Genomic DNA, 40820 nt, shown 5'->3' on the forward strand with positions numbered 1-40820 from the left:
CCCGCGCCAGTGCTAGCTTTGCGTACCGTCACTTATTGCACTGAAAACGAGGAGACCCCGACTGGCGCCCGGTGATCGACCAGTGGGGCCTGGTGCTGCTGCTGACGCTCGGGCCGGTGCTGGCGAAGTTCCTGCTCGTGGCGGCGCTGGCGCGTGCCTTCGGCGCCGCGCCGGGCGTGGCGCTGCGCACCGGTCTCTACCTGGCGCAGGCCGGCGAGTTCGGCTTCGTGCTGCTCACGCTGGGTGCGGCCAACGCGCTGATCGACCCGCAATGGCTCAGCCCGGTGCTGGCCAGCATGGTGCTGTCGATGCTGGCCACGCCGCTGCTGATCATGTACAGCAACCGCATCGTGATGCGGCTGTCGGCCAGCGACTGGCTGATGCAGTCGGTGGCGATGACCACCATCGCCAAGCGCTCGATCAACACCGCCGCGCACGTGATCATCTGCGGCTACGGGCGCAGCGGGCAGAACCTGGCACGCATCCTGGAGCTCGAGCGCATTCCCTACATGGCGCTGGACCTGGACCCGGACCGCGTGCGCCAGGCCGCCGCCGCCGGCCAGAGCGTCGTGTTCGGCGATGCGGCGCGCCTGCAGAGCCTGATGGCCGCCGGCCTGGCGCGCGCCAGCGCGGTGGTGGTGAGCTACCACGACATCCCCTCGGCGCTGAAGATCCTGCGCCTGGTGCAGGACCATGCGCCCAAGGTGCCGGTGATCGTGCGCACGCTCGACGACAGCGACATGGAGCGGCTGCGCGCCGCGGGCGCCACCGAAGTGGTGCCCGAGGCCGTGGAGGGCTCGCTGATGCTGGCCAGCCACGCGCTGGCGCTGGTGGGCGTGCCGATGCGGCGCGTGCTGCGCGTGGTGCAGGAACAGCGCGACGCACGCTACAACCTGCTGCGCGGCTACTTCCACGGCGCCGACGACGACACCGTCGACGAGCTGCAGACCGAGCGCCTGCACAGCGTGACGCTGCCGCCGGCCGCCGCCAGCATCGGCCAGACGCTGGCGGCCCAGGCGCTGCACGCGGTGGGCGTGTCGGTGCTGTCGGTGCGGCGCGCCACCGGCGCGGTCGGCCAGCCGGCCGACGACCTGGTGCTCGGCGCCGGCGACACGCTGGTGCTCTCCGGCCTGCCGGAGCCGCTCGCGCTCGCCGAGGCCAAGCTGCTGGGCAGGAGTTGAGAACCATGCACGACGAGCTGGAACGCCCGACCGAGTACATCAAGCGCCACATCCGCACCGTGCCCGACTGGCCGGCGCCGGGCGTGATGTTCCGCGACATCACGCCGCTGCTCGCGAGCCCGCGGGTGTTCCGCGTGCTGATCGATCAGTTCGTGCACCGCTACTTCGACGTGCGGCCGAGCGCGATCGCCGGGCTCGATGCGCGCGGCTTCATCATCGGGTCGGTGCTGGCCTACGAACTGAACGTCGGCTTCGTGCCGATCCGCAAGAAGGGCAAGCTGCCCTTCACGACGGTGGAGGAGACCTACGAACTGGAGTACGGCTCGGCGACGGTGGAGATGCACACCGACGCGGTACAGCCCGGTGACCGGGTCGTGCTGATCGACGACCTGATCGCCACCGGCGGCACCATGATGGCCGGCATGCGCCTGCTCGAGCGGCTCGGCGCCCAGGTGATCGAGGGGGCCGCGATCGTCGACCTGCCGGAGCTGCAGGGTTCGGACAAGCTGCGTGCGGCCGGGCTGAAGCTGTTCACCCTCGTATCGTTCGAGGGCCACTGAGCCTTCAGGTGAAAGGCGTCTGCTTCGAGAGATTGGCGCGCATGCGCACGGCCATCACGTTGCCGGCGGCGCGTAGCAGCTCGAGCGCGAGCGCCGGCGTGCGCTGACACAGCTCCTCGAAACGCGGGCCGCGCAGCGCCCACACCTCGCACACCGTCATGGCCTCGACGTTGGCCATGCGCGGCCCGTCGGTGAACAGGCCCGGCTCGCCCACCACCGAACCAGCGCGCAGGATGGCAATGCGGTTCGCGCCCGGCGCACCACCCGAGACGAACACCTGCAGCGAACCCTGCGCGAGCATGTACATCGTGCGGTCGGCGTCGCCCTGCTTGACCAGCAGGTCGCCGGCGCGGATCTCGTGCCGCGTCAGGTAGGGCGCGATCACACGCCACTGGTCCAGGTTCAGCCGCGGGCGGAAGGCGTCCTCCGCGTTGAGCGTCTGCATGGCCTGAACCAGCCGGGTGATGTCCATCGTGAGTGATCCTTGGTGGCAGTGGACGGGGTCGCAATCGCCCCGCGCCGATTATCGACCCCGCACGTGGGCCTCTCAACCGATCATCGGCGGACGCCGACCGCCGGTCGGTGCAGCGCACGACTTTACTTCCCGATACAGAAGCGGCTGAAGATCTCGCCCAGCAGATCCTCGCTGCTGAACTGGCCGGTGATCTCGCCCAGCGCGTCGTGCGCCAGGCGCAGCTCCTCGGCCAACAGGTCGAGTGCCGCGTCGTGCCGCTCGGCCAGCTCCGCAGCGCGGCCGAGGTGCTCGCGCGTGCGGCGCAGCGCCTGCACATGGCGCGTGCGGGCGATGAACAGGCCCTCGGGCGGCGCATGCCAGCCGGCCAGCTCGAGCAGTCGCTCGCGCAGCGCCTCGAGCCCGACGCCGGTGCGGGCCGACAGGGCGAGGCCCTCTTCGCCCGCCGGCCGGTCCGCCAGGTCGGCCTTGTTGAACACGGTCAGCAGCCGGCCGCGCTCCCTCAGCGTGGCGGGCAGGCGCGCGCGGATCGCGGCGTCGGCGGCCGCGTGGGCCGGGTCGGCGAGACGCGTCAGGTCGCGCAGCAGCAGCACCGCGTCGGCGGCCTCGATCGCCGCCCAGGTGCGTTCGATGCCGAGCCGCTCGACCTCGTCCTGCGCCTCGTCCGGCGCGCGGATGCCGGCCGTGTCGATCACGTGCACCGGCACACCCTGGATCTGGATGGTCTGCTGCACCTTGTCGCGCGTGGTCCCGGGGATCGGCGTGACGATCGCCAGCTCGGCCCCGGCCAGCGCGTTCAGCAGCGAACTCTTGCCGACGTTCGGCTGGCCGGCGATCACCACCGTCATGCCCTCGCGCAGTAGCGCGCCGCTGCGCGCGCGCTCGAGCACGCCGTCCAGCGTCGCAATGGCGCGCGCGAGCCGGCCGGCAGCGTCGGCCCGCTCGAGGAAGTCGATCTCCTCCTCGGGAAAGTCGAGCGTCGCCTCGACCAGCATGCGCAGCTCGACGAGGCGGTCGCGCAGCGCGCCGACCTCGTGCGAGAAGGCACCGGACAAGGATCGACCTGCGGAGCGCGCCGCGGCCTCGGTGCTGGCGTCGATCAGGTCGGCCACGGCCTCGGCCTGCGCCAGGTCGAGCTTGCCGTTGAGGAAGGCGCGCTCGGTGAACTCGCCCGGCCCGGCCAGGCGCAGACCCGGCATCGCCTCCAGGCAACGCGCCACCAGCAGCTGCAGCAGCACCGGCCCGCCATGGGCCTGGAGCTCGAGCACGTCCTCGCCGGTGTAGGAGTGGGGCGCGGGAAAGTGGATCGCGAGTCCCTGGTCGATGGGCTGGCCGGCGGCGTCGCGGAACGGGCCGTAGCTGGCCACGCGCGGTGCCAGCCTACGCCCGCAGAGCGCCTCGATCAGCGCCCCCAGACCGCGCCCGGAGACACGCACGATGCCCACCGCGCCGCGGCCGGGCGCCGTGGCGACGGCGACGATGGGATCGTGGTGGCGCGGCAGCATGGCCGCGGATTGTCGCCGCGGGCGGGGCGCACCCGCCTGGAGTGCGCCCCGCCGGGCTGTTGGCGCGGGGGGAAATGGCGTCCGGCCCGGACGGGCCGGTCCGTTGCATCGCCCGAGCCGGCCGGCGCACGAAGCGGGGGCTATGCCGCCGTGTCGTACCGGGTCATGCCCCGCATGGAACCGTCGCGCCCATCGTCGCGCCGGCTCCGGCACGGCAACAGCCCCCAGGCGGGGGGACCGGCCCCCTACTTGCCGAGCACGCCCAGCTGCTTGTTGATCAGGTACTGCTGCGCGATCGACAGGATGTTGTTCGTCAGCCAGTACAGCACCAGGCCGGCCGGGAAGAAGAAGAACATCACCGAGAACATCAGCGGCATGATCCACATCATCTTGGCCTGCACCGGGTCCGGCGGGGTCGGGTTCAGCCAGGTCTGCAGCAGGCTGGTGCCGGTCATCAGCAGGGGCAGGATGTAGTACGGATCGATCGCCGAGAGGTCGTGGATCCAGCCGATCCACGGCGCGTTGCGCATCTCGACGCTGGACAGCAGCACCCAGTACAGCGCGATGAAGAACGGCATCTGCACGAAGATCGGCAGGCAGCCGCCCAGCGGGTTGACCTTCTCCTCGCGGTAGATGCGCATCATCTCCTGCTGCATCTGCTGCGGCTTGTCCTTCAGCCGCTCGCGCATCTCCATCACCTTCGGGTTGATGGCCTTCATCTTGGCCATCGAGCGGTAGGCGCTGGCATTGAGCCAGTAGAACGCCACCTTCAGCACCACCACCAGGGCGACGATCGCCCAGCCCCAGTTGCCGATCAGCTTGTGCAGCTGGGTCAGCAACCAGAACAGCGGCTTGGCGAGGATGGTGAACCAGCCGTAGTCCTTCACCAGCTCGAGCCCGGGGGCCAGGGCGGCGAGCTTGTTCTCCTCCTGCGGGCCGGCGAACAGTTGCGACTCGAAGGCCTTGCTCGAGCCCGGCGCGACCTCGCCGACGGGCAGGAACATGCCCATCCGGTAGACACGGGCGTTCTGACCGGTCGTCGGGTTGGGCATGTCGAGCTTGCCGGAATAAAACTCGCGCGGCACCTTGGCACCAATACCGCCATCGACCAGCCAGGCCGAGGCAAAGTAGTGCTGCACCATCGCCACCCATCCGTTGTCGGCACTGGTCGCGTGGCCCTGCTTGTCACCTGCCTCGCGCTTCTCGATCGCGCTGAACTCGACCTTCTGGAACTTGGCTTCGTCGGTGTAGACCGCCGGTCCCGTGAACGTGAAGTAGAGCTTCGACTCGCCCGGTGGCGGGTTGCCGTCACGCACCAGCTGCAGGTACAGCTGAGGGTTGATGGCGCTGCCGGAGCGGTTGACCACCTCGTGCCTCACGCCGACCACGTAGTCTCCGCGGCGGAAGGTGTAGGTCTTGACCAGCTGCACGCCGCCGACCTCGGGCGACTCGAACTTCACTTCGAGCGTGTTGCTGCCCTCCTTCAGCGTCGTTTCGCCGGGAAGCAGCGTCATCGGCGTCTGGTGATTCGGCAGGGTGGTCCCGCCGGCGGGCGGGATCAGCCCGGTCTCGGCCACGTACATGCGCTGAGCCGAGCGGTCGAACAAGGTGACGTTCTTCGTCCGGTCGTTCTGGTCGTGGTAGCCGAGCAGCTCCAGGTGCACCAGCGTGCCGCCGGTCGGGTCCAGGGTCGCCTTCACCACGTCGGTGGTCACGGTCACCGGTTGCACGGCAACGGCCGGCGCCGCCGTGCCGGCCGGCACGGCCCCCGGCGCGGTCGCCGCACCGGTGGTGCCGGCGGTCGGCGCGGGCAGGGCGGCGGTGCCGGTGGCGGCAGCCGGCGGCGCGCTGGCGGCAGGACGGGCCGGCGGCGGCCCGAACAGCGAGGGCTGGCCGTTGTGCCGATTCCATGCGTCCCAGATCAGGACGAGCGACATCGAGAACACCACCCACAGCAGGGTGCGGCGCATATCGGTCATGGAGGACTCTGGTCGGAAAGGGAGGCGGGGTCGGCAAAGCGGCGGAACAGCCCGGGCACCCGCGCGGGCACCGGGTCGAGCCCGCCCTCGCACCAGGGATGGCAGCGCAGCACACGTGCGGCGGCCAGGTAGCTTCCCGCTGCCGCGCCGTGCCGTTCCAGCGCGGCCAGCGCATAGGCCGAACAAGTCGGCTCGAAGCGGCAGGCACTGCCCAGCCATGGGCTCAAGAACAACCGGTAGCCGCGAACCAGCAGCATCAGGCAACGACGCGGCAGGTCACGCAGGGCCCGCAGTGCGGCCGGCATCATGGCGTCTCCGATTCAGGGGCCGGCGTGCTCGGCGCCGTCCAGCAGGCGAGCCAGCTCGGCCCCGGCATGCTCGCGCAAGGCCTGCGACGCGGCGCTCGGGAAACGCTCGCGGTCGAACGGGGCGCGCAGCCGGACCACCCACAGGCCACCGGGCAGGCGGGCTTCACGGGCCACCAGGGCCTGGCGGATCTGTCGCTTGAGCAGGCTGCGCGTCACGGCTCGCCGGGCATGCCGCTTGGGCAGCACGATGCCCAGCCAGCGCTGCGCCGAACGGCCTGCGGCGGGCGAGTCATCCACAGTGGCTCCGACAACCGGGACATGCCCTGTTGACAAGTCGTTCGCCACGAGCCTTGGAAGCGCTTTCGATCGCGTGGTGGGCGACCCGGCCAGGTGATGCAGCGCGAAATGCGCGCTGCGGCTGCGCGGCGGGCAACGCAGGACCCGTTCGAAGTCCACGGAGCGCACGATCCGGTCGATCACGCGGAACTCGGTGGCCGGGCGCGGGCCGGGAGCGTCGGGCGTCGGCGCCTCAGACCGACAGGCGCTTGCGGCCCTTGGCTCGGCGGGCGTTGATGACGGCACGGCCGCCACGGGTCTTCATGCGCACGAGGAACCCGTGCGTGCGGGCCCGGCGGACCTTGGAGGCTTGGTAGGTGCGTTTCATGGCTGCTCTTCTGTCGGCTGTTCTGTCGACTGTTCTGTCGGTTGTACGTTCCGGAAGTCGGTCGTCCCGACCCACCGGGAATGCCCCGGCGAACCCGCGATTACAGCAAGGTTTTCGTTCCAGGTCAATGACTTAGCCCGATTCGGCCAGGGTCTTGCCTCCGCTCGGCCGCGGCGCCTTGCTGTGGATAACCGCTTCCGCGCCGGCCCGGCATGGCTACAATCCGCCTGCTCCGAGAAGAACTTTTCCACAGCATGAGCGCCGACCTGTGGCAGCGTGGCTGCGAGCGACTCGCCGCCGAACTGCCCGAGCAACAGTTCAACACCTGGATCCGCCCGCTGCCGCCTGCCGAGGTCACGGAGCAGGGGGAGGCTGGGGCGGTCGTGACCGTGCGGGTCCCCAACCGCTTCAAGCTCGACTGGATCCGCAACCAGTACGCCGGGCGCATCGAATCCGTTCTCTCGGAGCTGGCCGGCAAGCCGGTGCGCCTGGACGTGACGCTGGCCCCACGCGACGGTGCCACCACTGGCCGGCCCGGCCTGGCCGCTCCGGCCGGCCCGCTGACGCCGATCCAGGCGCTCGCCGCGGCCAACGGTGGTGACGGCGCGCCCCGCACGGCGGCCCCGGAACCGGCCCCGCGCAGCAGTGCCGCGCCGTCGCCTGCCTCGATCGCCGCCACGCGCTCGCGCCTGAACCCCTCGCTGACCTTCGACACGCTGGTGCCGGGCCGCGCCAACCAGATGGCCCGCACCGCCGCGCTGCACGTGGCCGGCGCGCCGGGGCAGATGTACAACCCGCTCTTCATCTACGGCGGGGTCGGCCTGGGCAAGACACACCTGATCCACGCCGTCGGCAACGCGCTGCTGGCCGACCGGCCCGATGCCCGCATCCTGTACCTGCACGCCGAGCAGTTCATCACCGACGTCGTGCGCAACTACCAGCGCAAGACCTTCGACGAGCTGAAGGCCAAGTACCACTCGCTCGACCTGCTGCTGATCGACGACGTGCAGTTCTTCGCCGGCAAGGAGCGCACCCAGGAGGAGTTCTTCAACGCCTTCGAGGCGCTGCTGGCCAAGCGGGCGCACATCATCATGACCAGCGACACCTACCCCAAGGGCCTGGTCGACATCGACGAGCGCCTGACCTCGCGCTTCGACGCCGGGCTGACCGTGGCCATCGAGCCGCCCGAGCTCGAGATGCGCGTCGCGATCCTGATGCGCAAGGCCGAGCAGGAGGCCTCGCCGATGCCCGAGGACGTGGCCTTCTTCGTGGCCAAGAACGTGCGCGCCAACGTGCGCGAACTGGAAGGGGCGCTGCGCAAGATCCTGGCCTACTCGCGCTTCAGCCACAAGGACATCAACATCCAGCTCGCCCGCGAGGCGCTGAAGGACCTGCTGTCGATCCAGAACCGGCAGATCGGCGTGGAGAACATCCAGAAGACGGTGGCTGACTTCTACAAGATCAAGGTCGCCGACATGTACTCGAAGAAGCGCCCGGCCAGCATCGCCCGGCCGCGCCAGATCGCGATGTACCTGGCCAAGGAGATGACGCAGAAGAGCCTGCCCGAGATCGGCGAACTGTTCGGCGGGCGCGACCACACGACGGTGCTGCACGCGGTGCGCAAGATCTCGGGCGAGCGGCAGAAGAACGCCGAACTGAACCAGCAGCTGCACGTGCTGGAACAGACCCTCAAGGGCTGAGGCCCGCGCACGCAGCGAATGTCAAGTGACAAGCCTGGGGACAACCATCGAACAAGCCGGCACTCATCCACAGCGGCAGCGCCCGGCGCCGGGTTGTGCGGTTTTCGTCCGCCCCGTGCCAGGTGCCCCGCCCACAGGGTTTGGCGCCGGCAAACCCTTGTCCGGACAAGCGAAAATCCGCCTTTCCACAGGAACGGCCGCCCTCTACTAAAACGACCAGCTTAAGAGGTTCACATGATTGTCTTGAAGGCAACTCAGGAAAAAGTCCTCGGCGCGCTGCAGGCGGTGGCCGGCATCGTGGAACGGCGGCACACCCTGCCCATCCTGGCCAACGTGCTGATCCGCAAGACGGGCGCCCAGGTGGAGCTGACCACCAGCGACCTGGAGATCCAGGTGCGCACCACGGCCGATCTCGACGGCGATGCGGGCAACTTCTCTACCACCGTCGGCGCGCGCAAGCTGATCGACATCCTGCGTTCGATGCCGGCTGACCAGACCGTCACGCTCTCGAGCGCGCAGAACAAGCTGACGTTGCAAGGCGGCAAGAGCCGCTTCACGCTGCAGACGCTGCCGGCCGACGACTTTCCGCTGGTGCAGGAGGCCGCCGACTTCGGTCCGATGTTCAGCGTGCCGCAGAAGACGCTGAAGGGCCTGATCAACCAGGTGCACTTCGCGATGGCGGTGCACGACATCCGCTACTACCTCAACGGCATCCTGTTCGTCGCGGAGGGCAAGAATCTCACCCTGGTGGCCACCGACGGCCACCGCCTCGCGTTGGCGCAGGCCACGCTGGACGTCGAGATTCCCAAGCAGGAGGTCATCCTGCCGCGCAAGACCGTGCTCGAGCTGCAGCGCCTGCTCAAGGACGAGGACACGCCGATCGAGATGCGCTTCGCCGGCAACCAGGCCAAGTTTGTGTTCAGCGGCATGGAGTTCGTCACCAAGCTGGTCGAGGGCAAGTTCCCGGACTACAACCGCGTGATCCCGAAGAACCACAAGAACTCGGTGACACTCGGCCGCGCGCCGCTGCTGGCGAGCCTGCAGCGCGCCGCCATCCTGACCAGCGAGAAGTTCAAGGGCGTGCGTGTCAACATCGAGCCCGGCATCTTGCGCATCGCCTCGAGCAACGCCGAGCAGGAAGAGGCCAAGGAAGAGCTCGAGGTCGACTACGCGGGCGACACCATCGAGATCGGCTTCAACGTGACCTACCTGATCGACGCGCTCACCAACATGAGCCAGGAGATGGTGCGCGTGGACCTGCAGGACACCAACTCGAGCGCGCTGATCACCGTGCCCGAGCAGGCCGGCTTCAAGTACGTGGTGATGCCGATGAGGATCTGAGGCCCGACCTGGCCGACCCTGAGCGAGCGGGCTGCGGCCCGCTTGCGCGTTTCTCCCGACCGGCGACCCCGGTGCGAAAGCTGTGATGAGCGACCTTCCGAACACCCCCGAGAACGCCCCGAAGCCCGTCGACGGCTACGGCGAGAACAGCATCCAGATCCTCGAAGGGCTGGAGGCGGTGCGCAAGCGCCCGGGCATGTACATCGGCGACACCTCCGACGGCACCGGCCTGCACCACCTGGTGTTCGAGGTGGTCGACAACTCGATCGACGAGGCGCTCGCGGGCTACTGCGACGACATCCTCGTGACGATCCACACCGACAACTCGATGTCCATCATCGACAACGGCCGCGGCATCCCGACGGGCGTGAAGATGGACGACAAGCACGAGCCCAAGCGCAGCGCGGCCGAGATCGCGCTGACCGAGCTGCACGCCGGCGGCAAGTTCAACCAGAACAGCTACAAGGTCTCGGGTGGCCTGCACGGCGTGGGCGTGAGCTGCGTGAACGCACTGTCGAAGTGGCTGCGGCTGACGGTGCGCCGCGAGGGCAAGGTGCACTTCATGGAGTTCCGCAAGGGCGTGCCGCAGGAGCGTGTGCTCGAGCAGCGCGAGGGCTTCGAGGTGTCGCCGATGAAGATCATCGGCGAGACGGAGAAGCGCGGCACCGAGGTGCACTTCCTGCCCGATGAGGAGATCTTCAGCAACGTCGACTTCCACTACGACGTGCTGGCCAAGCGCCTGCGCGAGCTGAGCTTCCTGAACAACGGCGTGAAGATCCGCCTGGTCGACGAGCGCAACAACAAGGAAGACAACTTTGCCTTCGCCGGCGGCGTGAAGGGCTTCGTCGAGTTCATCAACACCGGCAAGAAGGTGCTGCACGGCAACGTGTTCCATGCCACCGGCGAGAAGAACAGCGACCAGGGCACCACCATCACCACCGAGGTGGCGATGCAGTGGAACGACGGCTACAGCGAATCGGTGCTGTGCTTCACCAACAACATCCCGCAGCGCGACGGCGGCACCCACCTCACCGGCCTGCGCGCCGCGATGACGCGGGTCATCAACAAGTACATCGAGGACAACGAGCTCGCGAAGAAGGCCAAGGTCGAGATCGCCGGCGACGACATGCGCGAAGGCCTGTGCTGCGTGCTCAGCGTGAAGGTGCCCGAGCCCAAGTTCAGCAGCCAGACCAAGGACAAGCTGGTCTCCAGCGAGGTGCGCGGCCCGGTGGAAGACGTGGTGAGCAAGGCGCTCACCGACTACCTGCTCGAGAACCCGAACGACGCCAAGATCATCTGCGGCAAGATCGTCGAGGCCGCGCGCGCCCGCGAGGCGGCTCGCAAGGCGCGCGAGATGACGCGCCGCAAGGGCGTGCTCGACGGCATGGGCCTGCCCGGCAAGCTGGCCGATTGCCAGGAGAAGGATCCGGCGCTCTCGGAGATCTACATCGTCGAGGGTGATTCCGCCGGCGGCTCGGCCAAGCAGGGCCGCGACCGCAAGTTCCAGGCGATCTTGCCGCTGCGCGGCAAGATCCTGAACGTCGAGAAGGCACGCTACGAGAAGCTGCTGTCCAGCGACGCGATCCTCACGCTCATCACCGCGCTGGGCACCGGCATCGGCAGCGAGGACTTCAACGTCGACAAGCTGCGCTACCACCGCATCATCATCATGACCGACGCGGACGTGGACGGCGCCCACATCCGCACCCTGCTGCTGACCTTCTTCTACCGCCAGATGCCGCAGCTGGTGGAGCGCGGGCATGTCTACATCGCGCAGCCGCCGCTCTACAAGGTCAAGCTCGGCAAGGCCGAGCAGTACCTGAAGGACGACCACGAGCTCGACGCCTACCTGCTGCGCGTGGCCCTGACCGATGCCCGCCTGGAGACCGGCGTGCCCGGCGCGGCCGTGCTGCAGGGCGACGCGCTCGAGACCCTGGCGCGCCAGTACGTGCTGGCCAACCACGTGGTGCAGCGCCTGTCGAACTGGATGGACGTGGAGGCCCTGAGGGCACTCGCCAACGGCCTGGAGCTGAACCTCGACACGCTCGAGGCGGCCGAGGCCTCGGCGCTGGCCATGAAGCAGGCGTTGCACGGCGCCGAGGTGGTGGCCGAGTTCGACACCCGTACCGACAAGCACCACCTGCGCATCAGCCGCATGCACCACGGCAACGCGAAGAGCAGTGTGATCACGGCCGACTTCATTCACGGCGCCGACTACGAGGCCCTGGCCACGGCCGGCAAGACCTTCAAGGGCCTGGTGGCCAGCGAGGCCGTGGTCAAGCGCGGCGAAGGCGAGAAGCTGAAGGAAGCCAAGGTCGGTGATTTTCGCCAGGCCATGGCCTGGTTGATCCAGCAGGCCGAGAACGCGGTGGGCCGCCAGCGCTACAAGGGTCTGGGCGAGATGAACCCCGAGCAGCTCTGGGAGACCACGATGGACCCGGCCGTGCGCCGGCTGCTCAAGGTGCAGATCGACGATGCCATCGAGGCCGACCGGGTGTTCACCATGCTGATGGGCGACGAGGTCGAGCCGCGACGCGACTTCATCGAGTCCAATGCGCTGCGGGCGGCGAACATCGACGTCTGAGGAACTGTGTCTGATCTCGATAGTGGTCCGGGGTGGGCACGATCCACCGGCCATTTCCTGGCATGCGCTTGGGGGTGACCGGCCGGAGTCGAACCGGCACCAGCGGGTTCACGGCCCACGGCTCTGCCATTGAGCTACGGCCACACCCAAGCGCACGCTTGTCTGGTCTCGGTGGCAGGTCTCGAACCTGCGACCACGTGTTCCCGAAACACGCGCGCTGCCAACTGCGCCACACCGAGATGAAGCTGGTACCCGCGACCCCGGCCCTATCAAGACGTTGCTCTGCCATCTGCGGTACCGGGGAAGCGAACTGGTGCCTCGTCGCCGATTCGAACGGCCGACCCGCCGGGTAGAAGCCGGCTGCTCTGGTCCGCTGAGCTGACGAGGCCTGGACTCGACGATCCGATTCGAACGGATGCGGGCTTGCGCCTGCGGCTTTGCAGGCCGCCGCCTTCGACCACTTGGCTACGTCGAGATGTCTGGCACCGGACCACGGAATCGAACCGCGAACCTTCGGCTTTGGAGGCCGCTGCTCTGCCCGTTGAGCTAGCCCGGTAGGGCTGGTGGGTGCGGATGGATTCGAACCACCGTGTCCTCGTGGGAGACTGCTTTACAGGCAGCCGCAATCGGCCACTCTGCCACGCACCCATTGATGGCACCTCGTGCACGACTCGAACGTGCGACCTCCGGCTTCGTAGACCGGCGCTCTTGATCCAGCTGAGCTAACGAGGTTCTGACTGTCTGGCGCCGAAAGAGGGAATCGAACCCCCGACGCGCGCGCCTTCAACGCGCCGCTCTACCTGCTGAGCTACGAGGGCGATGGAGATCCACTTCGGCTGTGCCCAAACGCGAGCATCCCGTCGGATGTGGTGTCTCGCTGCACGTGGCTCAGGCCTTGGGTCGCGCACATCCCGCACCGCCAACACCATGTCGCGCGGCAACGGTGTGAAAGGACACACCCGAAGTGGAGCGGATGACGAGTCTCGAACTCGTGGCCTCGACCATGGCGTGGTCGCGCTCTGCCTGCTGAGCTACATCCGCACAGGTTGCGAGGTCGTCCATCGGCCAGTACCGAGGTCGCCTCGCAGCAAGTTGTCAAAGAGCACCCACCGTCGCCGGTGGTGCGATCCATCGATCGCGGGTCTGCGCCGATGCGCAGGCCGGTTCAAGTCAGAAATGAAGAAGGCCCGGATCCTTTCGGAATCCGGGCCTCTGCGTGCAGAGCTTGGAGGGTGCGCCTCTACGCGCGGCCCTCTCCCGGATGCAGTCGGCCTTCGTTCCGACCAAGCTGCGAGCGGCCAAAGGATGGCTCGAATCGGCAGCCCATCGGACAGGCCTGATGCAAGGCGACGTCGCATGCGCCCAGCGACCCCATCGCGGCGGCGCGCACGAACGCGACCAGACCCTTCATGGGTCGGTTGGTTCTGGTGGCGTGCCTGGGTGTCACGATGAAGCTCCTAGACGGAAGCGGTGCTCGATGAGCGGGGGACGCGGACTGTAAATAGTCTTTACCCCCGCCGTCAACCCCCTGCGACGATGTGGTCTGAGCTCGCTGCATCGCGCACAACAAGTGGCTCGCGCGACCATCGGCCGACGACAGAACGCCCAGGCGCTCGCCCAGACGCATTCGATGCGCTGGCAAGGCTGCGACGTGAGCAAGGCGCGACAGAGGCGCGCGGAATCGGCTTCCGCCCGGCAAGTCACCAGGGCGACCGGTTCGCTGCCTGGACTTCGGCGCAGTCGTTCCCGCGCCCGCGGGTTGATCCCCGAGCGGGACGACGCCTAGCCGCTCTGCACACCAGCGGCCTGGAACGCTCGCACCAATGCCGTCGGCGTCAGCTTGCGCAGTTCGGCGAGAGAGTGCAATTGCTCCTTGCCGCAGCCGGTGCAGTGGTAGACCGCCGCGGTCAGGTCGATCCTGAGGTCCGGTTGATCGGGCAGGGCAGGCTTGATGTCAAAGCTGTGGCGGTGATCCGGCTTGGGTTCGAGCTCGCGACCGCAGTCCCGGCAGAAGAAGTGCTTGAAGACCAGTACGCCCTTCTCCTCGCCAGCCGGCAGCTTCGCTTCGTCCTCTTCAAGCCGGTTCAGCAGCCTCAGCGGAAACTCGGCGTCGAGGAACTGCTTGTGTCCGTTGGAGCAAACCAGCACGTTCAAGCCTTGCACAGTCACGCTCAAGGCCTTCTCGTCGCCGGTGGCCGGTTCGAGCCTCCGCAGCGTTGTCGCCGTGTGGCACGTCCTGCAGGATCGGTAGGTGTCGGGCATCGTGACCTCCGTGTCGCGAGCGTACGAGCGTCACCCGGCGCGGCAACGACGTGTGATCCACGTGACGACACACCGGCGCGCCTGGGGTTTTACGCCTTGAAGGCGGATCCGACCAGCGTTTCGCGTCGTATCCCTGAGGCCTGTCGGGCCGGCGGTCTCCGACCCAGGCCCGCGCATGTAGTTGCTATTGACAACCGGCCGAGACGAGCCTAAGGTGCGCGCATATCGTTGCTATCCACAACCACATGAACACCGCCCTGTCGAAAGCGCAACTGCCCGGCGAATTGCTGCGCGAGGTGGCGCGCCTCTACACGCGCGCGCAGCGCGCCGTGGCCGAGTGCTGCCGCACCAGCACCACGCAGTGCCACCTGCTCGTCGAGCTCGGGCGTTCCGGGCCTCTGCCGCTCAACGAGATCGGCGCGCGCCTGAGCCTGGAGAAGAGCTGGGTGTCGCGGGCCGTCGAGGGGTTGGTCGAACGTGGCTGGGCGACGAAGGAACCGAATCCGCTCGACGCGAGAAGCTGGCTCGTCACGCTCACCGCCGATGGCGAAGAGCGCGTGCGCGAACTCAACGCCACGCTCGACAACCACGCGGCGCGCGTGCTCGAACACCTGAGCGAGCGCGACCGCGCCAGCGTCGAGAAGTCCTTGCTGATCCTGCTGAAGGCCCTGCGCGAGGACATCGACATCGCCTCCTGCTGCCCTGCGCCACAGGCCTCGGCACGTACCAAGGTGGGAAAGTCATGCTGCTGAACAGGAACGTCTCGCTGCGGCAGGCCGGCGCGGCCGATTGGCCCGCCGTCGAGGCGCTGCTGCTGGCGAACAAGCTGCCCACCGAGGGCGCGCGCCAGCACCTGCCCACCTACCTGCTGGCCGTGAGCAACGGCGAGGTCGTCGGTTGCGCCGGCGCCGAGGTCTATGGCGACATCGCACTGCTGCGATCGGTCGCCGTCGCGCCCGGCCTGCAGCGCCGCGGCATCGGCCAGTTGCTGGTCGAGCGCCTGTTGCTCGAAGCCTCGCGCCGGCAGATCCGCCGCCTCTACCTGCTCACCGTCACGGCGCCCGAGTACTTCGCCCGCTACGGCTTCAAGCGCGGGAAGATCGCGGAGGCCCCCGAAGCCCTCAAGGCCTCGGCCGAACTCCAGGGCGCCTGCCCGGCCTGCGCCGTCTTCATGTCGCTGACGCTGGCGGAGACGAAGGCGCCCCGCACCGACCTGCCGGTCGCCGTGATCGGCGCCGGCCCGGTGGGCCTGGCCGCCGTGGCGCGCCTGATCGAACGTGGCATCGAGCCGCTGCTGCTCGAAGCCGGCGACAGCGTCGGCACCAGCCTGCGCGACTACGGCCACGTGCGCCTGTTCTCGCCCTGGCGCTACAACGTCGACCCCGCGATGGCCGCGCAGCTCGACGGCACGGGCTGGACCGCCCCGAACCCCGACGAACTGCCGCTGGCCGGCGAGATCGTCGAGCGCGTGCTGCAGCCCTATGCGGCACTGCCGGCCGTGCATCGAGCGCTGCACCTGAACACGAAGGTCACGGCCATCAGCCGCGAAGGCTTCGACAAGGTCAAGACCACCGGCCGCGAGAGCGCGCCTTTCGTGATCCGCGCCGAACGCAACGGCCAGCCGGTCGAGTTCCGTGCCCGCGCCGTGATCGATGCCAGCGGCACCTGGTCCACGCCCAACCCGCTGGGCGCGAACGGCCTGCCGGCGATCGGCGAGCGCGAGAACGCTTCAGCCATCTTCTATGGCATTCCCGATGTGCTGGGCCGCGACCGCGCGCGTTATGCCGGCCGGCGCACCCTGGTCGTCGGCGCCGGGCACTCGGCGGCGAATGCACTGCTGGCACTGGCCGAACTGGCCGAGGCGGCGCCGGGCACGCGCCTCGCGTGGGCCGTGCGCTCGCCGGTGCTGACCCGTGTCTTCGGAGGCGGCGACGCCGACGCATTGCCCGCACGCGGGCAACTCGGCTCGGCGCTGAAGTCGCTGCGCGACAGCGGCCGCATGGCGTTCGTCAGCGGCCTGCGCATCGCCGAAGTGGCACGCACCGGCGCCACGCTCACCGTGCGGGGCCTCGACACCGAGGGCCAGCCCGTGGTGCTCGAAGGCATCGACCAGATCGTCTGCGCGACCGGCCAGCGCCCCGACCTCGCGATGGTCGGCGAGCTGCGCCTGAAGCTCGATCCGTGGCTCGAGTCCACCGAAGCGCTCGGCCCGCTGATCGATCCCAACCTGCACAGCTGCGGCACGGTGCGCCCGCACGGCCATCACGAGCTGGCGCACCCGGAGCCCGGCTTCTACACGCTGGGCGTCAAGAGCTACGGCCGCGCCCCGACCTTCCTGATGGCCACCGGCTTCGAGCAGGCACGATCGGTCGTTGCCGCCATCGCCGGTGACCTGGCGGCCGCCGAGCGTGTCGAGCTGGAACTGCCGGAGACAGGGGTGTGCGGCCTGGGTGTTGCCGATGCCGGCAAGGGCGGCACGGCCTGCTGCGGGAACGGCGAGCCCGTCCCCGTGGCCGTGCCTGCGCAGAAGGCGCCAGCTGCCGCCCGCTGCTGCGGCTGAGCCGGCGCCATGAACGAGTCCGCCCAGGCCCGCACCGTTGTCCCGCTGGGCCTGGCCCAGACGCTGGCCTGGGCGTCCTCGTACTACCTGCCGGCCATGCTCGCGGCACCGATGGCACGCGACCTCGGCGTCGCCACGCCGACGGTCTTCGCAGCCTTCTCGGCGGCGCTGGTCGTCTCCGCCATCGTCGGCCCGTGGTCGGGCCGCCTGATCGACCACCATGGCGGCCGGCCCGTGCTGATGGGCACGAGTGTGCTGTTCGCCGCCGCGCTCGTCGCGCTCGGCATGGCCGACAGCGCGCCAGCCTTGTTTGCGGCCTGGGCCCTGATGGGCATCGCGATGGGCAGCGGGCTGTACGAGGCGGCCTTCGCGTCCCTCGTGCGCCTGTACGGTCACGACTCGCGCAACGCGATCACCGGCATCACGCTGATGGCAGGCTTCGCGAGCACGGTCGGCTGGCCGCTGACGGCCTGGCTCGAAGCCCGCTTCGGCTGGCGAGAGGCCTGCTTCGCCTGGGCCGGCCTGCATCTGCTGGTGGGGCTGCCGCTCAATGCCTGGCTGCCGAGTGCCCGCGCGATGCCGCACGGCGAGGGCAGCCAACTGCCGATGCCCCCACCCAGCGCCGCTGCGTCGCCGGACGCACCATCGGCCCGGCTGACGAGCATCCTGCTGGCCTTCGTGTTCGCGGCGACCTGGTTCATCAGCACCGCCATGGCCGCGCACCTGCCGCGCCTGATGCAGGCGGCCGGCGCCAGCCTCGCCGTCGCCGTGGCGGTGGGCGCCCTGGTCGGCCCGGCCCAGGTGGCAGGGCGACTGCTCGAGTTCGGCTTGCTGCGCCGCGTGCACCCGCTGCTGTCGGCGCGGCTGGCCGCGCTGGCGCATCCGATCGGGGCCGCGGCCCTGCTGCTCGCGGGACCGGCCGTGGCACCGCTGTTCGCCGTGCTGCACGGCGCGGGCAACGGCATCCTGACGATCGCCAAGGGCACGTTGCCCCTGGTGCTGTTCGGGCCGACGGGCTACGGCGCACGCCAGGGCTGGCTGATGCTGCCGGCGCGCGTGGCGCAGGCCATGGCACCCTTCCTGTTCGGACTGGTGCTCGATCGGCTGCACGCCGGTGCCCTGTGGCTCACTGCGGCGCTGGGCCTGACGGCCCTTGCCGCGCTGCTCTGGCTGCGAAGCCCGGCGGCCGCGACCGCCGGATCGCACGCGATGGCTCCGGAGCGATCCCGACCCTGAGCGGCGCGCAACGGGGGACTTGATCCATCGCAGGGGCGGCGCGGCGTGTGGCGGCATCCTTCGGCGGTGGCTTCGCGTCGACAGACCATCCCGGAGGACATCGCCATCACGCTCTCACTGCTGCAAGACCCACCGCGCTTCCTCTTCTTCACCGGCAAGGGCGGCGTGGGCAAGACCTCGCTGGCCTGCGCCTGTGCGCTGTCGCTCGCCGACGCGGGCCAGCGTGTCCTGCTGGTCAGCACCGACCCGGCCTCCAACCTCGACGAGATGCTCGGTGTCGCCTTGTCGGACCGGCCGCGGGCCATCCCGGGCGCGCCGGGCCTCGATGCGCTGAACATCGATCCCGATGCGGCCGCCGAGGCCTACCGGCTGCGCGTGATCGACCAGATGCCGCCCGGGAGCACGGACGCCGAGCGCGGCACCGTGCGCGAGCAGCTCTCCGGCGCCTGCACCACGGAGATCGCCGCCTTCGACGAATTCATCGGCCTGCTGGCGGGCGACGCCGAGGGCTACGACCATGTCATCTTCGACACCGCACCCACCGGCCACACGCTGCGCCTGCTGAGCCTGCCCAAGGCCTGGACGGGTTTCCTCGAAGACAACGACCGCGGTGCCTCCTGCCTGGGGCCGCACTCGGGGCTGAAGATGCAGGAGCAGCGCTTCCGCGCCGGTCTGGCCGCGCTCGCGGACCCTGCGCACACCGCCATCGTGCTCGTGACACGCGCCGATCGCGCAGCCTTGCACGAGGCCGCGCGCACCCACGCAGAACTGCTGGACCTGGGACTGGGCAATCAGCGCCTGGTGGTGAACGCCGTCTTCCGGGCCACGGCCGCGGGCGACGACGTGGCCGGTGCGCTGCAGGCGCTCGGCGAGGCGGCGCTCGCGGCGATGCCGGCGAGCCTCGCGGGCCTGCCGCAGGACCGCGTGCCCCTGCGCCCCTTCGACATGGTCGGCCTGCCCGCGCTGCGCGCCCTGCTGGAGCCGGATCGTGGGCCGCCGCGGACGAGCGCTGCGGCCATGCCGACGTTGAACGACGTCGCGTCGCTGCAGGCTCTGGCCGACGAACTGGCGCGCAAGGACCGCGGCCTGGTCATGGTGATGGGCAAGGGCGGCGTGGGCAAGACCACCATCGCCGCTGCCCTGGCCGTCGCGCTCGCCGAACGCGGCAGGACGGTGCACCTGTCCACCACCGACCCCGCAGCCCACCTGGCCGCCACGCTCGAGGGCAGCGTGCCGGGCCTGCAGGTCGACCGCATCGATCCGGTCGCGGAGACGCAGCGCTACGTCGACAAGATCGTGGCCAGCCGCGGGCGGGACCTCGACGAGGCCGGGCGCGCACTGCTGCTGGAGGACCTGCGCTCACCGTGCACCGAGGAGGTGGCGGTGTTCCACGCCTTCTCGCGCATCGTCAGCGAGGCACGCAGCGCCTTCGTCGTGCTCGACACCGCACCGACCGGCCACACGCTGCTGCTGATGGATGCCACCGGCGCCTACCACCGCCAGATGACGCGCGAGTTCGAGGCGTCGACCGCGGCGCGTGTGGTCACGCCGCTGATGCGCCTGCAGGACCCGGACTACACGCGCATCGTGCTCGTCACGCTGCCGGAGGTGACGCCGGTGTCGGAAGCTGCCGGGCTGCAGGAAGACCTGCGGCGTGCCCGCATCGAACCCTTTGCCTGGGTCGTGAATCGCAGCCTCGCGGCGTCAGGCACGCGAGACCCGGTGCTGGCGGCACGCCTGTCCGGCGAGGCCGCACAGCTCGCCCGTGTCGCGGACGGACTGGCGAAGCGAACCTACGTCGTGCCCTGGGTTCCCCAGCCTCCCGTGGGCATCGCCGCGCTGCAGCGACTCGTGCGCAGGGAGCCTGCGGCGTCCGCCGCCACCTGATGCGCGAGCCGACGCTCACCCGATCGCCAGGCGCTTCATGCGCTCCCAGAGGCTCTTTCGACTGATGCCCAGTGCATCGGCGGTGACGCCGATCTGGAAGTCGTGACGCTGCAGCGCCTGGCGGATGAACTCGCGTTCCTGCAGGCGCAGGAACTCCTCGAGCCGCGGCATCGGTGACTCGGTCGACGCTCTGTCCGGCGCGGCCGGAGGGGCGTCGTCGCTGCCGGTGTCCTCGCGCAGGAGCGACGTCTCGATGCGGTCGGACTCCGACAGCAGGCAGGCGCGTTCGATCGCATTGCGCAGCTCGCGCACGTTGCCCGGCCAGGCGCGACGCATCAGCGCCTGCTCGGCGTCGGTGCCCAGCGTACGCGGTGCGGCAGGGTGCGCCGCGTTCCAGGCCACGATGAAGCGCTGCGCCAGCCACGGCACGTCCTCGGGCCGCTCGCGCAGCGGCGGCACGCGCAGGTGCACGACGTTGATGCGGTAGTACAGGTCCTCGCGGAAGCGCCCGGCGCGCACCTCTTCGTTGAGCCGCTTGTGCGTCGCGAAGATCAGCCGCACCTGCACCGGCAAGGCCTGCTCGCCACCGAGCCGGGTGACGGCCCGGTCCTGCAGCACACGCAGCAGACGCGCCTGCAGTGCCAGCGGCATGTCGCCGATCTCGTCGAGGAACAGCGTCCCGCCGTGCGCCTGTTCGAACTTGCCGCGGTGCATGCGCGTCGCGCCGGTGAACGCGCCCTTCTCGTAGCCGAACAACTCGGCCTCGATGAGGGACTCCGGCAGGGACGCGGCGTTGACGGCCACGAAGGGCGCGTCGACGCCGGTCGTCTCGCGATGCAGGCAGCGCGCCAGTTCCTCCTTGCCGGCGCCGGACTCTCCGGTCACCAGCACCGAATCCCAGTTCGCGCCGAGGCGCGACACCATCGTGTGCAGGCGCCGGATCTCGCCCGAGACACCGAGCGGGCAGGCCTTGAGCACCGCCGCCGGATCACTGGGCGCGCTCGCTTCGGGCTGCAGCGCGCGCAGCCGGCGGATCAGCCGGTCCATGTCCAGCGGCTTGGTGAAGAAGTCGGCCGCGCCGCGCGCCAGCAAGGCCTCGCGCTGCGCGCTCGTGCCGTAGCCGGTGATGAAGATCCAGGGCCGCGCCTGCCAGGGCTCCGGCAGGCGCGCCAGCAGCTCGGGGCCTTCGACATCGGACAGGCGGATGTCGCTCACCACGGCGTCGGGCAGCGGCTTCCCCTGCCGGACGGCATTCAGCACCTCGGCGCCAGTGCGCCACCAGGTGCAATCGAATCCTTCGAGCTGCAGGCGCTCGGAGAGGGACTCGCCCATCAGCGGGTCGTCCTCGATCAGTGCGATGCGTGTCGTCATGTCGTCGGATGAAGGAACTCGGCCACGAGCACCGTCGTCATCGGTGCCTCGGCCGGGGCCAGCCGCAGCCGGCCGCCGGCGGTGTGCAGGATGCGCGCCGTGATCCACAGACCCAGCCCGAGGCGCCCTTGCGCCGAACGCTCGCTGCCCTGCGTCAGTGCGGCCAGCTTGGCCGCGTCGAGCGCGGCGCCGCTGTTGCCCACCCACACCGCCCAGGCCTCGGCGCTGTCCGCCGTCCAGACCCGCACCTCGCCGTGCGCGCCCGCCGCGGCAATGGCGTTGAGCGTCAGGTTCAGCAGCACCTGACGCACCGGCACGGCCGGAAGGGCGGCCAGCGGCATGGTCGCCTGCCAGTCGAGCCGGCAGCGCACGTGTTCGGCCTCGGGCCGCAACAGCAGCTCCAGGTCGCGCAGGTCCGATGCGGTCAGCGGATGGCGCTCGCTGCGTGCCTCGTTCAGCAGCGCCTGCACCGTCTCGTGCACCTGGCGCAGGCCGCGGTCCAGCAGGGCCAGGGTGCGCGACGTGGGTTCGTCCACGTTGCCGCGCAGGCGCCGGTTCTCGATCGCGGCCAGCATGCCGCCCAGCGGGTTGTTCACCTCGTGCGCGATGCCGGCCGTCAGCTGGCCGATGCTGGCCATGCGCTCGGCTTCCAGCATGTGCCGTTCCAGCTCCTGCTGCGCGGCGATCTGGTCCATCATCGCGGCGAAGCTGCGCCCGAGCTCGCCGACCTCGTCGCGCCGGCCGCACACCTGGTCGAGCTCCTCGCGCGCCGCCTGCGCGTCGGCGGGCGCGCGGCGGGGCATCGCCTGCATCACCTCGCGCAGCCGCGTCAGCGGCGCCGTCATGCGCAGGCCGACCACGCCGCCGGCCAGTGCCACCACCAGCATGGCCACGGCACCGAGGATGACGAGCTGCCTGATCACGGCCACCCGCTGCGCCTCGGTGAGCGCACGCGGATGGCTGGCGAGCACCACGCCGAGCAGGGCGTCCTCGTCGCCGACGATCGGCGTCGCGAGCACCAGCACACCGCTTTGCGCCACCTCGATGCGTGCCGGCGCGGGCGGCGAGCTCTCGAGCACGCGGCGCGCCGCCTGCGCCAGCGGTTCGGGCAAGGTGCTCAGGTGCTGGCCGAGCGGGTGCACACGCGGGCTGGGCGTGGCGAACACCTGGCCGCGCGCATCGAGCGCGACCACCTCGACGGCCTGCGCCGCAGCCGTCGCATCCAGAGGCTGCGTGGCCGCACGCATGGTCTGGAAGGCCTGCCAGACATCGTTGCGCAGCACCGGCTGCACCAGCGCCCGCGCGAGCGTGCCGGCGAGTCGCCGCGTCTCGGCCTCGGCGTTCGTCTCGACGTGGCGATCGACCAGCATGTAGGTCGTCGCCGCCACCAGGATGCCGGACACCAGCGCGACCAGCGTCAGCGCCAGCGGCACCTTGACGCGGTAGCCGAAGCTCGGGGCCACACCGGAGGCGGCGTCGGGCATCGCCGCCTCAGGCAATGGGGCCCTGCTCGCGCGCCATCTCGGCGATGCTGCGAAACAGGGACGGCTCGGCGGCCACGAAGCGGTCGAGCCGCAGGTCGCTCAGCACGGCGCGTCCCGATGGACGCGCCGGCATGTCGAACAGCGCGGCGGTGAAGTCCTTCACCTCCTGGTCGCCGACGCCGGCCGCGGCAACGATGGGCGGAAACCCGAAGTCCGGCGACTTCTGCAGCACGCGTGTCTTGCGGGTCAGTTCGGGATGCAGTTCAGCAAGCGTTTCCCACACGTAGCCGTCCACCGACCCGGCGCCGGCCAGGCCCTCGGCCACCGCGTCGACCACGTGGCGATGCGAGTGCGTGAAGAAGGTGCGGCCGAAGAAGCGGCCGGGGTCTTGGCCCTGGCTGCGCAGCAGGTGCTGCATGTACAGGAAGCCGGAGTTCGACAGCGGGTCCGAGTAGGCGAACGTGGCCCCCTTGAGGTCGCGCAGCGTTGCCGCTGTGCCCCTGGCATCGGCGATCAGGTAGCTCTGGTAGAGCGGTCTCCCGCGCCATTGCGGCACCGCCACCAGCTTCAGCTCGCGCTGGCGCAGCACATAGGGGTAGCCGCAGATCCACGCGAAGTGAACCTGCCCGGAGCGCAGCACGTCCAGCACCTGGGCGTAGGTGCTGCGCTGCACGAACTCGACCGGGTTGCCCAGCGCGGACTCGAGGTACTCGCGCCACTGCTGCAGCAGGCGCAGGCGCTCGTCGAGGAAGACCGGGGTCAGCGCGAAGCGCAGCACCGGCCCGCCCGGCCTGGCCCAGACCGAGGGCGAGCCCAGCACGGCCAACGCAGTGGCCAGGCAGCGACGACGCAGCGCTGATCGGTGGGGCGGGCGGCGACCGTTCATGGTTACCTCAAGGTAACGCATCTCCCCCGAAGAATCCCCTAGGCGTTACCAGTAGGTAACGCGCCCCTTCCCGACCCGACAGCGCAAGTGGTTGATGCAGAAGGATTTTCCGGTCAATCACGGACTGGCACCCCCCTTGCGATGGCAAGGCAGGCCACACCGAGACGCGATGTCGACACGCGTCCCACCATGACGCGCGGAGACAAGCCCCCCCAGCGACTGCGCCTGCGCAGCGACCTCGCCCTCGCCCACGAGGAAGGGGCCTGCCTGCCCCTGCGCAGCACCTACGGCCAGTGCCGTGCTTGCGCGCAGGCGTGCCCGGCCGAGGCGCTCACGGTCTCGGTCGCCAGCGTCGAGTTGTCGGACGCCTGCACGGGCTGCGGGCAGTGCACGGCCGCCTGCCCGACGCAGGCACTGACGCTTCCCGAGCTGGCGACGCTCGACGCGCCGGTGCCACCGGTCACCGAGCCCGTCGAGCTCCGCATCGAGTGCCGCATGGTGCCCGCCCAGGCCCATCGCGGCGAGACCCTGGTGGTGCCGTGCCTGGGCGCGCTGACCCCCGGCCACCTGATGGCACGCGCCGCGGCCGGCATCGACGTCGCGGTGGTCGACCGGGGCTGGTGCGTGGGTTGCGAGTCGAACTGCGCGAACGGCGTGCCCGCGCAACCCGCACGCAAGGCGCTGGATGTGGCCGCACTCTGGCTGGAGGCGGCCGGCAGCACACGTCGCCCGGTCATCGTCGACGCGCCGCTTGCCTTGTCGCTGCGACCCGAGGCCATTCCGCCCGCGCCGGACGAGGCCCCGGCGATCGACCGCCGTCGCTTCTTCCGAGCGGCGATCGAGAAGCCGGCCGGACGCCAGCGCGTCGATGCGACGCCGATGGGCGGCGATGGCCGTGCCGCCCACCCTGCCGACGCACGCCGCGCGTCGCCCGAACGCGAGCGCCAGCGCGACGCGCTGCTGCGCCTGACCGAGGAACTGGGCAGCGAGATGCCGGCCGAGTTCTACCCGCAACTGCACGCCGACCCGCGCTGCTGCGACCGGCGCATGTGCGTGGCCCTGTGCCCGACCGGTGCGTTGAACGCGGCCGACGACGGCGCGGCCTCGCACCTGCAGTGGTCCAGCGACCGCTGCATCGCCTGCGGCACCTGCGTGCGCGCCTGCCCCGAATCGGCCCTCACGCTGGCGCCGCACGGCGGCAGCCCGGGCCTGCACACCCTGGCCTCGCACCTTCGCGCGCGCTGCCCGGACTGCGGCGACACCTTCACGCCGACGGCCGACCAGACGAGCGCGGACGCCCCCGCGATCTGCCCGACCTGCGCCAAGTCGCGCCGCTTCATGGACGACGCGCGCCGCCAGCTGTTCGGCGCGCTGAACTGACCCACCCCGAGGACACCAAGGAGACAGCACCATGGGCCTGATCGAACGCATCTTCAAACCGGCCGTCTCCCGCAGGCGCTTCCTGCAGGCCACGGCGACATCGGGCGCGGCGGCCTCGCTCGTGGGGGGCTACACGCTGCGCGAGACGCAGGCGCAGGCCCCGGCCGCCAGCAAGACCGAGACGAAGATCACCAAGAGCATCTGCCACCAGTGCCCGGCGCGCTGCGGCATCGACGTCTACACCACCGACGGCCGCGTGCACGCGATCTACGGCACCAGCGACCACCCGATCTCCAACGGCAAGCTGTGTCCCAAGGGCCCGCTGGGCACCTACATCCTCTACGACCCGGACCGCTTCAAGGGCCCGATGAAGCGCACCAACCCGAAGAAGGGCCGCGGCGAGGATCCGAAGTTCGTGCCCATCAGCTGGGACGAGGCGCTCAACACCGTGGCTGCGCGCCTGCAGGGCCTGCGCGACAAGGGCGAGAGCCACCGCTTCGCGCTGTGCTTCGGCCGCGGCTGGGGGGCCTCCTGCGCCGGCCTGCTGGGCACCTTCGGCGAGCTGTACGGCTCGCCCAACGTGCCGATCGGCCACTCGTCGATGTGCTCGGACGGCGGCATCCTCGCCAAGCAGTGCACCGACGGCAACGCCTCGTACAACGCCTACGACTACCGCAACGCGAACATGCTGCTGATGTTCGGCTGCGGCTTCCTCGAGGCCTTCCGGCCCTACAACAACAACATGCAGGTGTGGGGCTACATCCGCGGCGAGCGCACGCCCAAGACGCGCGTCACGGCGGTCGACGTGCACATGAACACCACGCTGGCAGCGAGCGACCGCGCGCTGCTGGTCAAGCCCGGCACCGACGGCGCGCTGGCGCTGGCGATCGCGCACCACCTCCTCGTCAACGGCCTGTGGGAGCGCAGCTTCGTCGGCGACTTCAAGGACGGCGTCAACCAGTTCAAGGCCGGCCAGACCGTGGACCCGGCGAGCTTCAGCGAGAAGTGGGTCAAGGGCCTGGTCGAGTGGTGGAACGTCGAGCTGAAGGACCGCACGCCCAAGTGGGCCAGCGAGGTCACCACGATCCTCGAGCGCGACATCGTCGCCACCGCGCAGGAGTTCGGCACCACGCGGCCGGCGATCGCGCTGTTCGAGCGCGGCGTGCACGCACACAGCAACGGCATCTTCAACGGCATGGCCGTGCACTCGCTGAATGCGCTGGTCGGCTCGCTGTTCGCCAAGGGCGGCCTGATGTACCAGATGGGGCCGTCCTACGGCCCGATGCCGGTGGATGCCGGCGCGCACAAGGACGACTACGCGAAGGACGGCCCGTGGAAGAAGCAGCCGCGCATCGACCTCAAGGGCCACGAGGACGGCTACCTGCTGGCCAAGAACATGCTGCAGGAGGTCGGCCCGAATTCGCTCAAGGGCAAGCCCTACAAGCTCGACACGGTGATGTTCTACCTCACCAACCCGGTGTGGACCGCCCCGAACGGGCCCGAGTGGGAGGAAGCGCTCAAGGAGCTGTTCGTCATCGACACCTCGCCCTTCCCGGGCGAGACGGCGATGATGGCCGACATCCTCCTGCCCGATCACACCTACCTGGAGCGGCTGCAGGACGCGCCGACCTATCCCTTCCAGGGCTTCCCGATGGCGCAGCTGCGCGTGCCGGCCATCAAGCCGCTGTACGACACCAAGTACTTCGGCGACACGCTGATCGAGATCGGCAAGCGCATGAAGGGGCCGATGGGGGACTACTACAAGGCGCTGAAGGACAGCGAGAACGTGATCCGCCACCTCGCCAAGGGCTTCGAGAAGGACCCCGGCGACAACGGCGTGAAGGACTTCGAGGGCTGGAAGGAGAAGGGCGTCTGGTACAGGAAGCCCTACCTCTGGCAGCAGCGCAACGGCGAGTTCTTCGAATGGGACGGCAAGGCCTACGCCAGGCCGATGACGCCCGAGGACGTGAAGAAGAAGCTGATGCCCACCGACTCGGGCAGGTTCGAGTTCCGCTCGAGCAAGCTGGAGCATTCGGCCGACTGGATCGCCGCCAAGGCCGGGCGCGACAAGGCCCGGCTGATGTTCCCGATCTGGGAGGAGCCCAAGCACCCGGGCGGCGGCGACTTGTACCTGGTCACGCCGAAGGTGGCGCTGCACGCCGAGGGCCGCGGCGGCAACCTGCCGGTGGCGATCTCGCTGCTGCAGCCGACCATGGGCGGGCGCGACCAGGTCTACATCGAGATCCACCCCGAGACGGCGAAGAAGCGCGGCATCGGCGACGGCGAGCGCGTGCGCATCAAGTCGTCCACCGGGCATGCGATCGAGGGCACCTGCCGCCACTTCGAGGGCGTGCGCCCGGACACGCTGGTCTTCCCGATGGAGCACGGCCACTGGGCGCATGGACGCTGGGCCCAGGCGCGCGCACCGGGGCACTGCGGCGAGGTGACGGTGAACCAGAGCGACCGCGTCACCGGCCAGTGCAACTACTACACCACCAAGGTCACGATCGAGAAGGCCTGAGGGCCATTCCAGACGCACGAGGAGACTGACATGGCGAAATGGGGAATGGTCATCGACCTGGACAAGTGCACCGGCTGCCAGGCCTGCACCACGGCCTGCTCGATGGAGAACAACCGCCTGCCCGGCGAGAACTGGCAGGACGTGCTCTTCTATCACGAGGGCACCTACCCGAACGTGAGCATGCAGTGGTTCCCGCGGCCCTGCATGCACTGCGAGAAACCCTCGTGCGTGGACGTGTGCCCGACACGCGCGACCTACAAGGACCCGGACGGCGGCTACGTGCTGGTCGACTGGAACAAGTGCATCGGCTGCAAGGCCTGCATGGTCGCCTGCCCCTACGGCGTGCGCTTCTACACCGACGACAAGGCGGTGGTGCAACCCGACCTGCGCAGCGTCTTCCCGGGCAAGAACGGCCGGCAGTGGGACCCGCCCTACAAGGGCCCGGAGGACGACCCGACCCACGGCGTCGGCATCCAGCCGCACGGCGTGGTCTCCAAGTGCACCTTCTGCCACCACAAGACCAGCACCGCACCCAAGGGCGTGGCCGACCTGGACGAGGACAACCCGGCGACCAAGGAGCACACGCCGGCCTGCGTGCGGGTCTGCGCACCCAAGGCGCGCTACTTCGGCGACCTCGACAACCCGGCCTCGAAGGTGAACAAGCTGATCGCCGACAAGGCCGGCGTGCGCCTGCTCGACCAGACGGGGAACAAGCCGCAGGTGTACTACCTGTCCGGCGGTGCCGGTGCCGCCGTCCCGAGCAACCGCGCCAACGAGACCCAGGCCTGAGGCCGCAGCGAAGGAGACGTCACGATGAACACAATCGCACAACCGCGCCCGGCGGTCAGCGCGCCGCTGATGGGCCTGGTGCTGATCGCCGCGGCCGTCGGCCTGGTGGTGGCCGGCGGCTACGTCCTCAGCCAGTTGATGACCGTCGGCCACTCGGTCTACAACACCGACAGCCGCGGCATCTTCTGGGGCCTGCCGATCGTCACCTACGACTTCTTCCTGCTGTCGTCGACCGGCCTGACGATGCTCGCCTCGACGTGGACCGTGTTCGGCCTCAAGGACTTCGAGCCGATCGCGCGCCGCGCCCTCTGGCTGGCCGTCGCGGCCCTGGTCGGCGGCGTGGCGGCGCTGTTCATGGAGCTGGGCGCACCGCTGCGCGCGATGCTGCTGATCCCGACCAGCTTCCAGACCGCGGCCCCGCTGTTCTGGAAGGTCTGGGGCGTGCTGTTCTATACCGTGGCCCTGGCGGTGCTGGTGCTGAAGTGGCTGGCCGCCGGTGCCGACGCCCAGCCGCCCCGGGTGCCCGCGGTGGTGGCCTTCGCCGCGGCGGTGTTCATCACCTTCGTCGCCGGCACGGTGTACGGGATGATGGCGATGCGCCCGTTCTGGTTCGGCGGCGAGGTCTCGCTCGGCTTCATCGTCGAGGCGCTGCTCGGCGGCGTGACCTTCATCATCATCTTCACGCACCTGGCCCACGGCATGGACGCGAGCCGCTTCGACGCGCGCACGCGCACGCTGATGACGGGTTCGCTGGCCGGCCTGTTCGGCGTGCTGATGGTGGCGCATGCGTTCTTCGTCGCCTCCCGGCTGGTCGCCGGCCTGTGGAGCAACGCCGACGGCATGCAGGTCTGGCACCACCTGTGGAGCCGGCCCATGTTCCAGGCCGAGTTGTGGATCGGCATCGGCGTGCCGCTGCTGATCACGGTGCTGCCGGGTCTGCGCAAGTCCCTGGGCCTGCAGCTCGTGGCGGCAGTGATCGCCATCGTGGCGCTGTTCGTCGCGCGCTACGACTTCGTGATCGGCGGGCAGATGGTGGCGCTGCTGAAAGGCAGCTGGGCGCACGGACTGCTGCAGTACAGCCCGTCGCTGACCGAGTGGGCCGTGCTGGCCACGGCCGTGTTCCTGGCCAACCTGGTGAACGCCCTGGGCGAGAAGCAGTTCGCGCTCGGCGGCCCTGCGGCATGAACCCCCTCGCTGCCACCGTGGCCGCCGCCCGCCCGACTGCGGAGGGCGGCCACCTGCTGGATCAGGCCGACCTGCTGTACTGCCTGGCCCGTGCCTTCATGCCTCCGCCCGAAGGGTGGTCGGTGTGCGACTGGGCGCAGCCGCTGCAGGCCGACCTCGACGAGATCGGGCCCATGCTCGGCCTGGACGTCTCGGGCGCACAGGCCGCGCTGGAGGCGGAATGCCAGCGCTGGGCCGCAGCGGCGCGCCTCGCCGATGAGTCGGCCGACTCGTGGCTCGTCGAGTACGCGCGCCTGTTCCTGACGCCACCGGTCGTCGTGCCGCTGAACACGGGCCTCTACCTCGAGGGCGCCGTCGGCGGCACCGCCGCACAGATGATGCGCTCGTGCTACGAGACGGCGGGCGTCGCACCGGACGAAGGCTTCCACGACCTGCCCGATCACGTGGCCATCCAGATCGAGTTCCTGGCGCGCCTGATCGAGCGCGGCGCGCGCGGTGACAAGGACGGATCGGCGATGGCCACCGAGTTCGCCGCCGAGTTCGTGCATGCGTGGGCGGGTTCTCTGGAGCAGGCCTGCGCCGCCGCGGTGGGGCGACATCCCGCGGCGGCCGTCTATGCCGCCCTGGCGCGGCTGCTGCGCCGAGCGCTGAACGATCCCTCGCTGCAGCAGCGCTGACATGTCGAACCTGCCTGCGACCGGGAGCATCCCGGGGTGCCGTGCCGAAAGTGCCGATGCCCGCCAGCCGTCCGGTCAGGCGCGCGGGCGCGCCGCGCTGCAAGGACTGCTGACCCGCCACTCGATCGGTCCGCGCTGGATGGTGGGTCCCGGTCCGTCGATGGCGCAGCTGCGCCTGGCCATCGCCGCGGCACTGCGTGCGCCCGACCACGGCAAGCTCGTGCCCTGGCGTGCGGTTGTCGTCGGCGACCACGACCGCGATGCGCTGGGTGAGCTGTTCGCCCGTTTCGCACGCGACGTCGGCAAGACCGACGAGGACGTGGCCATCGAACGCGACCGCGCCCGCAACGGACCGGTGCTCGTCGCCTGGATCGTGCACGTCGACGACACGGTCGACGAAGTGCCGCCTCACGAGCAGTGGATGTGTGCCGGCGGCGCGCTGACCAACTTCCTCAACGCCCTGCACCTGATGGGCTTCGGCGCGAAGACGCTCAGCGGCCGGAAGTGCGCGCACCCGGCGATCCGCGACGCCTTCTGCCGTGACGGGGAGTGGCTGGCCGGCTTCGTCTGCATCGGCACGCCGACGCGTCGACCTTCGCCCCGCGGGGCCGACGATGCCGATGCCGTGCTCACGTGCTGGCGGGGGGCATGACACCGGCTCCGGCGCGACGTGCCGCGTGCTGGGGCAGCATGGCGTCTCACTGGGTCGGCAAGTCTCCCGGGCGGCACTGGCATCCTGTCCGGGACCCCGGACCGAGGAACCTTCTCGCACCATCCGCTTCTGACGCGTTCCCCGGTCCGGAAGGGATACCCATGACAGAAGCGGAAACCCGTGCCATCGTCGCCGTCAGCCTGCTGGCGGCCTTCGCCGACGGCAGCAAGCACGAGCGCGAACGCGCCGAGATCAAGCGCATCGCCGAGGGGCTGTCGCAGGCCGACGGCGTGCACCTGCCCACGCTCTACCAGGACGTGCTGATGCAGCGCGTCACGCTGGCGAACACCGTGCCCGCCCTGGCGAGCGCTGCGGCGCGCCAGCTGGCCTACGAGATGGCGGTGTGCGTCTGCGACGCCGACGGCGCGCAGTCCGACGCCGAGCGCGCCTTCCTCGCCGAACTGGCGCGTGCGCTCGGGCTCGACGCGACCTCAGCCGGCGATTTCGGCCGGCAGGCGGAGGCGATCGCGGCGGCGCCCCTTGCGCCGCCGGCCGTGCCGCCGGCCGCGCCGGCGGTCGACGAGGCGGTGCTGGACAAGGCCATCCTCGACGCCGCCATCGTCAACGGCGCCCTCGAACTGCTGCCCGAGACGCTCTCCACGATGGCGATCATCCCGCTGCAGATGCGCCTGGTCTACCGCGTCGGCCAGGCGTACGGCTACCAGCTCGACAGCGGCCACGTGAAGGACTTCCTCGCCGCCGCCGGTGTCGGCCTGACCTCGCAGTACCTCGAGCAGGCCGGCCGCAAGCTGCTCGGCGGGCTGCTCGGCCGCGCCGGCGGTGGCCTGCTCGGCGGGCTGGGCCGGCAGGCGGTCAGCTCGGGCATGAGCTTCGCGGCCACCTATGCGCTCGGGCATGTCGCCAAGCGCTACTACGCCGGCGGGCGGGTGCTCTCCACCCAGATGCTGAAGGAGGCCTACGCGGGCGTGGCGCGCGAGGCGCAGGGCCTGCACCAGCGCTACCTGCCGCAGATGCGCGAGCAGGCGCGCACGCTCGATGCCGGCCGCGTGATGCAGCTGGTGCGCGGCGGCTGAGCGGCCGCGGCGCCGGCGGACCCGCCGGGGGATGGAATAGCGGCCGGGCCCCGCGCGTAAGCTGCGCGGCGGCGCGCCCGCGCAGCCTGCGATCCACCCCGAAGGAGACCACCATGCCCCGTGTGACCCGCAAGACCCCGTTCGCCGCCGCGGCCGCCGCCGCCATGCTGCTGGCCGCCTGTGCCGGCCTGCCCGGCGGCAGCGGGGGCATGAGCTTCTTCGTCACCAGCAGCGGCGCCGGCAACGGTGCCGACTACGGCGGTCTGGCCGGCGCCGACGCCCATTGCCAGAAGCTCGCCAGCGCCGCCGGCGCCGGCGCCAAGACCTGGCGCGCCTACCTCAGCACCCAGGCCAAGGACGGCCCGGTCAACGCGCGCGACCGCATCGGCAAGGGGCCCTGGCACAACGCCAAGGGCGAGCTGATCGCTCGTGACGTCGACGACCTGCACGGCCCGGGCAACCGGATCGGCAAGCAGACCGCGTTGAACGAGAAGGGCGAACTGGTCAACGGCCGTGGCGACACGCCGAACCGGCACGACATCCTGACCGGTTCGCGGGTCGACGGCACCGCCTTCTCGTACAACGACACCGACATGACCTGCGGCAACTGGACCAGGAGCGGCCCCGAGGGCGTGGCGATGGTCGGCCACCACGACCGCATGGGCCTGACGCCGGACCCCTGGTCGACCTCCTGGAACTCGTCGCACCAGTCACGCGGCGGCTGCAGCCAGCAGGCGCTGCGCGGCACCGGCGGCGACGGGCTGCTGTACTGCTTCGCGGCGAACTGAGTCGCACGGCGCCGCGTCGGCGTTGAGGTCACTCAGGCCGGCGCCGCGCCGCGGGCGAACAATCGGGCCGTTGCCGCGTGACAGGAGCCCCGCGATGAACGCGCCCGACCCGACCTTCCGCCCGCTCGACCCGGGCCGCATCAACCCGATGGACCCGACCGAGATGGCCTGGTGGTGCCGCCAGCTCGGCTGCAGCCTCGACGAACTGAACACCGCCATCGAACGCGCCGGCGAGCATGTCAGCGCGGTGCGTGCCGCACTGCAGCAGGGGCGCGCCGGCGCCTGATCAGCGGCGCCGCCAGGCCTTCTCGATCTCCACCGCCACGAACACCAGCGCCGCTGCGGCGAGGCAGATCGCCAGTTCGGCGGCGCCGAGCGCCTCGGTGCGGAACACCGGCTGCAGCCCCGGCAGGTAGACCACCGCCAGCTGCAGCACGAAGGTGAGCGCCACCGCGCCGGTCAGCGCCAGGTTGCTGCGCAGTCCCTGCGCGAACAGCGACTGCGTCTCGGAGCGGATCGCCAGCACGTGGGCCATCTGCGCCAGCGTCAGCACGGTGAACACCATGGTCTGGCCATGCGCACCGGCCTCGATCGCCCAGGCCTGCACGCCCAGGCACAGCCCGCCGATCAGCAGCCCGACCCACAGCGTGTGCTGCCACAGCCCGCCGGCGAACACGCTCTCGCCGGCCGGCCGCGGCGGGCGCTGCATCACGCCGGGTTCGGCCGGCTCGGCAGCCAGCGCCAGGCCGGGCAGGCCGTCGGTCACCAGGTTGACCCACAGGATGTGGATCGGCAGCAGCGGGATCGGCAGGCCCAGCAGCGGGGCCAGGAACAGCGTCCAGATCTCGCCCGAGTTGCCGGTCATCGCGTAGCGCACGAACTTGCGCACGTTGTCGAAGATGCGCCGGCCCTCGCGCACCGCGGCCACGATGGTGGCGAAATGGTCGTCCAGCAGCACCAGGCCGGCGGCCTCGCGCGCGACGTCGGTGCCGCCCGCGCCCATCGCGATGCCGATGTCGGCGCGCTTGAGCGCCGGCGCGTCGTTGACGCCGTCGCCGGTCATCGCGACGAAGCCGCCGAGCGACTGCAGCGCGGCGACGATGCGGATCTTCTGCGCCGGGTCGACACGAGCGTAGACACGCGTCGTGTGCACCCGCAGCGCGAGCGCATCGTCGTCCAGCGTGGCCAGCTCCGGGCCGGTGAGCACGCCGTCCTCGCCCGGGGCGAGGATGCCGAGCTCGCGGGCGATCGCCCGCGCGGTGGCCGGGTGGTCGCCGGTGATCATCACCACCGCGATGCCGGCGCTGCGGCACTCGGCCACCGCGGCGGCGGCCTCCGGGCGCGGCGGGTCGGCCAGGCCCACCAGGCCGAGCAGCGTGAGCCCGCGTTCGGCCTCGTCGGCCTCGAGGGCCGAGGGGTCGTGGTCGAAGCTGCGCTGCGCCAGCGCCAGCACGCGCAGGCCCTGCGCCGCGAGCGCGGCCGCCGCCTGCAGCGCCTCGGCCGCTTCGAGCGGCTGCTCGCCCGCGGCGCCGGCCACCTGCGTGCAGCGCGGCAGCAGCGTCTCGGGCGCACCCTTGCACAGCAGCGTCCAGGCCTCGCCGTCGCGGTGCAGCGTGCTCATGCGCTTGCGCCCGGCGTCGAACGGCCATTCGTGCAGGCGCGGCACGGCGCGCTTCAACGCGGGTGCGTCCAGGCCGGCGGCAGCGGCCGCCTCGGCCAGCGCGGTCTCGGTCGGGTCGCCGATCCAGGCGCCGGCCGCGCCCGGGCGGGCATCGTTGCAGCGCAGCGCGGCACTCCACAGCGTGGCCGCGGGCAGCGCGTGCCAGCACTGCGCGGCGCGCACCTGCATGCGGTTCTGGGTCAAGGTCCCGGTCTTGTCGGAGCAGATCACGTCGACCGAGCCGAGTGTCTCGACCGTGGGCAGCCGGCGCACCAGCGCGCGGTGCTGCGCCATGCGGCGCGCGCCGAGCGCCAGCAGCACCGTCACCACCGCCGGCAGCGCCTCGGGGATGGCGGCCACCGCGAGGCTGATGCCGGTCAGCGCCATCAGCAGCAGCGGCTCGCCGCGCAGCACGCCGATGGCGAAGATCAGCACGCAGATCGCGATCACCACCAGCGAGAGGCGCCGGCCGAACGCGGCCAGGCGGCGCTGCAGCGGCGTGCTGCGGGTGCCGGTGTCGCGCAGCAGCGTGGCCACCTGGCCGAGCTCGGTATGCACGCCGGTGGCCACCACCAGGCCGGCGGCGCGGCCGTGGGTCACCAGCGTGCCCTTGAAGGCCATGTTGGCGCGGTCGCCCAGCGGGTGCTCGCCGTCCGGCAGTGCCTCGAGGTGGCGCACGTGCTTGTCGGCCGCGACCGATTCGCCGGTCAGCGCCGATTCGTCCACGCGCAGCTGCGCCACCTGGTGCAGGCGCAGGTCGGCCGGCACCAGGTTGCCGGCCTCCAGCAGCACCACGTCGCCCGGCACCAGCTGCTCGCTGTCCACCGATTGCGCCTGGCCGCCGCGCCGCACCGTGGCCTGCGGCGCGGCCAACGCCTGCAGGGCCTGCAGCGCGCGGTCGGCGCGCCACTCCTGCAGCACGCCGATGCCGGCGTTCAGCAGCACGATCACCACGATGGCCAGCGTGTCGGCCAGCTCGCCGATCAGGCCCGACAGCAGCGCCGCGCCGATCAGCACCAGGATCATCACGTCGCGGAACTGGTCGAGCACACGCGCGGCCAGCGTGCGCGGCGCCGGTTCGGGCAGGCGGTTCGCCCCGTGGCGCGCGCGGCGCGCCTCGACCTCGTGCTCGGGCAGCCCCTGCGCCGGGTCGACCGCCAGGTGCCCGGCCACCGTGTCGGCGCTGTGCAGGTGGGCGCGCTCGGCGATGCCGGGGTCGGACAAGCTCAGACCCTTCTCACCTTGACCCGCACGCCGTCGTGGACCGCACTGCCGGGGTAGACGATCACCGTGGCGCCGGCCGCCAGGCCGCTGCGCACCCAGGCCTGGCTGGCGTTGCGCGCGCCGATCTGCACCGGGCGCAGCCGGGCCCGGCCGTCCTCCACCACGAACACGCCCATGCCGCCGGGGACGCCGTCGTCGGCGGCGGGCAGCGGGAACACCGCGCTGACCGGCACCTGCAGCGCCTCGGCCAGCGCCAGGGTCACGACCCGCACGCCGACGCGGTAGCCGTCGCCGAGCGCGCGCCACTGTTCCGGCGGGCTGGTCAGGTCGATCAGCACGCGCACGCGCTGCTCCTCGACGCCGAGCGCCGAGACCTTGGTGAACGCGCCCGGCTCGACCAGCCGCACGCGGCCCTGCAGCGTGCCGTTGCCGCCCCAGCGCTCGATCAGCACCGGGCTGCCGGGGACGGCCTGCAGCGCGTCGGTGGTGAGCAGCTCGGCCACCACCTCCAGCCGGGTGGTGTCGCCCAGCTCGACCAGCGGCGTGCCCAGCGCCACCGCGCCCTCGCTGCCCTGCACCACGCGCAGCACCCGGCCGGCCACCGGGGCGCTGACGACGAAGCCGCGCGCCGCACCCGGCCGGCCCTGCACCGCGGCGAGCGCGGCGCGCGCCTGCTCGATGCCGTGTTCGGCGGCGTGCAGCTCCTCGGTGGCCGCGTCGAGCTCCTTCTGCGCCGCCTGGGCCGCCAGGCGGTCGGTGTCGAGCTTGGTGTCGGCCACGTAACCCTGCCTGGCGAGCTGCTCGCTGCGCTGCACCTCGTTGCGGGCGCGTTGCAGCGCCACCTTCGCACCCTCCAGCCGCGCCACGGCACGCTGCCGCTGCGCCTGGGCGATCTCCACCTGCAGCACCTGCTCGCGCCGCGTGCGTTCGTCCAGCAGCGGCGCGAGCACCGGCGTCAGCGTCGCGATCGGCGCGCCGGCCTCGACCGCGTCGCCCTCGCGCAGCGCGATGCGGCCCACCAGCCCGGCCAGCGGCGCGGAGACCACGTAGCGGTCGCGCAGGCGGGTCTTGCCGTCCTCGTCGACGCTGGTCTGGAACGCGCCGCTGCGCGCCTGCGCCACCTCCACCTCCACCGGCCGCGGCGCGAAGGCCCAGGCCAGCGCGGCGCCGATCAGCAGCAGCGCGGCGCCGCCGCCCAGCCAGGTGCTCGTCTTCATCGAATCACTCCCTCGTCTTCAGGACCGCCACCAGGTCGAGGCGGTCGATGCGCCGGCGCACGATCAGCGCGCTGGCCAGGCCGGCGACGAGCACGACGATCGTCGCCCACGCGTAGGTGCGCGCGCGGATCACCGCCGGAAAGAAGAACTGGTCGGACTGCAGCAGCGTGGTGATCAGGTGCGTCAGCCCCCAGCCCAGCGCCATGCCCAGCGGCAGCGCCAGCGCGATCACCAGCGCCAGCTCGCCCAGCAGCAGCGCCGAGACCTCCGCGCGCGTGAAGCCGAGCACGCGCAGCGAGGCCAGCTCCCAGCCGCGCTCGGCCAGTGCGATGCGCGCGTTGTTGTAGACCACGCCGACCGCAATCACCGTCGCGAAGGCGGTCAGGATGGTGCTCATGATGCGCACGTTGCGCGCGCTGATCTCCTCCATGTTGCGCAGCATGGTCGCCTTGCTGAAGGCGCCGGCGATGCGCGGCTGCTGCTGGCTGGCGGCCAGGAAACGATCCTCGCTGCCGGGCTCGAGGCCGAGCACGTAGCCGCTCGAGAGATCGCCGTCGCCGAGCAGGCGGTTCAGCGTCTCGCGGTCCATGTAGGCGTTCAGCCCCATCATCTCGCGCACCGTCGCGCCGACCGGCAGCGCGAGCGTGCGCGCACGGCCCTCGAGCACCTCGACCAGCACCGTCTCGCCCACCTGCACGCCGAGCTTGGCAGCGAGCCGGTCGGTCAGCACCAGGCCGCGGCCCTCGAGCAGGGTCTCGCGGTTGTCGGCGTCGATCACGCGGTACAGCTCGGCGCGGCCGGCGTAGCCGCGGATCAGGCTGCGCTCGCGGCGCGCGCCGTGGATCAGGTTGACCGGCACGAAGCGCGTCGACTCCACCTGCACCACGCCGGGCAGGCGCGCGAAGGCATGGCGCATCGCGTCGTCGCCCGGCTCGATCAGCCAGACCGCCACGTCGCTGCGCATCGCGACGCGGAACTGCGAGTCGACGATCACCTCGATCGCGTCGCGGAAGAAGTTGCCCAGCACGACGATGGCCACCGCCGCGGCCACGCCGCCGATCGACAGCGCGCTGCGCAGCGGCCGGCGCTCCATGTTGCGCACGATCATGCGCAGCGCCGGCGGCATGGCCTGGATGCCGAGCCGCTCGGCCAGCGTGCGGCGGTACTGGCCGGGCGCGGGCGGGCGCATCGCCTCGGCCGGGGCGAGCCGCACCGTCGCGAGGATGGCGTTGAGCGTGCCCAGCACCGCGGTGGCGACGGTGATCGCCGCGCTGGTCACGACCAGCTGCGGCGCGATGCGGTGCTCGAAGCTCGGGAAGTGGAAGAACTCGGCATACAGCCCGGTGAACATCGTGCCGAGCCGGTCGCCCAGCAGCAGCCCGAGCAGCAGGCCGACCGAGACGATCACCAGCACCATCTCGAGGTAGTGCTGGCCGATGCGCCGGTTCGGGTAGCCCAGCGCCTTCAGCGCGGCGATCTGCTCGCGCTGCGTCGCGATCAGGCGCGCCACCACCACGTTGAGCAGGAAGGCCGCCACGCCGAGGAAGATCGCCGGCAGCACGGTGCCGAGCACACGCTGCTCCTTGATCTCGTTGTCGAGCATGGCGTGCGAGGTCTGCTCGGCGCGGCCGTTGACGGTGCGCCCGCCGTAGCGCTCCAGCGTGCGGCCGAGCGCGTCGATCGCCGCGGTCTCCGAGGCGCCGGGTGCCAGCCGCACGGCGACGCGGTTGAACGCGCCGCGCATGTCGTAGGCCGCGGCGAGCGCCTCCTGGTCGAGCCAGAACACGCCGAAGCCGCGCTGGTCTGGCATGCCCCACAGCCCGGCGAAGATGAACTCGGGCGAGAGCGCGGTGCCGACCACGCGCAGCGTGCGCTGCCGGCCGTTGACCAGCGCGCGCAGTTCGGCGCCGGGCTTCAGGCCGCGCGCCTGGGCGAAGCCCTCGGAGGCCAGCACCTCGAGCGTGCCGTCGCTGCGGCCCGCGGCCAGCATGCGCCCGCCGCTGAGCGTCACGCGGTTCAGCGAGCGCGGCCGGCGCAGGTCCAGCCCGATCAGCTGGCCGATGATGGGGTCGGCGCTGCCCGGCATCTGCACCCGCACCACCTGCTCGATGCTGGTCTGCACCTCGGCCACGCCGGGCAGCGCGCGCAGCGGCTCGATCAGCGCGTCGGGTGCGCGCTTGACGCTGGCGAACACGTCGGCGAAGCGGCCGTCGGCGTAGAAGCGGTCGCGTGCCAGGGCCAGCGAGTCGACCGCCGACAGGCTGGTCAGGAAGCCGCCGATGCCGCTGGCCACCACCAGCGCGATCGTCAGCGCCTGGCTCCACATCAGGCGCAGGTCGCGCAGCAGCTTGCGGTCGAGGGCCTTCATCACCACGTGAGCTCGGAAGGGCTGATGCGGTGCGCGTTCCTGTCGATGCGCTGCACCCGCCCGTCGCCGAGGTGGATCACGCGGTCGGCCATGCCGGCGATCGCGGCGTTGTGCGTGATCACCACCGCGGTGGTGCCGAGCTCGCGGTTGATGCGTTCGATGACCTCGAGCACCAGCTTGCCGGTCTGGTAGTCGAGCGCGCCGGTCGGCTCGTCGCACAGCAGCACCTGCGGGCGCTTGGCGATGGCGCGGGCGATCGCCACGCGCTGCTGCTCGCCGCCGCTGAGCTGGGCCGGGAAATGGTCGCGCCGCGGCGTCAGGCCGACCAAGTCGACCGCCTCGTCCACCGGCATCGGGTCGGCGACGATGTCGGTGACCAGGGCGACGTTCTCGCGCACCGTCAGGCTCGGGATCAGGTTGTAGAACTGGAACACGAAGCCGACATGCTCGCGCCGGTAGGTGGTCAGCTCGGTCTCGGAGGCGCCGGTCAGGCGGTGGTCGCCGAAGCTGACCTCGCCGGCACTGGGGGTGTCCAGGCCGCCGAGGATGTTCAGCAGCGTCGACTTGCCGCTGCCCGAGGGGCCGAGCAGCACGACGAACTCGCCCCGGCCGATCTCCAGGTCGACCTCGCGCAGTGCGTGCACCTCGACCTCGCCGGTGCGGTAGACCTTGGCGAGGCCGCGGGCGCGGAAGACCGGCTCGTGGCCGGCAGCGGGGGCGGCATCCATGGGAAGTCTCGACGCGGATTCTGCGCAACACGACACGGCAATCGATGACGGACGTCAAGCGGTGCAGCGAGCACGCTGCCGGGGTGTGCTGCGACAATGGTTTGCTGATTTCTGACTGCGCCGCTCCCGCCCGATGTCCCAGGCCCCCATTCCCACCAAGACGCCGCTCGGGCAGGATGCCCTGCGCCGGCGCACCGGGGAACTGGGGCAGCGGCACCGCACCATCCTGTTCCTGATCGACGGCCGGCGCACGCTGGCCGAGGTGCTCGGGCTGGCGCACCAGGCCGGCGCGGCGACGACCCATTTCGAGGACCTGGTGCGGCTGGGTTACGTGCAATTGCCGGCCGAGGAGCCGCCCGCACCGCCGCCGCCCGAACTGCCCGAGCCGGCGCAGCCGCCCGCCGAGGCGCAGATCACGCACCTGGAGGTCGAGGTGCCCGCCGACGCCGCGCTGCCGGCGCCGCCGGCCGCGGCGCCGGTGCCGGCGGCCGCGCCGGTGCCCGAGGCCTGGCCGGCGTATGCCGACACGGTGCCCGCCGAGGAGCTGCCGGCGCTCG

General features: G+C 70.8%; 31 protein-coding genes, 8 tRNA genes and 2 pseudogenes. 19 read left to right on the plus strand and 22 right to left on the minus strand.

The features are described 5' to 3' along the window. Positions 1–59 precede the first annotated feature (59 nt). Positions 60–1181, plus strand: a pseudogene (locus D9C15_RS30880) (NAD-binding protein); the annotation flags it as partial. A 5-nt stretch (positions 1182–1186) separates the two neighbouring features. Further along, positions 1187–1741, plus strand: a complete 555-nt coding sequence (locus tag D9C15_RS30885; RefSeq protein WP_128003340.1) for an adenine phosphoribosyltransferase — start codon at positions 1187–1189, stop codon at positions 1739–1741. Between the two features lie 4 nt (positions 1742–1745). Here D9C15_RS30885 and D9C15_RS30890 read toward each other — a convergent pair whose 3' ends face one another. The 6 genes from D9C15_RS30890 to rpmH form a co-directional block, all read right to left on the minus strand. Next, the gene (locus D9C15_RS30890) at positions 1746–2213 is read right to left on the minus strand and encodes a cyclic nucleotide-binding domain-containing protein (RefSeq protein ID WP_112191101.1); all 468 of its coding nucleotides are present in this window, start codon (positions 2211–2213) and stop codon (positions 1746–1748) included. A gap of 125 nt (positions 2214–2338) precedes the next feature. Beyond that, a complete protein-coding gene (gene mnmE / locus D9C15_RS30895) occupies positions 2339–3718 on the minus strand; it encodes a tRNA uridine-5-carboxymethylaminomethyl(34) synthesis GTPase MnmE (protein WP_128003341.1) in 1380 nt (459 codons plus the stop codon). Positions 3719–3963: 245 nt separating this feature from the next. Beyond that, entirely contained in the window at positions 3964–5697 is a 1734-nt protein-coding gene (gene yidC, locus D9C15_RS30900; protein WP_128003342.1) for a membrane protein insertase YidC, read from the minus strand. Continuing rightward, positions 5694–5972, minus strand: coding sequence for a membrane protein insertion efficiency factor YidD (yidD, locus tag D9C15_RS30905; protein ID WP_128003364.1), 279 nt, complete (start codon positions 5970–5972; stop codon positions 5694–5696). The genes yidC and yidD overlap by 4 nt, the downstream gene beginning before the upstream one ends. Positions 5973–6017: 45 nt before the next feature. Further along, the gene (locus D9C15_RS30910) at positions 6018–6485 is read right to left on the minus strand and encodes a ribonuclease P protein component (protein WP_240668665.1); all 468 of its coding nucleotides are present in this window, start codon (positions 6483–6485) and stop codon (positions 6018–6020) included. 49 nt (positions 6486–6534) lie between these two features. Further along, a complete protein-coding gene (gene rpmH / locus D9C15_RS30915) occupies positions 6535–6669 on the minus strand; it encodes a 50S ribosomal protein L34 (RefSeq protein ID WP_112191104.1) in 135 nt (44 codons plus the stop codon). 254 nt (positions 6670–6923) lie between these two features. On the opposite strand from rpmH, the gene dnaA reads away from it, so the two are divergent. The 3 genes from dnaA to gyrB all read left to right on the plus strand — a co-directional run bounded on the left by dnaA (position 6924) and on the right by gyrB (position 12294). Beyond that, positions 6924–8369 carry a chromosomal replication initiator protein DnaA gene (dnaA, locus tag D9C15_RS30920; protein ID WP_128003343.1) on the plus strand — a complete coding sequence of 482 codons (1446 nt, stop codon included), beginning with the start codon at positions 6924–6926 and terminating at the stop codon, positions 8367–8369. 234 nt (positions 8370–8603) lie between these two features. After that, the gene (dnaN, locus tag D9C15_RS30925) at positions 8604–9710 is read left to right on the plus strand and encodes a DNA polymerase III subunit beta (protein WP_128003344.1); all 1107 of its coding nucleotides are present in this window, start codon (positions 8604–8606) and stop codon (positions 9708–9710) included. 85 nt (positions 9711–9795) lie between these two features. Then, positions 9796–12294, plus strand: a complete 2499-nt coding sequence (gene gyrB, locus D9C15_RS30930; protein WP_128003345.1) for a DNA topoisomerase (ATP-hydrolyzing) subunit B — start codon at positions 9796–9798, stop codon at positions 12292–12294. Between the two features lie 73 nt (positions 12295–12367). Here the strand turns inward: gyrB and D9C15_RS30935 are convergent. The 9 genes from D9C15_RS30935 to D9C15_RS30985 all read right to left on the minus strand — a co-directional run bounded on the left by D9C15_RS30935 (position 12368) and on the right by D9C15_RS30985 (position 14556). Further along, positions 12368–12438, minus strand: a tRNA-His gene (locus tag D9C15_RS30935). Positions 12439–12457: 19 nt separating this feature from the next. Beyond that, positions 12458–12533 (minus strand) — tRNA-Pro (locus D9C15_RS30940). Between the two features lie 72 nt (positions 12534–12605). Continuing rightward, positions 12606–12682: transfer RNA gene (locus tag D9C15_RS30945), tRNA-Arg, on the minus strand. A gap of 1 nt (position 12683) precedes the next feature. Then, a tRNA-Cys gene (locus D9C15_RS30950) sits at positions 12684–12769 on the minus strand. A 5-nt stretch (positions 12770–12774) separates the two neighbouring features. After that, positions 12775–12850: transfer RNA gene (locus tag D9C15_RS30955), tRNA-Trp, on the minus strand. A gap of 5 nt (positions 12851–12855) precedes the next feature. Further along, positions 12856–12942: transfer RNA gene (locus D9C15_RS30960), tRNA-Tyr, on the minus strand. A gap of 5 nt (positions 12943–12947) precedes the next feature. Further along, positions 12948–13026: transfer RNA gene (locus D9C15_RS30965), tRNA-Arg, on the minus strand. A 233-nt stretch (positions 13027–13259) separates the two neighbouring features. Continuing rightward, a tRNA-Gly gene (locus tag D9C15_RS30975) sits at positions 13260–13335 on the minus strand. Between the two features lie 741 nt (positions 13336–14076). Continuing rightward, positions 14077–14556, minus strand: coding sequence for a hypothetical protein (locus D9C15_RS30985; protein WP_128003346.1), 480 nt, complete (start codon positions 14554–14556; stop codon positions 14077–14079). A 245-nt stretch (positions 14557–14801) separates the two neighbouring features. On the opposite strand from D9C15_RS30985, the gene D9C15_RS30990 reads away from it, so the two are divergent. The 4 genes from D9C15_RS30990 (at position 14802) to arsA (ending at position 20239) form a co-directional block, all read left to right on the plus strand. Beyond that, a complete protein-coding gene (locus D9C15_RS30990) occupies positions 14802–15308 on the plus strand; it encodes a MarR family winged helix-turn-helix transcriptional regulator (protein WP_128003347.1) in 507 nt (168 codons plus the stop codon). Then, a complete protein-coding gene (gene arsN2 / locus D9C15_RS30995; protein ID WP_128003348.1) occupies positions 15299–17116 on the plus strand; it encodes an arsenic resistance N-acetyltransferase ArsN2 in 1818 nt (605 codons plus the stop codon). Before D9C15_RS30990 ends, arsN2 begins: the two co-directional genes overlap by 10 nt. 9 nt (positions 17117–17125) lie before the next feature. Then, the gene (locus tag D9C15_RS31000; RefSeq protein WP_128003349.1) at positions 17126–18352 is read left to right on the plus strand and encodes an MFS transporter; all 1227 of its coding nucleotides are present in this window, start codon (positions 17126–17128) and stop codon (positions 18350–18352) included. A 66-nt stretch (positions 18353–18418) separates the two neighbouring features. Continuing rightward, positions 18419–20239: an arsenical pump-driving ATPase gene (gene arsA, locus D9C15_RS31005; protein WP_310734539.1), complete on the plus strand. Its 1821-nt coding sequence runs from the start codon at positions 18419–18421 to the stop codon at positions 20237–20239. Between the two features lie 15 nt (positions 20240–20254). On the opposite strand, the gene D9C15_RS31010 is transcribed toward arsA, so the two are convergent. Genes D9C15_RS31010 through D9C15_RS31020 form a run of 3 tightly spaced genes read right to left on the minus strand, consistent with a single transcriptional unit; the run spans position 20255 to position 23980 of the window. After that, complete coding sequence (locus tag D9C15_RS31010; RefSeq protein WP_128003350.1) at positions 20255–21610, minus strand: sigma-54-dependent transcriptional regulator; 1356 nt, start codon at positions 21608–21610, stop codon at positions 20255–20257. Beyond that, entirely contained in the window at positions 21607–23094 is a 1488-nt protein-coding gene (locus D9C15_RS31015) for an ATP-binding protein (protein ID WP_128003351.1), read from the minus strand. Before D9C15_RS31015 ends, D9C15_RS31010 begins: the two co-directional genes overlap by 4 nt. Before the next feature lie 7 nt (positions 23095–23101). Next, the gene (locus tag D9C15_RS31020) at positions 23102–23980 is read right to left on the minus strand and encodes a substrate-binding domain-containing protein (protein WP_128003352.1); all 879 of its coding nucleotides are present in this window, start codon (positions 23978–23980) and stop codon (positions 23102–23104) included. A gap of 189 nt (positions 23981–24169) precedes the next feature. Here D9C15_RS31020 and D9C15_RS31025 point away from each other — a divergent pair, with 189 nt between their 5' ends. From D9C15_RS31025 to D9C15_RS31065, 9 genes are all read left to right on the plus strand, one after another. Further along, positions 24170–25360 carry a 4Fe-4S binding protein gene (locus D9C15_RS31025; RefSeq protein ID WP_164886934.1) on the plus strand — a complete coding sequence of 397 codons (1191 nt, stop codon included), beginning with the start codon at positions 24170–24172 and terminating at the stop codon, positions 25358–25360. A gap of 31 nt (positions 25361–25391) precedes the next feature. Beyond that, positions 25392–27881, plus strand: coding sequence for a molybdopterin-dependent oxidoreductase (locus tag D9C15_RS31030; RefSeq protein ID WP_128003354.1), 2490 nt, complete (start codon positions 25392–25394; stop codon positions 27879–27881). A gap of 30 nt (positions 27882–27911) precedes the next feature. Then, entirely contained in the window at positions 27912–28670 is a 759-nt protein-coding gene (locus D9C15_RS31035; RefSeq protein ID WP_205854958.1) for a 4Fe-4S dicluster domain-containing protein, read from the plus strand. Between the two features lie 24 nt (positions 28671–28694). After that, a complete protein-coding gene (nrfD, locus tag D9C15_RS31040; protein ID WP_128003355.1) occupies positions 28695–29855 on the plus strand; it encodes an NrfD/PsrC family molybdoenzyme membrane anchor subunit in 1161 nt (386 codons plus the stop codon). After that, complete coding sequence (locus tag D9C15_RS31045) at positions 29852–30532, plus strand: TorD/DmsD family molecular chaperone (protein ID WP_128003356.1); 681 nt, start codon at positions 29852–29854, stop codon at positions 30530–30532. Before nrfD ends, D9C15_RS31045 begins: the two co-directional genes overlap by 4 nt. Before the next feature lies 1 nt (position 30533). Further along, complete coding sequence (locus tag D9C15_RS31050; RefSeq protein ID WP_128003357.1) at positions 30534–31184, plus strand: nitroreductase family protein; 651 nt, start codon at positions 30534–30536, stop codon at positions 31182–31184. 161 nt (positions 31185–31345) lie between these two features. After that, positions 31346–32278 (plus strand): YcjF family protein, encoded by a 933-nt coding sequence (locus tag D9C15_RS31055; protein ID WP_128003358.1) that lies wholly within the window; start codon positions 31346–31348, stop codon positions 32276–32278. A 113-nt stretch (positions 32279–32391) separates the two neighbouring features. Next, a complete protein-coding gene (locus D9C15_RS31060; protein ID WP_128003359.1) occupies positions 32392–33066 on the plus strand; it encodes a hypothetical protein in 675 nt (224 codons plus the stop codon). 94 nt (positions 33067–33160) lie between these two features. After that, entirely contained in the window at positions 33161–33352 is a 192-nt protein-coding gene (locus tag D9C15_RS31065) for a DUF3606 domain-containing protein (protein ID WP_128003360.1), read from the plus strand. On the opposite strand, the gene D9C15_RS31070 is transcribed toward D9C15_RS31065, so the two are convergent. The 4 genes from D9C15_RS31070 to D9C15_RS31085 are packed head-to-tail and all read right to left on the minus strand — an operon-like array spanning position 33353 to position 40263. Further along, positions 33353–35950: a cation-translocating P-type ATPase gene (locus tag D9C15_RS31070; RefSeq protein ID WP_240668666.1), complete on the minus strand. Its 2598-nt coding sequence runs from the start codon at positions 35948–35950 to the stop codon at positions 33353–33355. Between the two features lie 2 nt (positions 35951–35952). Then, on the minus strand, positions 35953–37167 hold the full coding sequence (locus D9C15_RS31075; RefSeq protein ID WP_128003361.1) for an efflux RND transporter periplasmic adaptor subunit: 1215 nt from the start codon (positions 37165–37167) through the stop codon (positions 35953–35955). 4 nt (positions 37168–37171) lie between these two features. Next, complete coding sequence (locus D9C15_RS31080) at positions 37172–39535, minus strand: ABC transporter permease (protein WP_128003362.1); 2364 nt, start codon at positions 39533–39535, stop codon at positions 37172–37174. Beyond that, complete coding sequence (locus D9C15_RS31085; RefSeq protein ID WP_128003363.1) at positions 39535–40263, minus strand: ABC transporter ATP-binding protein; 729 nt, start codon at positions 40261–40263, stop codon at positions 39535–39537. The genes D9C15_RS31080 and D9C15_RS31085 overlap by 1 nt, the downstream gene beginning before the upstream one ends. A 133-nt stretch (positions 40264–40396) precedes the next feature. Here D9C15_RS31085 and D9C15_RS33590 point away from each other — a divergent pair. Next, positions 40397–40820, plus strand: a pseudogene (locus tag D9C15_RS33590) (hypothetical protein); the annotation flags it as partial.

Origin of the sequence: Piscinibacter defluvii (assembly GCF_004011805.1) — a bacterium.
In the GTDB taxonomy this organism is placed as follows: Bacteria; Pseudomonadota; Gammaproteobacteria; order Burkholderiales; family Burkholderiaceae_C; genus Piscinibacter; species Piscinibacter defluvii.

Coding starts and splice junctions, on each gene's coding strand:
- D9C15_RS30885 (WP_128003340.1), top strand. CDS start 1,187: ATGCACGACGAGCTGGAACGCCCGACCGAGTACATCAAGCGCCACATC.
- D9C15_RS30890 (WP_112191101.1), bottom strand. CDS start 2,213: ATGGACATCACCCGGCTGGTTCAGGCCATGCAGACGCTCAACGCGGAG.
- mnmE (WP_128003341.1), bottom strand. CDS start 3,718: ATGCTGCCGCGCCACCACGATCCCATCGTCGCCGTCGCCACGGCGCCC.
- yidC (WP_128003342.1), bottom strand. CDS start 5,697: ATGACCGATATGCGCCGCACCCTGCTGTGGGTGGTGTTCTCGATGTCG.
- rpmH (WP_112191104.1), bottom strand. CDS start 6,669: ATGAAACGCACCTACCAAGCCTCCAAGGTCCGCCGGGCCCGCACGCAC.
- dnaA (WP_128003343.1), top strand. CDS start 6,924: ATGAGCGCCGACCTGTGGCAGCGTGGCTGCGAGCGACTCGCCGCCGAA.
- dnaN (WP_128003344.1), top strand. CDS start 8,604: ATGATTGTCTTGAAGGCAACTCAGGAAAAAGTCCTCGGCGCGCTGCAG.
- gyrB (WP_128003345.1), top strand. CDS start 9,796: ATGAGCGACCTTCCGAACACCCCCGAGAACGCCCCGAAGCCCGTCGAC.
- D9C15_RS30985 (WP_128003346.1), bottom strand. CDS start 14,556: ATGCCCGACACCTACCGATCCTGCAGGACGTGCCACACGGCGACAACG.
- D9C15_RS30990 (WP_128003347.1), top strand. CDS start 14,802: ATGAACACCGCCCTGTCGAAAGCGCAACTGCCCGGCGAATTGCTGCGC.
- arsN2 (WP_128003348.1), top strand. CDS start 15,299: ATGCTGCTGAACAGGAACGTCTCGCTGCGGCAGGCCGGCGCGGCCGAT.
- D9C15_RS31000 (WP_128003349.1), top strand. CDS start 17,126: ATGAACGAGTCCGCCCAGGCCCGCACCGTTGTCCCGCTGGGCCTGGCC.
- D9C15_RS31010 (WP_128003350.1), bottom strand. CDS start 21,610: ATGACGACACGCATCGCACTGATCGAGGACGACCCGCTGATGGGCGAG.
- D9C15_RS31015 (WP_128003351.1), bottom strand. CDS start 23,094: ATGCCCGACGCCGCCTCCGGTGTGGCCCCGAGCTTCGGCTACCGCGTC.
- D9C15_RS31020 (WP_128003352.1), bottom strand. CDS start 23,980: ATGAACGGTCGCCGCCCGCCCCACCGATCAGCGCTGCGTCGTCGCTGC.
- D9C15_RS31025 (WP_164886934.1), top strand. CDS start 24,170: ATGACGCGCGGAGACAAGCCCCCCCAGCGACTGCGCCTGCGCAGCGAC.
- D9C15_RS31030 (WP_128003354.1), top strand. CDS start 25,392: ATGGGCCTGATCGAACGCATCTTCAAACCGGCCGTCTCCCGCAGGCGC.
- D9C15_RS31035 (WP_205854958.1), top strand. CDS start 27,912: ATGGCGAAATGGGGAATGGTCATCGACCTGGACAAGTGCACCGGCTGC.
- nrfD (WP_128003355.1), top strand. CDS start 28,695: ATGAACACAATCGCACAACCGCGCCCGGCGGTCAGCGCGCCGCTGATG.
- D9C15_RS31045 (WP_128003356.1), top strand. CDS start 29,852: ATGAACCCCCTCGCTGCCACCGTGGCCGCCGCCCGCCCGACTGCGGAG.
- D9C15_RS31050 (WP_128003357.1), top strand. CDS start 30,534: ATGTCGAACCTGCCTGCGACCGGGAGCATCCCGGGGTGCCGTGCCGAA.
- D9C15_RS31055 (WP_128003358.1), top strand. CDS start 31,346: ATGACAGAAGCGGAAACCCGTGCCATCGTCGCCGTCAGCCTGCTGGCG.
- D9C15_RS31060 (WP_128003359.1), top strand. CDS start 32,392: ATGCCCCGTGTGACCCGCAAGACCCCGTTCGCCGCCGCGGCCGCCGCC.
- D9C15_RS31065 (WP_128003360.1), top strand. CDS start 33,161: ATGAACGCGCCCGACCCGACCTTCCGCCCGCTCGACCCGGGCCGCATC.
- D9C15_RS31075 (WP_128003361.1), bottom strand. CDS start 37,167: ATGAAGACGAGCACCTGGCTGGGCGGCGGCGCCGCGCTGCTGCTGATC.
- D9C15_RS31080 (WP_128003362.1), bottom strand. CDS start 39,535: ATGAAGGCCCTCGACCGCAAGCTGCTGCGCGACCTGCGCCTGATGTGG.
- D9C15_RS31085 (WP_128003363.1), bottom strand. CDS start 40,263: ATGGATGCCGCCCCCGCTGCCGGCCACGAGCCGGTCTTCCGCGCCCGC.